Origin of the sequence: Luteimonas abyssi (assembly GCF_001482195.1) — a bacterium.
GTDB classification, from domain to species: Bacteria; Pseudomonadota; Gammaproteobacteria; order Xanthomonadales; family Xanthomonadaceae; genus Luteimonas; species Luteimonas abyssi.
Genome location: NZ_KQ759763.1, coordinates 73,623 through 131,293 on the forward strand (window position 1 = coordinate 73,623; position 57,671 = coordinate 131,293).

Genomic DNA, 57,671 nt, shown 5'->3' on the forward strand with positions numbered 1-57,671 from the left:
CGCGACCGGTACCGTCGGCAACGTCGTGGCCGCGAGCAATCCGCCCGGCGGCAACGACCCCGACCCGGTGTGCACGACCTGCACGACCGGGCACGAGGTGGTGGCCACCGCGATCACCGTGGCGAAGACATCCGACCCGGCTCCGGGCGGTGAGGTGTCGCCTGGCGACACACTGACCTACACGCTGACGGTGACGGTCGCCAATGCCGCCACCACCGAGGCGCTGACCCTGGTCGACACCCTGGGCGTGGGCCTGACCTTCGGCGCGGTGACCGACGCGGGCGCGTTCGCCTGCGCCGGTGCGCTGACGTGCACGCTGCCGGCGGGCACGCTGCCGGGCACCTATGCGCTGGCCTACACCGCGACCGTCGATGCCGACGCGACCGGTACCGTCGGCAACGTCGTGGTCGCGAGCCATCCGTCCGGCGGCAACGACCCCGACCCGGTGTGCGCCACCTGCGCAACCGAGCACCCGGTGGCCGCACCGGTGATCGCGGTGATCAAGTCGGCCGAACCGGGCGACGGCGCCGAGGTGCGCGCGGGCGACACCCTCGTCTACACCCTGACCGCGACGGTGTCCCACTCGGCCACGCTCGACACGCTGACCCTGGTCGACACCCTGGGCGCGGGCCTGACGTTCGGCGCGGTCACCGACGCGGGCGCCTTCGCCTGCACCGGCACGCTGACCTGCACGCTGCCTGCCGGCACGCTGCCGGGGACCTACACGCTGACCTACACCGCGACCGTCGATGCCGGCGCCACCGGCGTGGTGGGCAACGCGGTGACCGCCAGCGGGGGCACCGGCGACGGCGGCCCGCCGCCCGAGTGCGCCGTGTGCGCCACCGAGCACCCGCTGGTCGAACCGCGGGTGACGATCGCCAAGCACGCCACCCCGGGCGACGGCCAGGAGGTGCGGGTCGGCGACACCATCGAGTACACGCTCACCGTCGCCGTCGAGAACTCCGCCACGCGCGCCGACGTGCGGTTGATCGACACCCCCGGGCACGGCCTGGCGGTGGGCGCGCTCCCCGCCGGCTGCATCGGCGACGGCGCCACCGTGACCTGCGTGCTGCCCGCCGGCGCCGTGCCGGGCGCGCACACCTTCGTCTATCCGGCGACGGTGACGGCCGATGCGACCGGCGTGGTGGACAACGTCGTGCTGGGCAACTACGTAGGCGACGGCGGCGGTCCGGCACCGGAGTGCACGGTCTGCCAGACCCGTCACGAGGTGGCCGACGCGGCGCTGCTGCGCATCGTCAAGACGGTGGGCGCGCGTACCGCGACGGTCGGCGACCTGGTGCGCTACACGCTCACGGTCGAGAACGTCGGCGCGGTGAACGTCGTCGACGGCATCGTCGTCGACACGCCGCCCGCGGGCTTCAGCTACGTCGAGGGCTCGATGGCGGTCGCCGACCGCGACGGCGCCTTCACCCTGGACGGTCTGCACCCGCTGCGCATCGGCGGCCTCGACATCGCCGCCGGCGAGCAGGCGACCATCGTCTACCTGCTGCGCGTGGGCGCCGGTGTGCGCGCGGGCGTGCACGTCAACGAGGCGGTCGCGGTGAACGCCGCGGGCGAGCGGGTCTCCAACGTCGCCACCGCGCAGGTGGCGCTGGACGCCGATCCGCTGCTCGACGACAGCCTGGTGTTCGGCACGGTCTTCGACGACCGCGACGGCGACGGTTGGCAGGACCGTGCGGATCTGTCGGGCGTGCGCGTACAGGGCGGGTTCGCGCCCGGCGCCTATGTCGCCGGTTCCACCACGATCGACCGCGGCGACGGCCCGCAGCCGCTCGCCGATGCCAGCGCTCCGCTGCTGCACGGCATCGAGGTCGGCGCGATCCCCGCGCGGCAGTCGGTGGCCGATCCGATCGACGCACACCGGGTGACGATCCGCCAGCGCCTGCACACGCTCGATTTCACCGGCGACTTCGTGCTCGCCAGTGCGCAGGGCGTCACCGTACGCATGACGCCCGACGGCTCGACCCGCGTGGAGCGCGACGGCGAGGCGGCCAAGGGCCTCAACGCCGCCGAGCCGGTGGTGACGCGCAGCGTGGCGGCGGTGGAGGGCGGCTACGAGGTGGCCTACGCCATCGCCAACCACGGCATCGACGAGCGCGGCATCCCCGGCGTGCGCATCGCCTCGGTGGAGGGCCTGCTGATCGAGACCGACCAGTACGGTCGCTACCACCTGGCCGACGTGCACGGCGGCGAACGGCACCACGGCCGCAACTTCATCCTCAAGGTCGATCCGGCCACGCTGCCGCCGGGCGCCGAGCTCACCACGGCGAATCCGCTGGTGCGGCGGATCACCCCCGGCCTGCCGGTGCGCTTCGACTTCGGCGTGCGCCTGCCGGTGGAGGCGATCCCGGGCGGCGAACAGCGGATCGAGCTGGAGCTGGGCGAGGTGTTGTTCGCCCCCGACAGCGCCGAGGTCCGCGAGGCGTGGTTGCCGGCGATCGAGCGCATGGCCGAACAGGTGGCGCGTCACGACGGCGGCGAGGTGGCGATCGCCGCCGACGGCGGCAGCGAGGCGCTCGCCTTCGCCCGTGCGGCGGCGGTGCGCGATGCGCTGCAGGCGCGGCTCGGGCCGGAGGCGCAGGCGGGCTTGCGCGTGGGGTTGCGCACCCGCGTGGAGGATCCGCACGCCCTGGTCGCGGGCGTGGACGCCGGTGGCGCGCTGCTGGGCACGGTGCTGTTCGACACCGATCGCGCCGAGATCCGGCCGGAGTTCGCGGGCCTGCTCGATGCGGTGGCGCAGCGGCTCGAGGGGCTGGGCGGCGGCGTGGTGGCAGTGGTCGGGCATACCGACGCCCGCGGCTCGCACGCCTACAACGCCGCGCTCGGCCTGCGCCGTGCCACCGCGGTGCAGCAGGCCCTGGCGGCGCGACTGAGCGCGGAGACGAGAGGCCGGGTGCGCGTGGAGTCCAGTGGCGATCCGACGGTCGCGGTCGGTACGGAACGCGAGTGAGGGGGCGGGCCATGAACAAGAAGCGCATCATGAAGAAGACATTGCTCGACACCGCCTTGCTCGGCGTCCTGGCCGGCATGTGTACCACGGCCTCGGCGCAAGAGCCGCAGCCCGCGCACGTCGCCGATGCGGCGATCGACTGCGACGCCGGCGCCTGCAGCAGTGCCGGCGGCGACCTGCTGTTCCGCGTGCGCACGCGCAGCTACGACCAGCCGGCCAGCGTCGGCACCGGCGAGCATTCCTCCGCGCAGGCGTTGCAGCCCGACCGCCGGGTGTCGATCGCGCTGGCTGCGCCCGGGCGGGCCGAGGTGCGTGGCGCGTTCTCGGTGCAGCTGCCCGGCGGCGGTGTGGTCTGGGCGACCGAGGATCCCAGCCTCGGCGTGCCGGAGCTGACCGTGTCCGCGCCGGCACTGGTCGCCTTCGACGGCGGGCGCATCGTCGAGCCGGTGGCGTTCTTCGTGCGCAGCAACTACGTCGCCTTCGTCGAGCGCTACGAACTCACCCTCTACCGCGGCACCGACGGCGACCTGATCGACCCGCTGGCGCGGCTGGCGCTGCCCGTGGAGGCGGTCTCGCAGAGCGCGTGGGACGGCGCGCTGCCCGCCGGCCTGCGCCTGCGCGCCGGCGACGAGCTGGTCTACGTGCTGCGCGCGTACGATGCCGCCGGCCGCTTCGACGAGACCGCGCCGCGCACGCTGCAACTGGTGCGGCCGGACGAGGCCGAGCGCGGCGTGCAGCGGGTGCGCGAGGGTGCCGAGCGTTCGCTGGGCACCGCGCTCGGTGCCGAGCAGGCGCAGCGCCAGGCGCTGATCGACGATGTGTTCGCCGGCAACGGCCTGCGCCAGCAGAACATCCCGATCTACGGCTCGCGCGTGCGCGTGCAGGGCCGCAACCTGCCCGACGGCCACGGCCTGCGCATCAACGGTTCGCGTTATCCGGTGGATCTGGAGCGCAAGTTCGTCGCCGAGTACCTGATGCCGATCGGCCGCCATCGCTTCGAGATCGCGCTGGACGGGCCCGAGGGCAGCCGCCCGCTGCAACGCGCGCTCGACGTGGACGTCAGCGGTCGCTACTTCTTCGGCGTCGGCCTGGCCGACGTGACCGTCTACGAGAACCGGGCCAGCGGGCCGGGCCGCTCGCTCGCGCTGGCCGGGCGCGAGGACGACATCCTCAGCGACGGGCGCCTGGCGTTCTATCTGAAGGCGAAGACGCAGGGCAAGTACCTGATCACCGCCCAGGCCGATACCCAGAACCGACCGCTGGGCGATCTGTTCGACGGCTTCACGTCCGCCGATCCGCAGGACGTCTTCCGCCGTCTCGATCCGGATCTGTACTACCCGACCTACGGCGACGACTCCAGCACCTGGCGCGACGTCGACACCATGGGCCGCTTCTACCTGCGTGCCGAGTGGGACAAGAACGAGGCCCTGTGGGGCAACTTCGGCACCGGGCTGACCGGCACCGAGTACGGCCAGTACGTGCGCTCGCTGTACGGTGCGGCGCTCAACTGGCGCTCGCGCGGCATCAACGCCTGGGGCGACCCGGCCACGCAACTGCGCGTGTTCGCGTCCGAGGCGCAGACCGCGCCAGGCCACAGCGAGTTCATCGGCACCGGCGGCAGTCTGTACTACCTGCGCCACACCGACGTGCTGCCCGGCTCCGACCAGGTGGTGCTGGAGGTGCGCGACCGCACCACCGGCCGCGTCGAGCAGCGCATCGCCCTGCTGCGCGGTGCCGACTACGAGATCGACGAGCTGCAGGGCCGCATCCTGCTGACCCGCGCGCTGGCGCAGATCACCCGCCAGAACATGCCCACGCTGACCCGCGACGCGCCGCTGGACGGCCTGGAGCAGCGCCTGATCGTGGACTACGAATGGGTGCCCAATGACTTCGACGCCGACGAGATCGCCGCCGGCGTGCGCGGCAAGCACTGGTTCGGCGACCACCTCGGCGTGGGCCTGACCCGGGTCGAGGAGAACCGCGCCGGCGAGGACTACGTGCTGACCTCGGCCGACATCACCCTGCAGGCCGGCAAGGGCACGTACCTGAAGCTCGAGCACAGCCGCACCGAGGCCACCAGCGCGCCGGTGTTCTTCTCCGACAACGGCGGCCTGAGCTTCACCCGCCTCAATCCCGGTGGCCCGCGCGAGGGCGAGGCCACCGCGGTCGAGGCGCGCGCCAACTTCCAGGAACTGGGCTGGACCGCGCAGCCGTGGAGCGCGGGCGCGTGGTGGCGACAGGTGGACGCCGGCTATTCCATCTCGCGCTTCGACACCGGCGCCGACATCGAGGAGTACGGCGCCGAGGTGCTGGGCCAGTTCACCGACGATGTCGGCACCTACGCCCGCTACAGCCGCGCCGAGCGCGGCGCCGATGCGCTGACCCAGTTGCAGGCGAACGCCGAATGGCGCATCGGCGACCTCGATGCGCTCGCCTTCGAGCTGCGCCGGGTGGAGGAACAGCGCGGATCGCTCGACGCCGCCGGTCTGCTGGGCGCGCTGCGCTACACCCGCCGCTTCGGCACCGCGCTCGACCTGTACGGCGTCGCCCAGGCGACCCTGGACGACGACGGCGGCCGCTACGCCGACAACGACGCGGTCACCCTCGGCGGCCGCTACCATTTCGCCAACCTGTCCACGGCCGGCGCCGAGCTGACCACCGGCGATCGCGGCGACGCCGCGCGCGTGGACGCCGAGTACCGGTTGTCGCCGCAGCACAGCCTCTACGCCGCGCACACCTATTCCACCGACCGCAGCGACTACGACCCGCTGTTCAACCCCAACGCGCAGAACGGCTGGACGCTGGGCCAGCGCTGGCGGCTGTCGGACCAGGTCAACCTGTTCAACGAGAGCCAGTTCCTCAAGAGCCGTCGCGAGAGCGGTCTGGCCCACACCTACGGCATGGACTTCTACCCCGCCTACGGCTGGAATCTGGGCGTGACCCTGAGCGACGGCGAGCTGACGCGGCGCGACGGCGGCCAGGTGGACCGGCGTGCGGTCAGCGTCAGCGGCGGGCGCACCTCCGGCGACACCAGCTGGCAGAGCAAGCTGGAGTGGCGCGAGGACAGCGGCGCCGAGCGCGTCACTCAATGGGTCAGCACCCACCGCCTGACCCACAAGCTCAACGAGAGCTGGCGCCTGGCCGCGCGCTTCAACTACGCCGATACCCAGGACGACCTGAACCCGGCCGCCGGCGCCAAGTTCATCGAGGGCAACCTCGGCTTCGCCTACCGCCCCTGGAACAGCAGCCGCTGGGGCCTGTTCGGTCGCTACACGCATCTCTACGACCTCGCCACGCTGGGCCAGGTGGGCGGCGCCGAATACGACCAGCGGACCCAGGTCCTGTCGTTCGAGGGCGTCTACCGGCTGGACCAGCAGTGGGAGTTCGCGGGCAAGCTGGCGCGGCGCGAAGGCGATGTGCGCTTCGGCCGCGGTACCGGGGCCTGGTTCGATTCGTCGACCACGTTCGCCGCCGGCCAGGTCCGCTACGCGCTGGCGCAGCGCTGGTACGCCATGGCCGAACACCGCTGGCTGGACGTGCGCGACGGCGGTACCCGGCGCGGCTGGATGGCCGGCGTGGACCGCGACATCGGCCGCCACGTGCGCATCGGCGCCGGCTACAACTTCACCGACTTCAGCGACGACCTCACCGACTTCGACTACGACCACAAGGGCTGGTTCGTCAATTTCGTGGGCAGCTACTGACGCCCGGCGCCACGCGCGCCCCGCACCGGATACGCAAGGGTTCGAACATGAAAGATCGCCACACCGCCGCTGCCCGCCAACCTGGCCTCCTGCCGGTCACCGCCCTGGTCGCCGCCCTGGCCGCCTTCGTCGCGCCCGGCGCCTCGGCCCAGGTCGGCGTGAGCGCGATCCAGCGCAGCTTCATCAACCTCAGCTTCGAGGAGCCGAACCTGCAGACCACCGGCTGCCGGGTCTACATCGACCAGCAGTTCGTGCCGGGGTGGACGACCGACCACCAACCCTACGCGCAGGAGAACGTCGGCGGCTGCGTGGTCCCGCCGGGCTTCAGCACGGCCAGCGCCCCCATCCTCGAGCTGTGGCGCACGCCGCGCACCAACGCAGGGCTGACCGTCAACGCGCGCAGCGGTTCGCAACTGGCCGAACTGAACGCGCATTTCCTCTCGCGCATCTCGCAGAACGTCTGTCTGGTGCCCGGTGACGTCGTGGAATGGCGCTTCAGCCATCGCGGCCGGGCCAGCGCCGCCGATCAGGACCGGATGCGCTTCCTGCTGGGCACCGCGCCGATCGTGCAGGTGGGCACCACCAACACGGGCAGCGGCGGCGTCATCACCGTCTTCCAGGGCAGCGCCACGTCCGCGGCCGGGCCCGACGGCTGGCGCGACTACCAAGGCGTGTTCGGCTACAACGGCGCCGGCGGCGTGACCAACATCGGCTTCGAGGCGCTGTCGGGTGCGGCCACCACGGGCAACTTCCTCGACGATATCCAGGTCTTCCTCAAGCCGTTCATCGAGCTCACCGGCACCGCATTCGAGACGGTGGAGGGCACCCCGGCCGGCGCGCCGGCGCTGCGCATCGTCGGCACCCTGGCCAACGACCTCAACATCGACGTCGCCGTCACCGGCGGCACCGCGGTGCTGGGGACCGATTTCACCACGCCGGGCGGCGGTACCAGTTTCAGCGTGTTCGTGGCCGCGGGCACCTACGACGGCGACACCGTGGAACCGTTGGGGCTGGTGGCGCTGGGCAACGCGCTCATCGACGGCGATCGCACGGTGGAGCTGAGCCTGCAGCCCAGCCCGGACGATTACCTGCTCAACTCCACCCAGACTTGCGGCGCGGCGGCGGTCGCCCAGGCGACCTGGACCCTGATCGACGACGATCTCGATCTGGCGATCGAGAAGACCGCTTCGACCGCCACGGCGGCGGTCGGCGACAGCGTGGGCTACACCCTGCGCGTCGAGCACCTGGACGGCGTCGATGGCAGCGGGGCGGTGGTGCGCGACCCCGCGGTGGACGGTCTGGACTGCAGTGCGGCGACGCTGTCGTGCAGCGCCAGCGGCGGCGCGGTGTGCCCGGCCTCGCCGACCATCGGCGCGCTGCAGGGCGCGGGACTGGTGGTGCCGACGCTACCGGCCGGCGGCGCGCTCGAGATCGGCTACAGCTGCGTGGTGGGCGCGACGCCCTGATCCGGTCTCCGGCCCCGACGATGGCGGACCCCAGCGCGAGCGCATGGGGTCCGGGACGTCTCCGCCAGCCGGACGTGTAAGGCAGGCGGTCCGGGCGGGCGCCGCCGCGCCGCCTCGCTCAGGGCGCCGCGCAGGTGGAGCCCTCGTGGAGTGCCGCGAGCCGCGCATACTCGGCCTGCCGGTCGCGCGCGTCGACACCGCGCGGCGCCATCTTCCAGCGGAACTCCGCCTCCTGGACCCGGGTGGACCAGGCCCGGCACAGCACGTCGCCGGGCACCGGCTCGCAGACGTCCACGACCTGCTCGCAGGCCTGGCCCGCGCCCAGTTCGGGCAGCCCGCCGATGCCCACCGTGTTCAACGGCCGGCAGCGCGTGGCCGGGGTGTCGTCTTCGGTGGTGTAGTGCTCGCCGTCCCAGCGGCGACATTGGAACAACGGCGGCGGCGGCGCGGGTTCGCTTGCGCTGTCCGCGGCCGCGTCGTGTCCGTCACCGGCACCGTCGTCCACACGCGTGACCGGATGCACCTGCAGCGGCCGGGCCTGGGCGACGGGCGGCGGCACGAAGGCCGGAAACGGCGGTGGCACGTCGACGGCGATGGTGTCCTGCCGTTGTCCGCTGGCGCAGGGCTGCGCGTTCTGCAGGGTGACCGTGCCGTCCGCGTCGGTGCACCGGTAGATGGTGTCGCCCGCGTGGACGGACGACACCGTCCAGATCAGCGCCACCAGGCCGATGCGGCCGGCGACGCGTGTTCTCGTGCTCATCAAGTCGCGCCCATCAGGTCGTGCCCGTCAAATCTCGCAGTCCTCGGCCAGCCGCGCATTGAGCGTGCGCTCCTCGCCGCGCAACCGGCTGCGTTCGCTTTCCTGCGCATTGAAGAACCGGCGGCGAAGGGTATCGCGACGATCGCTCAGGCGCGAACAGACCTCGGCTTGCGGCAATGGCGAACAGCTGTCCTGGATCCAGGTGCCGCCGCCATACCCATACCCGTAGCCGGGTGGGGGGCCGTGGCCAGGACCGGGGCTGGGCCTGGACGGTATCGAAACCGGTGGCGGCGTGCCGGGGCCGCCCACCGGCACCGTACTCAGGCCGCGGCTGGGCACGGTGCTCAACCCGGCACCGGGCACGGTGCTCAGACCGCTCGACGGCGCGCGCGTGTCGCCGCGTGTGCCGATGCCCGGCGGGCGTGCAGGCCCGCGGCGTGGCCCGCCGCCGGTCCAGAACGGCACGAAGCGTGGATTGCCGTCGCCACGATCGCTGGTGTAACGCTCGCCGTCGGGCGTGATGCATTCGTACATGGGTTGCGGCGCGTGGACCCGGACCACCTGCGGTGGCGGCGTGGCGTCCACCACGGGGGCCGGTACGGAAACCGCGGGATCGGCGGCGCGCGGCGGTGGATCCTGCGGGCGCTGCAGCGTCCGGACCTCCTGCCGTGCGCCGTCGGCGCACGGGGTGTCCTGCAGGGTCACCGCGCCGCCTGCCGCGGTGCAGCGGTACACCGTCACATCCGCGTGGGCGGTGGCGGGAACCGCGAGTCCCGTGGCGGCGAGAGCGAGTCCCATCGCGAGTGCCGTCGAGGCACGTCCTGCCGAGAGCGATCGAAAGGCGTCCATGGCCGCATCATGCGCGAGCCGGCGGGGCCGGGGAAAGCGGGCCCGCCGGTGGCGTTCAGCGGGCTCCCAAGGCTCAGCCCAGCGCCGTCAGCCAGTCGCGCGGGGTCAGGTAGGCCGCCAAGCGGGACTCGGCGCTGGCCGGCTCGGGTGCGTACCCGTACTCCCAGCGCACCAACGGCGGCAGGCTCATCAGAATGGATTCGCTGCGTCCGCCCGATTGCAGGCCGAACAGCGTGCCGCGATCCCAGACCAGGTTGAACTCGACGTAGCGTCCCCGCCGGTACAGCTGGAAGTCGCGTTCGCGCTCGCCATACGGGGTGTCCCGGCGGCGCGCGACGATGGGCAGGTAGGCATCGAGAAACCCGTCGCCGACCGCGCGCAGGTAGCCGAAGTCGCGGTCGAAATCGTCGTGGAGATCGTCGAAGAACAGGCCGCCGACACCGCGTGTCTCGCCGCGATGCTTGAGGAAGAAGTAGTCGTCGCACCAGCGTTTGTGGGCGTCGTAGCGCGCCTGCCCGCCGTAGGGCTCGCACAGCGCACGCGCGGTGCGATGCCAGTGGGCGATGTCCTCGTCGACCGGGTAGAACGGTGTGAGGTCGAAACCACCGCCGAACCACCAGGCCACGGTCTCGCCGTCGCGCTGGGCGCGGAAATGGCGCACGTTCGCGTGTGTGGTCGGCAGGTGGGGATTGCGCGGATGGAACACCAGAGACACTCCGACCGCGCGCCACGAGGCGCCCGCCAGTTCCGGTCGCGCGGCGGTGGCGGATGGCGGCAGGTGGGTGCCGGAGACGTCGGAGAAGCCGATCCCGGCCTGTTCGAACACCGCGCCGTCGCGCAGCACGCGGGTGCGGCCGCCACCGCCCTCCTCGCGTTGCCAGAGGTCCTCATGGAACCGCGCCTGCCCATCCGCGGCTTCGATTGCGGTGCAGATGCGGTCCTGGAGGTCGGTGAGATAACTGCGTACGGGGGCCAGCTCGTTCATGCCGCCATTGTAGAAGCGTGCGTGTCCTCCGTATGCGGACCATTCGTCCCACCCTGGCGCCGTTACCGCGCTCCCGCTTCCGCGCGGGTCGCAGTGTCCCATCGCCGCCATCGACGGTTGATGGAACGCTAACGACGCATTAGCGGAATCCCAACATCTGCGACGCCATCTTGAGACCGTCGCATTCAAGGGGGGATCGCCTGATGACCAAGCCCATGACACCCATCTCCGACACGCCGAGTGCCGCCCCGTTTCCTCTGCTCGACGACATCGTCGTGCTGGCCGACGCCGCCATGCGCGCGGGCGAACCCGCGCAGATCGTCCAGCGCCTGGTCGACGGTCTCCGTGGCCTGCTGGCCGACCGCAGTGACGCCGTGCCCGGATGGTTGCTGGCCGGGACGCCGGGAGGCTATGTGCGCCGGGAGCTGCATCGCTCGTCGAGCGGGTACCAGATCGTCGCGATCACCTGGCCGCCCGGGCAGGGCAGCCCGGTGCACGATCACGCCGATACCTGGGGCATCGAAGCGCTGTTGCGCGGACGTCTGGAAGTGGTGGATTACCGGGTCGTCGCCCAGCACCGGGCCCTGGCCGAGTTGCGTCCGGCCGCGAGCCACACGCTGGAGCCGGGGACCGTGCTGGGCCTGTTGCCGCCGCACGACCTGCATGCCTGCCGGAATGCCAGCGCCCGGGAAACCGCAGTGACGCTGCATATCTACGGACGGGCGCTGGAGACGGTCAAGCGTTACACCGAGGTGGGCGACGGCCTGTATCGGCCGCAGCGGATCCAGCTGGCGGTGGTGGACTGACCTCGGAAACATCGTTCTCCCGCACACGGGAGGGGGCATCGGTGCCGGGCGGGCGTCGGCTAGATGCGCTCTCTCGTCCTTCTCCCGCTTGCGGGAGAAGGTGCCCGAAGGGCGGGTGAGGGTGTTTTTCAATGCCTACAGCCTATCTCCCTCACCCCAATCCCCGCTCCGCGCCCCGGCCCTCGCGGTGCCGCGAGGGCGTTCATCGGCACGCGAGCCCATGGCTCGCAAGCGTGCCTCTTCACCCCGCGAGCGGGAGAGGGGCGATGGTGCTCCAGCATGTCGCGACCGGTTTCCCTTCTCCCGCTTGCGGGAGAAGGTGCCCCGAAGGGACGGATGAGGGTGTCTTTCGAGCGGGCGTCGGCTCGATGAGCGTTCGATGCTTGGTGTTTCTGCTGCTTCGGAGAGTTCGGGTTATTTGAGCGCCTTTTCGAACAGCTCGTAGATCCGCCGGTACTGGTCGTACCACGAGGCCGCATGCTGGTAGGCATGCCGCTCCAGCGGATAGCTGGCCAGTTCCCACTTGTCCTTGCGCAGTTCGATCAGGCGCTGCGCCAGCATCACCGAATCCTTGTAGAACACGTTGTCGTCGATCATGCCGTGCGAGATCAGCAGGTGGTCCTGCAGGTTCTGCGCGTATTCCATCGGCGACGAGATCCGGTACGCCTCGGGGTCGAGTTCGGGCGTGTTGAGGATGTTGGCGGTGTAGGGATGGTTGTACTGGGTCCAGTCGGTGACCGGGCGCAGCGCGGCGCCGGCCTTGAACACGCCGGGCTCGCGGAACAGCGCCATGAAGGTCATGAAGCCGCCGTAGCTGCCGCCGTAGATGCCGACGCGGTCGCGGGCGCCCTGGCGCTGCTCGACCAGCCAGTCGATGCCGTCGAGATAATCCTCCAGCTCCGGATGGCCCATCTGCCGGTAGATCGCGGTGCGCCAGTCGCGGCCGTAACCTTCGGACGCGCGGAAGTCGAGATCCAGGACGATGTAGCCCTGCTGCACGAGCATGTTGTGGAACATCTGCTCGCGGAAGTAGTTCGGATAGCGGTCGCTGACGTTCTGCAGGTAACCCGCGCCGTGCACGAACAGCACGATCGGATACTCGCGGCCGGGCTCCAGCTGTGCCGGGCCGTAGTACTTGCCCCAGATGGTGCCGGCGCCGTGCTTGGACGGCACCTGCACCATTTCCGGCTGCAGCCAGGTGTACTCGCGGTACTCGGCGGTGCGGGTGTCGGTGAGCGTGCGCGCCTCGCCGCCGGCCACGTCGATGACCGCCAGTTGCGGCGGCACGTAGCTCGACGAATGACGGACCAGCAGACGGCTGCCATCGGGTGATTCGTTGAAGTCCTCCACCCCGTCGAGCGCGGTGATCTCACGGACCTCGCCGCCGGCGGCGGGCACCTCGCAGACCTCGTAGTCGCCCGGACGCGCACGATTGCACACGAACAGGAAGCGGGCGCCGTCGGCGGCAAGGACCGGCGCGGACGCTTCCCAGCGGCCGTCGGTCAGCGCGCGGCTGCGATTGCCGTCGCTGATGTGCAGGTGCGAGTAGCCGCTGTGTTCGGACAGGAACCAGACGCTGCGGTTGTCGGGCATCCAGCCGAATTCGTTGAAGCCCCAGTTGATCCAGGCCTCGTCGGTGAGGCGGTGGCGCAGGCGCGGCGCGGTCTGGCCGGCATCGACCGTCACCAGCCAGCGATCCTTGTTGTCGACCGAGTGCAGCATCACCGCCGCCTGGCGGCCGTCGCCGCTCCACTGCATCGCGTCCGGGCCCTGGCCCTCGATACGCACCGGACGCGGACCCTGCAGCGGATCCTTGCCGGCGGCGCGACGCAGGTTGGCGAGCGGATCGCGATCGATGCCCGGCAGCCCGTCGAGCGCGAGCTTATGGGTCCGTCCCGTCGCCACCTCGACCATCCAGAACGTCTGCGGCAGCGGATCGTTGCGGCCCACGCGGGTGCGCACGTCCTCGAATTCCTCGTAGCCGGACTCGGTGACGTACTTGGGCATGCGGCCGCCCTGGCCGCGCTCGGCGCTCTTGGCTTCGGTGACCGCCAGCAGCCAGCGGCCATCGGGCGACAGCGCGCTGGCGGCGATGTTCACGTCGCGACCGAGGAAGATCGGCGCGGGCGCGCGGGTGGGGTCGGCGCGTCGCCACGCGGTGTCCTGTTCGCGCTGGCCGTCGCGGCGGTCGCGCTCCACCCGCAGGGTGTCGATCAGGCGCAGCTGCAGATCGCGCAGGGCATCGTCGCGCGGCGGCTCGGCCGGGTCGGCCTCGCCCTTGAGCGTGATCGCCGTGGTCACCCCGTCGCCTGCGTTCCAGCGGAACCAGCGGTCGTTGCCGATGCGCCAGACCAGCGAGCCGTCGTCGCCCCAGCGCGGCGAGGCGGAGCGCTCGTCGCCGCGCCCGAGCTGGGTCAGCGCGCCATTGCGCAGGTCGCGGACGAACACGTCGCCGTTGCGCACGTAGGCCATGCGGGTGCGGCCGCGGTCGTAGACCGCCTGCAGGCCGTCGATGTCGGCACGGGAAGGGCCGTCGAGCAGGCGGCTCTCGCCGCCGGCCACCGGCACCGTCCAGGTATCGCGCACGCTGCTGTCGGCACGCTTGATCGAATAGAACGCGCGCTGGCCGTCCCAGGACCACCACGCCTGTTCCACCGGCGGCCCGATCCAGTCGGGGTCGGCCATGATGCGGTCGAGGGAAAGGGATTGCGCGGGCTGCGCGAGCACGGGCGCGGCGGCGGCCGCGCCGATCAGGAGAGCGACGGAGAGCAGGCGGATCATGGGAGTCCTGGGACGGGCAAACCGCCGCAGGTTAGCAGCCGGTTCCGCGCCGGGGCTTGGGCCACAGGTCATGGCCGGGCGGGGGCAGGTGCGGACTGCGCCACAAAAGGACGGGGGCGCCGATGGCGCCCCCGTGTGTTACGTCCCTGTTCCCGGCAAACCGGATCGTCCGTGGGCGAATCATAACCAGACCGTAAACGTTAAAAAGTGACGCTTATCGCAATTCTTGTCAGTTTCTGACTATTAATGCACAGTTGTACACGTTTCCATGTCGCATTTCTGACAGGAAACGGCCCGTGGCTGTCCAGGCCCGACGGAAGTCCGACGCTGCGCGCCGGTGCCGACGCGTCCGAGCGGATCGCGAAGCGGAGAGGCGAAGAAGCGAGGGCGGGCGTGCGCTGCGACGTTCGGTCACGCGCCCTTGGCTGCGGACGGGCGCAGACTGCCGGTCCCGTCGTACTGGAGTGCCAGGCGTGGAGGCGCTGCTGCTGTCGCGGATCCAGTTCGGTTTCGTGATCTCGTTCCATGTGCTGTTTCCGGCCTTCACGATCGGGCTGTCGAGTTGGCTGGCGTTTCTCGAGTGGCGGTGGCTGCGCACCCGCGACACCCTCTGGCGCGACCTCTATTTCTTCTGGCTGAAGATCTTCGCGGTGTCGTTCGGCATGGGCGTGGTCTCGGGCATCGTCATGAGCTTCCAGTTCGGCACCAACTGGGCGGTGCTGGCCGAACGCGCCGGTCCGATCCTCGGCCCGCTGCTGTCCTATGAAGTGCTGACGGCGTTCTTCCTGGAGGCGTCGTTCCTGGGCGTGATGCTGTTCGGCTGGCGCAAGGTGCCGGAGAAACTCCATTTCCTGTCGACGTGCATGGTCGCCGTCGGCACGTTGATCTCGACGTTCTGGATCCTGTCGGCCAACAGCTGGCTGCATACGCCGGCCGGGTACGAGCTGGTCGACGGGATGTTCCATCCGGCCAGCTGGCGCGAGGTGATCTTCAATCCGTCGTTTCCCTACCGACTGGCGCACATGGCGCTGGCGGCGTTCATCACCACCTGTTTCGTGATCGGCGGGGTCGCGGCCTGGTATCTGCGCCGCGGCGTGCACGAGGAGGCGGCCCGGCGGATGCTGCGCCTGTCGGTCGCCTTCGCCGCGATCACCGTGCCGCTGCAGATCCTCGCGGGCGACCTGCACGGGCTCAACACACGCGAGCACCAGCCGACCAAGGTCGCGGCCATGGAAGGGCACTGGCATCACGGCGAGCCCGGCGCCGGCGTGCCGCTGGTGGTGTTCGCGGTGCCCGACGCGACGGCCGAGCGCAATCGCTACGAGGTCGCGATCCCGCGGCTGGGCAGCCTCATCCTCACCCACAGCTGGGACGGCGAGATCGAGCCGCTGACCGCGGTGCCGGCCGACGAGCGCCCGCCGGTGGCACCGGTGTTCTATGCGTTCCGGATCATGGTCGGCATCGGCATGTCGATGCTGGCGCTGACGTGGGTGTCGTTGTGGGCCTGGCGCCGCGGCTGGCTCGACCGCAGCCGCTGGCTGCTCGACGCCTGGCGGTTGATGGCGCCGAGCGGCTTCGTCGCCGTGCTGGCGGGCTGGTTCGTGGTCGAGATCGGGCGCCAGCCCTGGGCGATCCAGGGTCTGTTGCGGACCCGTGATGCCGTCAGTGAGATCGGTCCGCTGGCGGTGGCGGTCTCGCTGGGGACATTCGTCGTCACGTACGCGGTGGTGTTCGGCGCGGGCGGCGGTTACATCCTGAAGATGATCCGCAAGGGGCCGCAGCGCTTCGAGCCCGATCCCGATACCGGCGAGGGCGACCGCACCCCGATGCGGCCGCTGTCGGCGGCCGATCACGGCGAGACCGATGACGCCGAGGCGCAGGAGGCGTCGCTATGAATCTCGACCTGCCGACGGTGCTGCCGGTGATCTGGTTCGGTGTGATCGGCTTCGGCGTGCTGATGTACGTGCTGCTCGACGGCTTCGTGCTGGGGCTGGGCATCCTCGCGCCGTTCGCCGAGGACGGCGACCAGCTCGACCACATGATGAACACCGCCGCGCCGATCTGGGACGGCAACGAGACCTGGCTGGTGCTCGGCGGCGCCGGCCTGCTGGCGGCGTTTCCTGCGGCCTACGCGATCGTGCTGTCGTCGCTGTACCTGCCGGTACTGGTGATGTTGATCGCGCTGGTGTTCCGCGGGGTCGCGTTCGAATTCCGGTTCAAGGCGCGCCGCGCGAAGCGCTTCTGGGGCGGTGCCTTCGCGGTGGGTTCGTTCTTCGCCGCCTTCGCCCAGGGCGTGGTGCTCGGCGCGCTGGTCGAGGGCACGCCGTTGCAGGAAGGACGCTACCTGGGCGGTGCGCTGGACTGGTTCAGCCCGTTTTCGATGCTGACCGGCGCCGCGGTGGTGTTCGGCTATGCGCTGCTCGGCAGCACCTGGCTGATCCTCAAGACCGAGGGGCCGCTGCAGCGCACCGCCCGCCTGCTGACCCGGCCGCTGGTGCTGGTGGTGGTGGCGTTCATGGGGCTGGTCAGCACCTGGCTGCCGTTCCTGGATTCGCGGGTCATGGCGCGCTGGTTCGAGGGCGCCAATTTCCTCTGGCTGTCGCCGGTGCCGTTGCTGGTGCTGGTCAATGCCGTCGCCCTGTGGCGTTCGGCGATGCGCGAGGGACGCGACGTCGCGCCCTTCCTGCTCACGTTGTGCTTCTTCGTACTCGGTTTCGCCGGCCTGGTGCTGGGCATGTGGCCCAATATCGTGCCGCCTTCGCTGAGCCTGTGGGAGGCGGCATCGCCGCCGTCCTCGCAGGGTTTCGTGCTGGCGGGGCTGGTGGTGCTGCTGCCGCTGATCCTGGGCTATACGGCGTGGTCGTACCACGTGTTCCGGGGGAAGGTGCGGGCGGACGTGGGATATCACTGACGGCGCTCGGGGCCTGTGCGCGCGGTTCGGGCGGTGAGCATGGCGGGCGCCGGGCCCCGATGTGATGCTCGATGCCGGTGATCGGCCGGGCGCGCGAGGAGTCGTCTCGGAAAAAGCGGTGTCGCGGTGGGTTGCCGGTGCGGCGCGCGGCGGCGCGTTCTGAATCAGGGGTGATTCGGGATTCGTCTTGCGCGGTTTCACGGCGTTTGCTTTTCCCGCACAATCGTCGGCATCGAGCCGTTCCCCGGGCCATGCACGCCTACGTCTACAAGAGCCAGCGCAAGGACGATACCTACGTCTATCTTGCGGTCCGCGACGATTTCTCCGCACTGCCCGACGCCTTGATGGCCCGGTTGGGGCCGTTTCGTTTCGTCCTGGATGTGGCGCTGACGCCGGAACGCCGGCTCGCCCGCGAGGATGCGGCGCGCGTGCGCGAGAACCTGGCCGCGCAGGGATTCCATCTCCAGATGCCGCCCTCGGCGGCGACCGACCCGCTCGCGGTCGACTGGGGGACGGATGCGTGAGACCGGCGCCGGCGTGGACCGGAAGAAGCTGGCGGGCCTCTGGGTGCTCGGCGCGGGCCTCGCTCTGCTGGCCGGCGTCGGAGATGCGCTGGCCGGGCCGGCGCTGTGGCTGTCGCAGGTGGTGTTGGCATTGGCGGCGCGCGCGCCCCGGGCCGGCCTGCCGGCGGATGGCCCCGCCTGGCGACGCGCGGCCGGCCCGTTGATGGCCGCATGGGCTGGCGTCCTGGTGGCGGCGGCGCTCCTGCTGGCGTGGCCGCTGTCGGCGCTGGTCGCCAGCGGATCGCTGGGGGCGGCGCTCGGGGTCAGCGTGGTGTCCGGGCTGATCGTGGTCGGCCTGTGGCGGACCTGGCCGTTCTGGCATGCCGTCGAACGCGAGGGGGGGCGGCCCGCCGATCATTGGCAAGCTCTGGCCGAGTACGACGCCGGTGCCCTGCGCGGGCTCTGGTTGGCCCTGGGCATGGCCGGCGCGATCGGGGTGACGCTCGTGCTGGCCTGGCCCGGCCTGCTCGACGGCGCCGGACGCTGGGGCGTGGCCGCAGGCGCCGCGATCTGGAGCGTTCTGCTCCACCATCGGCTGCAACGCCTGACCCCTGCCGAGCGCCTGCCGCTGCCGGTCGTGGAGATCGGCGAACCGACGGTCCTGCCGTCCGCACCGGCGTACGAAGGCGATCCCGATCTCGCGCTGTACGCCGCCGCCCGCGCCGGTCGCGTGGACCGCGCGCTGGAGTTGCTCGCGCTGGATGCCGACCCGCACGCCGCTCCACCGGAGGGCGAGCGCGACCAGCGCTCCCTGCCGGTCCTGGCCGCGGTCCTGCCGGACCTGCGCCTGCTGCGTGCGCTGATCGCGCGCGGCGTCGATCTCAACGCCGCCCGTGCCGGCATGACCCCGTTGCTGGCGGCGACCCGCGACAGCTGGCATGGCCGGCCCGAGGCGGTGATGACGTTGCTGACCAACGGCGCCGACCCGCGGGCCCGCGATCACGAGGGCAATACCCCGTTGCATCACGCTGCGCGCAGCACCGATCCCGGTGTGGTCGCGCTGCTGCGCGATGCGGCCGCGGAGCTGGAGGCCCGCAACGACGAGGGGCTGACCCCGCTCGGCGTGGCGTGTACCGCCGGCAACTGGCGCCTGGCCAAGTTCCTGCTCGAGCGCGGCGCGTCCGCGCACGCGGCCGATGCGACGCCGGCACTGCTGGCGGCCGCGCGCGGCGACGAGGACGACGCGGCCGGGGTGCAGTTGCTGCTGCGGCACAAGGCCAAGGTGGACGCACGCGACGCCCATCAGCGCACCGCCCTGCACGAGGCGGCGTTCGCGGGGCATCAGGACATCCTGGCCGCGCTGCTGGCGGCTGGCGCTGACGTGGAGCCGCGCGACGTGGCCGGTCGGACTCCGCTGCTGGACGCCGCGCGCGGTGGTCGACTGGCGGCGCTGGAAGCCTTGTTGGCGGCGAACGCCGATCCCGGTGCCCGCGACGAGGCCGCATGCGATGCGCTCGGTCTGGCGGTGCTGGCCGACGTACCGTCGCCGCCGCTGGTCCGGCGCCTGCTGGAGCTGGGGCTCGATCCCACGCGTGCCGATGCGGGCGGCCGGACTCCGGTCGAACATGCCGCAGGTGCCGGCCGCTGGTCGCTGGTGACGCTGCTGGATCCGGACTACGTCCTGCCCGCCAGCGTGCTCCCCGACGCCACTGCGGCCGGCGAGGCGAACCTGCCGGATCGCGCGCCGCTCGCCTTGCTGCGCGACAGCCTGCACGAGGGCCGGACCGAGCGTCTGGAGGCACTGGTCGAACTGCTCGACGCGGCCGAGCTCGGCAGTCTGCTCGCCGACGATGCGATCGCGCTGGAGCCCGAGCGCATCGACTGGCTGCTCGCCAACGGCGCCGACCCCGATGTGCGAGAGGGCGACGGCGACAGTGCGATCTTCCGTCTGCTGTCCCGCGGGCCGGAAGCGCTCGATGCCTTGCAGGTCATGCTGCGTCACAACGTCTCCCCGGCCGGCAGTGGCGGGCTGGCGCGTTTCCTGGGCGCCTGCGCGCGCGCCGACCAGGCCGGACGCTCGCTGGAGACCCAGGCACTGGAATTGCTCGGCCGTGGCGCGGATCCGTTCGCCGCGTCGCCCGAAGGCGATCCCGCGCTCGCGCTCGCCGTGCGCCTGGGTTGGCAATCGCTGCTCGAGCGCCTGCTGGAGGTCGGGGTCGATCTCGATACCCGCGACGCACGCGGCATGACCGCGCTGCATCTGGCCGCCGCGCTCGGGCGCGAAGCGGCGTTGAAGACACTGGTGCGCGCCGGCGCCAATCCGGACCTGCGCGCCGCCGACGGCCAGACCGCGCTCGGCGTGGCCTTGGCCGGCGGTCGTCGCGATCTCGCCGACTGGCTCGATTGGCGCGGCTGGCCCCTGCCGCACCGGGCCTTGCGCCCGGCCGACCTGCCGGCAGCCGCGAAGGCGGGCGATGCCGACGCCGTCCGGCGCCTGCTGGATCTCGGCTTCGGCGTGGACATCGCGGATGCCCAGGGCTGTACGCCGCTGTTGCGTGCGGCCGGTGGCGGACACCGTGCGGTGCTCGATCTGCTGCTGGCACGTGGCGCCGATGTCACGCTCGCCGCGCAGAGCGGAGCGACCCCGTTGTCGGCGGCGGTGAGTGCGCGTCAGTCGGGAATCGTCGACCGGCTGCTCGATGCCGGGGCGAACATCGAACAGCGCCTGCCGGGCGAGGTGACCGTACTGATGCTGGCCGCCGCACTCGGCCTGCCCGATCTGTGCGCGCGCCTGATCGGTGCCGGCGCCGATATCCATGCCGTCGACGCGCAGGGCCTGACGCCCCTGCATTGCGCGGCGCTGTACGGCTTCACTTCGGGCGACCGGCCACGCGTCCTGGCCCTGTTCGACACCTTGTTGCTGGCCGGCGCCGAGGTCGATGCCGAAGCGGCCGGCGGCGTGACCCCGTTGCTGATGCTGCTCGGCGCGCGTGCCGAGCCCGGGACCGCCTGCGACGAGGCGGTGGTGCGGGAAGTGCTCGATCACCTGCTCGACGAAGGCGCCGCCCTGGACGTGCAGGACCCGCGCGGCTTCGGTCCGCTGCACCTGACCGCGCTGCACGGTCTGCTGCACCTGGCCCAGCGGCTGCTGCGGGCCGGCGCGGATCCCGACCTGCGCGACGCCCTGAACCGCGTGCCGCGCGACATCGCGATCATGCGCGGCTTCGTCGACGTCGCTGCCGAGCTGGCCCCCAGCACCGCGCCTCAGCCCGGCCTCTCGATGGCGAGATTCCTGCGCGAGCCGCGCTGAGCGCGGTGAACCCACTATTGCGGGTGCCGCCGCCGACGCGCGTCGGCGGCGCGATGTGCCTGGCTTGCGGACGATTCCGCATGTGCAGCATGATGAACTCCCTTTCCAGGATGGAACTGTGAGCCGATACATCTGTTTGATGTTCATCGTGGCGATGTCGGTCGTGCTGGGTGCCGCCGATGCGCAAACCGCTCGCCAGGCCCGTGCCGAGGTCGAAGCCAGCATGTTGGTCACCGGCCATGTCGAGATCGACCCCGCCGGGCACGTCGTTTCTCACACGCTCGATCAGCCCGGGAAGCTTCCCCCGTACGTCGTCGATCTGATCGACCGGGCCGTGCCGTCGCTGCGCTTCGAGCCGATCTTGGAACAGGGCGTACCGGTTGCCGTACGGTCCAAGATGGGCTTGCGGCTGGTCGCCACGCCGGCGGGCGATGGCGACATGCGGATACGTCTCCGGAGCGCGCACTTCGGCGAGACGGCTGCGGAGAGCGAGGCATCGGGTGTCCGCGCGCTCGACATGAAACCACCGCACTATCCGGAGAGCATCGCGCGGATGGGCGGAAAGGGTATCGCCTACCTCCTGGTGAAGATCGATCGCGACGGGCGTGTCGAGGATGTCGTCGCCGAGCAGGTCAACCTGACGGCCATCGGCACGCTGAGCGAGATGGACAGGATCCGCAATGCCCTGTCCCGCAACGCCGTCGTCGCCGCGCGTCGCTGGACATTCTCGGTGCCTACGGAAGGCGAGGACGCCGACAGGGGATATTGGGTGATCCGGGTGCCGGTCGAGTACACGCTCCACGACGACCGTGAGACCGAGTACGGCGCGTGGTCCGCTTATCATCCCGGCCCACGCCTGCAGCCGGACTGGGCGCGGCCGGTGCCCGAAGGCTTCAGCCCGGATGCGTTGGCCACAGGCGCAGTCGCGCCCGAAGCGTCGCGGTTCCGGCTGCTGACCCCGATCGAGGGCTAGAGACGCGACCGCAGGTGCGCGGATACCTTGGCCGAGGTGCGCGAGTGCCCTGGCCGCTTTTTTCATGACCCAGAACGCAAGGATGGTTCCGATGAATTTCAGGCAATGGATGTTGTGCGCGATGTTGTCGGCGGGCGCCCTGTCGCCCGTCCAGGCGCGGGATGCGGACGACGTGGTGATCTTCTCCACGGCGGTGAAGGTGGATGTCGATGCGGCAGGGGAGGCCGTCGGGTTCGAGTCTTCGGCCGAGCTGTCGCCCGCGTTGCGCGACCTGGTCGAAACGCGGGCGCGCGAGCTCCAGTTCCGGCCGGCGATGGTGGACGGGCAAGCCCGGGGCGGCGTGACCTATGCGATGTTCACTGTCTGTGCCGTGCCGGAGGGCGACCGGATGCTGGTCGCGGCGGAGTTCGGCGGCAACGGTCCCGTGCTGGCGGACGGCGCGATCTCGCCGGCACCGCCGCGGTATCCGGTCGAGGCGTTGAAGCGCGGACTCTCCGCGGACCTGATCGTCCACTACGAAGTCCAGGCGGATGGAGGCGCCGTGTTCGAGAGCCTCGAATACGCCGAGGGCACGCGAGCGCAGGGGCGGCGCCTGTTCGAAGCGATGGCGCAGGACTGGGTGGCCGGCATGCGTTATACGCCCGAGCAGGTGGGCGGCGAGGCGGTGGCGACGCGGATCAGCATGCCGGTATCGTTCGAAGTGATGCGGGGCGGACGACGCGAGGCGCAGCGAATGCTGGAGCGGAACCGTCAGGAATGGCTCGAACGGCCGGAATGCCAGGCCGCGCAGCAGGCCCAGGGCGGCGGACACATGGTATCGGCGGAATCGCCGTTCGTGATCCGCGACGCGGGCTGAGCCCGCCCGCCCGCCGGCAGGACGCCGCGGGTGGCGGCCCGCTCGTCGGATGCCGACCCGATCAGGCGGCAGACACGAAGAAGCCCCGCGATGCGGGGCTTCTTCATGTGGTGCGGTGGCGTCCGGCGGCGACTCAGCGCCGCATCGAACTGAAGAACTCGTCGTTGGACTTGGTGTTCTTCATCTTGTCGAGCAGGAACTCCATCGCCGCGATCTCGTCCATCGGATGCAGCAGCTTGCGCAGGATCCAGATCTTCTGCAGCAGGTCCGGCTCGATGAGGAAATCCTCGCGGCGAGTGCCCGACTGGTTGACGTTGATCGCCGGGTAGACGCGCTTCTCGGTGATGCGACGGTCCAGGTGAATCTCGGAATTGCCGGTGCCCTTGAACTCCTCGTAGATCACCTTGTCCATCGCGCTGCCGGTATCGACCAGTGCGGTGGCGATGATGGTCAGCGAACCGCCTTCCTCGACGTTGCGCGCCGCGCCGAAGAACCGCTTCGGGCGATGCAGGGCGTTGGCGTCCACGCCGCCGGTGAGCACCTTGCCGGAGCTGGGCACGACGTTGTTGTAGGCGCGTGCCAGGCGGGTGATCGAGTCGAGCAGGATCACCACGTCCTTCTTGTGCTCGACCAGGCGCTTGGCGCGCTCGATCACCATCTCGGCGACCTGCACATGGCGCGCGGCCGGCTCGTCGAAGGTGGAGCTGACCACTTCGCCGCGCACGGTGCGCTGCATCTCGGTCACTTCCTCCGGACGCTCGTCGACCAGCAGCACGATCAGGTGCACTTCCGGGTGGTTGGTCGTGATCGCGGTGGCGACCTGCTGCATCAGCATGGTCTTGCCGGCCTTGGGCGGCGAGACGATCAGTGCGCGCTGGCCCTTGCCCTGGGGGGCCATCAAGTCGAGGATGCGGCCGGCGATGTCCTCGCTGGAACCGTCGCCGCGCTCGAGCTTGAAGCGCTTGCGCGGGAACAGCGGGGTCAGGTTCTCGAACAGCACCTTGCCCTTGCTGGCTTCCGGCGGCTCGCCGTTGATGGTGTCGACCACGTTGAGCGCGAAGTAGCGCTCGCCGTCCTTCGGCCAGCGGATGCGGCCGGCCAGGTGGTCGCCGGTGCGCAGGTTGAAACGGCGGATCTGGCTGGGCGAGATGTAGGTGTCGTCCGGGCCGGCCAGGTAGCTGGCCTCGGCGCCGCGCAGGAAGCCGAAGCCGTCGGGCAGGATCTCCAGCACGCCGTCGGCCAGCACGCCTTCGCTGGTGCGGGTGAGCACCTTGAGCAAGGCGAAGATCACGTCCTGCTTGCGCGCGCGGGCCACGCCCTCGTGGATGTTCAGCTGCTCGGCGATCTCCAGCAGCTTGTGTGCGGGCATGCGCTTGAGGTCGGACAGCGAGTACTGCGGGAAGCCTTCCGGGATGTTGGGCGGCGGCAGGCGCTGGGCCTGGTCGTTGCCGCCGTCCTGGGGCAGGCCGTCCTCGCGGTAGCGGTCGCGCTGGCGATCGCGGCGGTTGCGGAAACGCTCGCGCCGGTTGTTGCCCTGGCCGCCCTGATTGTTCTGGCTGCCTGGGCCGTTCGGATTGTTCTGGCCGCTCTGCCGCGGCGCTTGGCCGCCCTGGTCGCGAGGCGCCTGGCCGGCGTCGGCGTTGCCGCCGTTGTCGCCACCGCCCGACGATGCGGGCGGTGCGCTGTCGGCAGCGACGGGTGCGCTCGGCGCGGCCGGTGCCGTGGGCGCCGGGGCAGACTCGACCGGCAGCGCCTGCTGCACGGGCGCGTCGCCAGCATCGGCCTTGGCGGTCTTGGTCACGCGGGCGGTCTTGGTGGCGCGCGGCTTGCGCACGCGCTTCTCGGCGGTATCGCCGGAATCGGGGGTGTTGTCGGACAAGTGCGATTTCCTCGCTACGCTGCGAGCGCCCGCGTGGCGCGGGACGGGATGGGAAGGGGGGCCTTCAGAAGGGTGCGGCGCGAAGATTCCGCGCCGGATAACCGGAAAACTAGCACCGCCCCGGTCCGGCTGGCAAGCGCCGGCGGCGCGGACCGGCGCGAAATGCGCCGGTCGGGGGATGATGGCGCGTCGGGCGTCAGAGCGCCTTGTCGATCATCTGCGACAGCTGCGCCTTGCCCACGGCACCGATCTGGGTGGCCTGGATTTCGCCGCCCTTGAACAGCAGCAGCATCGGGATCGAGCGGACGTGGTACTTCAGCGCGGTCGCCTGATTCTGGTCGATGTCGATCTTGACCACCTTGGCGCGGCCGGCGTAGCTCTCGGCCAGTTCGTCCAGGGCGGGGGCGATCATGCGGCAGGGGCCGCACCACGGCGCCCAGAAGTCGACCAGCACGGGCTCCTCGGACTGCAGGACGGTGGCCTCGAAATCGGCGTCGCCGGCGTGGATGACCTTCTCGCTCACGGTGCTCTCCTGGGGGTCTGGGCCGGATCTCGCGGGCTGCGGGCCGGCATAGCTGCTAAACTGGGGCGCTCTCCGGCCAAAACCAAGGCCGGATGTCAAGCCCCGTTCACCCGGATCACCCGGGTCCGGCGGCTTGTTACGGGGCCGCAAGGCGCCTTCCTCCGGCCCGGCAGTCTGCGGCGTGGACGACCTCCCACGCAAGCAGAGCGCGCCGCGCGCCACGCCGAATACACGTTTCCGACGACGGACGCATGAGCGATAAACCTCTTACCGATATCCCCTTTTCCGAATTCGAGTTGCACCCGCAGCTGCTGGCCGGCCTCGAAGCCGCGGGCTTCCTGCGCTGCACGCCGATCCAGGCGCTGACCCTGCCGATCGCCCTGGCCGGGCGCGACGTCGCAGGCCAGGCGCAGACCGGCACCGGCAAGACGCTGGCCTTCCTGGTGGCGGTGGTGAACCGCCTCCTCAGCCGGCCGGCCCTGGCCGACCGCAAGCCCGAGGATCCGCGCGCGCTGATCCTGGCGCCGACCCGCGAGCTGGCGATCCAGATCCACAAGGATGCAGTGAAGTTCTGCTCCGACCTGGGCCTGAAGTTCGCCCTGGTCTACGGCGGCGTCGACTACGACAAGCAGCGCCAACTGTTGCAGGAGGGCGCGGATGTGATCATCGCCACGCCCGGCCGGCTGATCGACTACGTCAAGCAGCACAAGGTCGTCAGCCTGCACGCCTGCGAGATGTGCGTGCTCGACGAGGCCGACCGCATGTTCGACCTCGGCTTCATCAAGGACATCCGGTTCCTGCTGCGGCGCATGCCGATCCGCACCGAGCGCCAGACCCTGCTGTTCTCGGCCACGCTCTCGCACCGCGTGCTGGAGCTCGCCTACGAGCACATGAACGAGCCGGAGAAGCTGGTCGTCGAGGCCGAGACCATCACCGCGGCACGCGTCCGCCAGAAGCTCTACTACCCGGCCGACGAGGAGAAGATCCCGCTGCTGCTGGGCCTGCTGTCGCGCAGCGAGGGCGCGCGCACGATGGTGTTCGTCAACACCAAGGCGTTCGTCGAGCGCGTGGCGCGTGCGCTGGAGCGTGGCGGCTACCGGGTCGGCGTGCTGTCGGGCGACGTGCCGCAGAAGAAGCGCGAGAGCCTGCTGAAGAAGTTCCAGGCCGGCCAGCTCGAGCTGCTGGTGGCCACCGACGTCGCCGCGCGCGGCCTGCACATCGACGGCGTGTCCCACGTCTTCAACTACGACCTGCCGTTCGACGCCGAGGACTACGTCCACCGCATCGGCCGCACCGCGCGCCTGGGTGCCGAGGGCGACGCGATCAGCTTCGCCTGCGAGCGCTACGCGATGTCCCTGCCCGACATCGAGGCCTACATCGAGCAGAAGATTCCCTCCGAGCCGGTCACCCCGGATCTGCTGCAGGCACTGCCGCGCAAACCGCGCGAGGGCGTCGAAGTGGAGGCCGAAGACGGCGAGAGCATCGGTGAGATCTTCCGCGAGGCGCGCGAGCAGCGTGCCGCCGACGATGCGCGCCGCGGTGTGGTGCGCAAGGGTGGCCCGCGGCGGACGGGCGAGGGCGGCGCCCGTCCGGGTGGCGAGCGTCCGCGCCGCGGCCCGCGTCGCGATGCCGACGCCGCGAAGCCGGTCGCCGACGCGGCGGGAGCGCCCGTCGACACGTCTCCGGAAACCACCGGCAACCGTACGGCTGCCGCGAAGCCGGTCGCGCCGGTGACGGGTGCGCCGGACGCTGCGGCAGACGGCGAGGCGGCGCCCGCGCGCAAGCGTCGCCGCCGTCGTAGCGGCCGTCGCAAGGATGGCGAAGGCGCGTCGCAGACCGATCAGGCGAACGTCGCCGGCGCCGACCAGGGTGCGCGCCGCGCATCCGGTGAGGCACCGGGCGACGGCGCGGCGGTACGCAAGCCGCGCGCGCCCCGCAAGCCGCGTGCGACGGGCGCTGCCGACACCGCCGCCCCGGCCGCATCGGCGACCGCCCCCGCACGGACGAAGACGCCCAGGCGTGAGGCGGCGCCTGTCGCCGGCGAGCCCTCCCTGCTGCGCCGGATCGGCCGTGGTCTGCGGCGTCTGGTGGGCGGCTCGTCCGACACGCGCTGATCCCGGGCGCGTCGTTCGACCCGCCATGCGTCACACGACGGCCCGGTCTTCCGGGCCGTCGTCGTTTCCGGGCGGTCGCCGGCGCCGATGGCCCGACGGGCGGCCTTGGCGATGCGGCATAATCGCCGGCCATGAGCGTTCTTCGATTCGACAACGTCAGCAAGCAGTACCCGGGCGGCCGCACCGCGCTGTCGGAGATCAGTTTCGAGGTCGGTGAGGGCGAGATGCTCTTCATCACCGGCCACTCCGGCGCGGGCAAGAGCACCCTGCTGCGGCTGGTCCACCTGGCCGAGCGTCCGTCGCGCGGTGCGGTGCTGTTTTCCGAGCGCAACCTGCTGCGGGTCCGCGGGCGCAAGGTCGCCATGCACCGGCGCGATGTCGGCGTGGTGTTCCAGGACCATCGTCTGCTCACCGACCGCACCATCTTCGAGAACGTCGCGTTGCCGCTGATCCTGCGCGGCATGCGCCGGCCCGAGATCGCCAAGCGCGTGCGCAGCGCGCTCGAGCGCCTGGGCCTGGGTGCGCGCGAGCGCGCGCTGCCTACGCAATTGTCGGCTGGCGAGCAGCAGCGCGTGGGCATCGCCCGCGCCATCGTCGCCGAGCCGCGCCTGCTGGTGGCCGACGAGCCGACCGGCAACCTCGACCCCACCCTGTCGGCGGAGATCATGGCGCTGTTCGAAACGCTGCCCGAGCGCGGCACCAGCGTGATGATCGCCAGCCACGACCTGGCCCTGGTCAAGCGCATGCGCAAGCGTGTGCTGGTGCTGGACGGGGGACGCCTGGCCGACGACATCTCGCCCGAGGAACTCGCCGATGAGTGACACCGCGGCGGCCCCGAAGCCGCAGTCGGGACTGAACACCTGGCTCGACCACCATCTCTACAGCTTCGTCTCCAGCCTCGGCCGCGTGTTCCGCCGGCCGTGGGCCACGGCGTTGACCATCGGCGTCATGGCCGTGGCGCTGGCCTTGCCGCTGGGCCTGTGGCTGGTGCTCGACAACGTCTCGCGCCTGTCGGGCAGCGTGCAGCAGTCACGCGAGATCAGCGTGTTCCTGCAGTTGGACACCGCGCCCGAGCGGATGCAGGCGCTGGCCGACACCGTGGGGGGGCGCGAGGATGTGGCGGCGGTCGAGTTGCGCACCCCGGAGCAGGGCCTGGAGGAACTGCGCACGCGCGGCGGCCTGGGCGATGCGATCGACAGCCTCGAGGACAACCCGCTGCCCGGCGTCCTGGTCGTGGTGCCCGCTGCCGACGACGCGCAACTGGCGCAGGCGCTGCAGGCGCTGCCGGAGGCCGAGCTGGTCCAGCACGACACCGCCTGGCGCGAGCGCCTGGACGAGTGGCTGCGTTTCGCCGGCCGGGTGGCGTGGGTGCTGGCGGCGCTGCTGGGCCTGGGCGCGCTGCTGGTGGTCGGCAATACCGTGCGCCTGGACATCCAGTCGCGCCGCGAGGAGATCGGCGTGCTGCAGTTGCTCGGCGCCACCGATGGTTTCATCAAGCGGCCGTTCCTCTATCTCGGTGCCTGGTACGGGCTGGCCGCCGGCGTATTGGCGCTGGCCCTGCTGGGAGCGGCCGGGCTGGCCCTGCAGGTGCCGCTGGCCGAACTGGCCGCCACCTACGGCAGCGGCTTCGCGCTGCGTGGCTTCGACCCGCTGCGCGTGCTCGTGGTGCTGGCCACGGCGGGCGCCCTGGGCTGGCTGGGGGCGGCGGTGGTGACCGGGCATTATCTGCGGCAGACCCGGCCGACCGAGGCCTGAGGGGTGACGGCCGCGCCCACCGCGCCGGACCTGCGTCACGTCGTCGGCGATGTGCCGAGGATCATGGTGGTCGACGGTTCGCGGCTGGTGCGCCGGCTCATCGGCGACGTGCTGCGGCAGGAGCTGCCTGCGGTCGAGGTGGTCGATTGCGCCGGCCTCGCCGCGGCGCGTGCCGCGCTCGAAGACGCACCGGTGGACCTGGTGACCACCTCGCTGGTCCTGCCCGACGGCGACGGCCAGCAGCTCGCACGGACCGTGCGTGAGGCCGCGGGCCAGAAGTACGTGCCGGTGATCGTGGTGTCCGGCCAGGCGCAGGCGCACCTGGAGATGCGCCGCTTCACCGAGGATGTCACCGATTATTTCGACAAGGCCGACGGTCATCGCGCGCTGGCCGCCTTCGTCCGTGGCTACGTGATGCCGCAGCCGATCCCCGGCGCGCGGGTGCTGTATGTGGAGGACAGCCGTACCGTCGCGATGGCGACCAAGCGGATGCTGGCCTCGCACGGTATGGACGTGACCCACATGCTCGGCGCGGAAGAGGCGATCGACTGGCTGCATGCGCGCCGCGGCGACGAGACCGCGCCCGGTACCGACCTGCTGCTGACCGATGTCTACCTCAAGGGCGAACTCAGCGGGCGTGACCTGCTGCAGGTGGTGCGCAACGAACTGGGTTACGGCAAGCGCCGGCTGCCGGTGCTGGTGATGACCGGCGACGACAACCGCGTGAACCAGATGGCGTTGTTGCGCGATGGCGCCAACGACCTGGTGCTCAAACCGATCGAGGAGCGACTGCTGGTGACCAAGGCGCTGTTCCAGCTGCGGCTGGCGAGGCTGGGCACGTGAGCGCCGCCGGCGAGGCGTCCGGGAGCGCGGCGGGCGAGGACCGCATCCGTCTGGAGCCCTCCTGGAAGGCGCGGGTCGGCGATTACCTGGCGCGCCCGGAGATGCGCGAGCTGTCGGGGTTCCTGCGCGAGCGACGCGCCTCCGGCGCACGGATCTATCCGCCCGGCCCGCGCATCTTCGCCGCGTTCGATGCCACGCCGTTCGACGACGTGCGCGTGGTCGTCCTCGGCCAGGATCCGTATCACGGTCCCGGACAGGCGCACGGCCTGTGCTTCTCGGTGCTGCCGGGGGTGCCGGTGCCGCCGTCGCTGGGCAACATGTACAAGGAGATCCAGCGCGATCTCGGCATCGCTCCGCCGGACCACGGTTGCCTGCTGCCGTGGGCGCAGCGCGGCGTGTTGTTGCTCAATGCGGTGCTGACGGTGGAGCAGGGCAAGGCCGGCGCGCACCAGGGCAAGGGCTGGGAGGGGTTCACCGATCATGTCGTGGAGACCCTCAACCACGAGCGCGAGGGACTGGTGTTCCTGCTGTGGGGCAGCTACGCCCAGGCCAAGGGCCGGGTGATCGATCCGCGCCGGCACAAGGTGCTGCGGACCACGCATCCCTCACCGTTGTCGGCGCACCGCGGTTTCACGGGCAGCGGACACTTCTCTGCCGCGAACGACTACCTGCGTCGCCGCGGCATGGGGGAGATCGACTGGTCGCTGCCTGCGCGAGCGGACGTGGAGCGCATGCTCGCCGCCGACGGCAGCTGAACGCGCGGACATGCCCGGCGGCGCGGACCGGCGTCGCCTCGACCCCATGCACGTGGCGTTGAGGGAGCCGGGCGTAACATCGATCCGGTTCTCCACCGCTGCCAGTCCCTTGCGGCACACCCTCGGAACAGCGGCGAGCGCTTGCTCAGCAGCATCTGGATTGTCCCACTGATGGGATTCAGGAACTTTTTCTGTACTCAGCAGTCCAATAGTTCGACTGCTAAGATGAGGCCCTATGAGCCAGACCACTTCTGCCACCGCGCTGGTGGCCAACAATCTTCCCGTCCCCAGTGCCCTGGGTTCGCTGGACGCGTACGTCAACGCCGTGCACCAGATTCCGGTGCTGTCGGTCGAGGACGAACAGGCACTGGCCCGCCGCTACCGCGAGCACGAGGATCTCGACGCCGCGCGTGAACTGGTGCATTCGCACCTGCGTTTCGTCGTCCACGTTGCACGCGGCTACAACGGCTACGGCCTGCCGCTCGGCGACCTCGTCCAGGAAGGCAACATCGGCCTGATGAAGGCGGTGAAGCGCTTCGACCCGTCGGTCGGGGTGCGCCTGGTCTCGTTCGCGGTGCACTGGATCCGTGCCGAGATGCACGAGTACATCCTCAAGAACTGGCGCATCGTCAAGGTCGCCACGACCAAGGCGCAGCGCAAGCTGTTCTTCAACCTGCGCAAGAGCAAGACCCGCCTGGGCTGGCTCAACGCGGCCGAGGTCAGCGCCGTCGCCAAGGACCTGAACGTGTCCGAGCGTGAGGTGCTGGAGATGGAGTCGCGCCTGTCCGGTCGCGATATCGGCTTCGACGCGCCGACCGACGAGGACGACGATCATGCGCCGCCCGCGCCCTCGGGCTATCTGATGGCGCAGGACGACGACCCGGCGATGGCCTACGAGCGTGCCGACAGCGAGGACAGTCAGCTCGCGCTGCTGCGCGAGGGCCTGGCCGAGCTCGACGCCCGCTCGCGCGACATCGTCAAGCGTCGCTGGCTGGATGCCGACAGCAAGGTCACCCTGCAGGAACTGGCCGACGAGTACGGCGTGTCCGCCGAGCGGATCCGCCAGGTCGAGGCCAACGCGCTGAAGAAGATGAAGTCGCTGTTCGCGGCCTGATCGTCCAACGTCCCTGGCACCAGCGAAACGGCCCGCGAAAGCGGGCCGTTTCGCGTCCGGGCGCGTCGATCGCCGTCAGGCCCTGCCGCCGTGGTCGCTTTCGCCGGTCCGTGCCTACCATTTGAACAGCACAAGACTCAGCGCGAGTGCGGACATGCCGGCCACGAGGCCGTAGACGGTTTCGTGGCCCTTGGCGTAGCGCTTGGCCGCGGGCAGCAGTTCGTCGAGGGCGAGGAACACCATGACGCCGGCGATCAGGCCGAACACGCCGCCGAAGACCGCATCCGACATCACCGGCGCCAGCAGCAGGTAGCCGATGATCGCGCCCACCGGTTCGGCCAGGCCGGACAGCAGCGATGCGCCGAACGCCAGGCCCTTGTTGTTGGTCGCGTAGTAGACCGGCACCGCGATGGCGATGCCTTCGGGAATGTTGTGGATGGCGATCGCGAAGGCCAGCGGCATGCCCACGGCGGGATCGCCGACGGTGGCGAAGAAAGTCGCCAGGCCTTCGGGAAAGTTGTGCGCGGTGATCGCGATCGCGGTCAGCAGGCCGACGCGCTTGATGTACTCGCGGTTGTGTTCGCGGAAGAACGGATCGTCGGCCTCCAGGCGTTCGTGCGGATTGGGGACGAAATGATCGATCGCCACGATCAGCAACAGGCCGGCGAGGAACGCGACGATCGCCCAGGTGAAGCCGAGGCTGTCGCCGTAGGCGAGGGTGAAGGACTCGATCGATTTGTTGAGGATCTCCGACAGCGACACGAACACCATCGCGCCGCCGGCGAAGGCGAGGCCGAAGGCCAGCATCCGCGCGTTGGGTGCCTTGGTGGTGAACACCAGTAACCCGCCGATGCCGGTGGCGAGGCCGGCCGCGGTGGTGACCGCCAGTGCGATCAGGATGTTGGAGAGGGCGATGTCGGCCATGGCGCGGCGGATTCCTGCTCGCCGCGGCCGTGGGCGTGCGTCAGGGCGGCGCACGTCCCGGCGTCCGGGCGTCGGCCCATGGTATAGCCTCGGCTATGAAGGCGACAGCGCGCGGTCGCCTGCCGCTGGGCCGGGGAGGACGGCAGAGTCAGCGGCGGCTGTGCGGGTCGTGATCCGGGGGCGCGGCGGGCGCAGGCGCGTCTTCCGCCGGCCCGAAGATGATCCTCGCCCCGCGCTGATAGGTCCAGTAGGCCCAGGTCCAGTTGAGCAGCACCACCAGCCGGTTGCGGAAGCCGATCAGGAAGAACACGTGCGCCCACAGCCAGAACCACCAGGCGAGCACGCCCGACAACCGGACCCTGCCCAGATCGGCGACGGCAGCCTGGCGGCCGATGGTCGCGAGATTGCCGAAGTCGCGGTAGCGGAACGCCGCGCCTGCGGCGCCCTCGAGACGGGCGCGGATCGTCCGGGCGACATGGTGGCCCATCTGCTTCGCGGCCGGGGCCACGCCGGGCACCGGGCGGCCGTCCTGGACGACGGTGGCGAGGTCGCCGGCGACGAAGATCTCGGGGTGGCCGGGCACGGACAGGTCGGGTCCGACCTGCACCCGGCCGGCGCGGTCGAGCGGCACGTCCAGGGCACGGCCGAGCGGCGAGGCGGCGACGCCGGCCGCCCAGACCAAGGTGCGCGCCGGCACGAAACGTTCGCCGAGGCGGAAGCCTTCGGCATCGATGTCGGACACCGGCGTGCCGGTCAGCACTTCCACCCCGAGCCGCTCCAGCTGCCTGCGCGCCCGCTCCGACAAGGCATCGGGAAAGGCGGACAGGACGCGCGGTCCGGCCTCGACCAGGCGCACCCTCGCACTGGCCGGATCGATGTTGCGGAATTCCTCGCGCAGCGTGTGGCGTGCGATCTCGGCGAGTGTGCCGGCCAGTTCCACGCCGGTCGGCCCGCCGCCGACGATGGCGAAGCTCAACCAGGCCGCGCGCCGGTCGGGATCGGTCTCGGCTTCGGCGCGCTCGAAGGCCAGCAGGAGACGACGGCGCAGCAGCAATGCGTCCTCCAGCGTCTTCAGGCCCGGCGCATGCGCGGCCCAGTGATCGTTGCCGAAGTAGGCGTGGGTGGCGCCGGTGGCGAGCAGCAGGGTGTCGTAGGCCAGGATAGTGGTGTCGGCAGCGTCGCCATCGGGCGCGCCGTCGTGGAGCCGGATGCGGCGCGCGGCCTTGTCGATGCCGGTCACCGTGGCCATGCGCACTTCGACGTTGCGCTGCCGACGCAGGATGTGCCGCAACGGTGCGGCGATGTCGGGTGCCGACAGGCCGGCGGTCGCGACCTGGTAGAGCAGCGGCTGGAACAGGTGGTGGTTGCCGCGATCGACCAGGGTGATGCGCACCGGTGCGCGGGCCAGGCCGCGCGCGGCCCAGAGGCCGGCGAAGCCACCGCCCACGATGACGATGTGCGGCCGGGCGTCGTGCGCTGCGGAGGCGGTTCGGGATGTCGAGGTCATGCATCCACTCTACGGGCGGACCCGTGCAGGCGCGATGGCGAACGACCGATCCACGCCACAAGCGCCAGCGCCAGCGCCAGCGTCAGCTGAATGCTGGCCGGTACGCGGTGCCCGAGCGGCGCCCGGCGCGCGACTTTGTGATTGTGTCCGCCTCGTCGTGCCTTCGATACTCGCCGACATGCCTCGGGAACTCCACGGATTCGCGCGCACCGTCGCCATGCTGCTGATCGCAGTGCTGGTGGCGGTGCCCGTGGCCGATGCATTCGCCTGCTCGCTGGAGCTCGAGTCCTCGCACGCCGCGGTGCACGCATCCGAGCGCGGCGGGGATCCAGTGCCCGCAACGCAGGGCGACGAAGGCGACGCCGAGCGCCCGCATGGTGTCTGTGCGCACAACCACTGCCACCACACCACCGCCAACGTGCCGGTACGCGTCGCGTTGTCCCAGGACATGCTCGCGCGCAGCCCAGGCATGTCGTTCGAAGACGACGGCCGTCCGCAACACGCCTCGGACGGCCTGATGAGGCCTCCCCGGATCTGACGCGCAAACCCCCGCCAGTGCGCGGGGCGTTCACGTCGTCACTCCGATCCGGAAGCCTTCACAGGAGTCGTCCATGTTCATGCCGCTCGGCCGGCCGCTTCGCGCGGTGGGTCTGGCTGCGGCTGTCCTGGTTTGCGTCGCGCCCGCCGTGGCCGCGCAACCCGGACAGGTCGCGCCTTCATACGATGTATTGATCGACCGGTTGCACCGGATGCCCGCGGCGCTGGAGGCCGCGGCGCGGTCCGATGCCGCCCGGGAACGGGCCACGCAGGCCCGTGCATTGCCCAATCCCACGCTCGCCTGGGATCTGGAGAGTTTCCGCGGAACCGGGGCCTATCGAGGCTTCGGCAATGCCGAATCGACCGTCTCCCTGAGCCAGCCGCTGGAGCTGTTCGGCCAGCGCGGCGCGCGGATCCGGGCGGCGACGGCCGAAGCCGATGCCGAAGGACTGCGCGGCGAACAGCTGCGCTGGCAGGCCGCCGCGCGTTTCGCGCTCGCCTACGCCGAAGCCGAGGCGGCGGCACGCCGCCATCTGTTGGCCGAGGAGGCGCTGGCGCTGACCGAGCAGGATGCGCGTGCGGTGACGGTGATGGTCGAACGCGGCCGCGAAGCCGCCCTGCGGCAGGTGCAGGCCGAGAGCGAGGCCGAGTTCGCCCGCGCCGCGCTGGACGAGGCGCAGGCGATCCGGGAGGCGGCGTTCGCGCGCCTCGCGGCCATCGCCATGCTCGACGGGCCGGTGGCGACGATCGGCGACAGCCTGCTCGACCGCGTGCCCGATCCGCACATCGACCACACCGGCACGCCGCTGCCGGTGCGCATCGCGCAGGCCGAGCTGGATGCGACCGGGCGGCTGGTGACGGTCGAGCAGCGTCGGAGCCGGCCGGATGTCAGTGCGTCGATCGGCCGGCAGCGGTTCCGCGAATCCGGAGACGAGGCGTTGAGCGTCGGCCTGGCGCTGACGGTGCCGCTGTTCGACCGCAACCGTGCGGGCATCCGCGCCGCCCACGCCGACCGTCGGGCCGCGGAAGCGCGACTGGATGCGCAGCGGCAGGAAGCGAAGGCCGATCATCTGGCCGCGGAAGCGACGCTGTCCGCGTCCCGGTCGCGGACCCGCGCTGCCGACGACGGTGTGTCCGCGGCGCAGGAGGCCTACCGCCTGGCGCGCATCGGCTTCGACGCCGGCCGCATCGCCCAGCTCGAACTGCGCAGCACGCGCGCGGCCCTGATCGCCGCACGCAGCGCCGCCGTGGATGCGCGCGTCGCGCGGGTGATGGCCGAAATCGAAATGGCGCTGGTCGAAGGCCGCGCCCCGTTCGGAGAATTCCCATGAGTATCGAGACCACACTGCGGCGCCGGCTGGCGCTGGCCGCCGCGCTGCTGGCCGCACTCGCGGCCGGCTTCGGGCTGGCGCGACTGGGGGGCGACGTACAGGACGGGCGTGCGGATACGGACGAGCGTTCGGCGTCCGCGAACCATGCGTCCGCGCCGAGTGAACCGCACGACGGGCGTGAGAACGACGCGGAGCCCACCGAGGCGGGAGACGGTCACGACGACAACGTCGTGACGCTGACGCCGCGCCAGATCGAGGCCTCGGGCATCGAGGTGATCGCGGTCGGCCGGGGCGGCGGCGGCGAGACCCGTCTGAGCGGTCGCATCGAGCCGGCCATCGGCGCGCGTGCGGCGGTGTCGGCGGCGATGGGCGGTCGCATCGAGCGGGTGCTCGTCGCACCCGGTAGCGTGGTGCGCGAGGGGCAACCGCTGGCGATCCTCGTCAGCGGCGAAGCGGCCACCTGGCGCGCCAGCGCCGATGCCGCGCAGGCCGAGGCCGAGGCGGCCCGGCTCGCCTTCCAGCGCGACCAGGCACTGGTGGCCGAGGGCGTCGTCGCCCGGCAGGAACTCGAAGCCTCGCGCGCGCGTTCGCTGGCGACCGATGCGTCGGCACGCGCGGCCGCCGCGCAGGTGCGGGCGGCGGGGTCGCCCGACGCCGGCGGGCGCGCAACGATCACCAGTCCGGTGGCCGGCATCGTCGGCAGCGTCGCAGTGACGCCGGGCAGCGTGGTCTCCGCGGGCGCGATGGTCGCGACGGTCACCGATCCGGCGCAGTCGGAAGTGCTGTTCACCGCACCGCCCGCGCTGGCCGCACGTGTCGCGCCGGGGATGCGGATCGAGGTCACCGGGCCGGACGGCAGTTTCGCCGCACAGGTGGTCGGCACCGCGCCGGATATCAGCGAGGCCAGCGGGGCGACGCTGATTCGCGCGCAGGCCACGGCGGGGTGGCGACTGCCGCCGCCGGGATCACCGGTGGCCGGCGTGGTGGTGACGTCCCGGGACGTCGACACGCTGTCGGTTCCGGCCGATGCCGTGCAGACGGTGGACGGGCGTCAGGTCGTGTTCGTCGCCGGCGATGCGGGCTTCCGCGCCACGCCGGTGCTGGTCGGGCGTCGTGCCGGCCACCGCGTGGAGATCCTCGACGGACTCGACGCCGCGGCGCGCATCGCCGGACGCAACGCGTTCCTGCTCAAGGCCGAACTCGCCAAGGGCGAGGCCGGCCACGACCACTAGGAGACCGTCATGTTCAAGCATGTCATCGAATCGGCGGTCCGCTTCCGCTGGGGGGTGGTGGTCGCCGCGGCCCTGCTCGCGTGCTACGGCCTCTTCCAGCTCGTCCGGTTGCCGGTCGACGCCGTCCCCGACATCACCAACCGCCAGGTCCAGATCAACACCGTCGCACCGGCGCTGTCGCCGGACCAGATCGAGCGCCAGGTCACCTATCCGCTGGAAACCGCGCTGGCCGGCATTCCCGGCCTCACCGGCACGCGTTCGCTGTCGCGCAACGGGTTCTCCCAGGTCACCGCGGTCTTCACCGACCGCACCGATCTCTACTTCGCGCGGCAGCAGGTGGCCGAGCGCATGCGCGACGTCCAGGACGCTCTACCCGATGGCGTGAGCCCGAGACTGTCCGCGGTCACCACCGGCCTCGGCGAGGTGCTGATGTGGACGCTCGATTATGTGCCGTTCGATCCCGACGACACCGCCCCCGTCGATACCCCCGGATGGCAGCCGGACGGGGCCTACCTCACGCCCGAGGGCGAGCGGTTGACGACCGCGCAGGCGCGGGCCACCTACCTGCGCACGGTGCAGGACTGGATCGTGGCGCCGCGGATGCGCACTTCACCGGGGCTGGCCGAGGTCGACACCATCGGCGGTTACGTGAAGGAGTACGCGGTGCGTCCGGAGATCGAGCGGCTCGCGGCCTACGGGCTGGGCCTGTCCGATCTCGTGACGGCACTGGAGCGCGCCAACGTGCAGGCGGGCGCGGGTGTCGTCGAGCGTGCCGGCGAAGGTCTGGTGGTGCGCACCGATGCGCTGGCGCGGACCGTCGAGGACCTCGCCCAGGCACCGGTGGCGAACCGCGACGGCCTGGTGGTGCGGGTGTCGGATGTCGCCAGCGTCGACATCGGCCGTGCGCCGCGCCTGGGCGCCGCCACCCGCGACGGTCACGAAGCGGTGCTCGGCACGGCGTTGATGATCGCCGGCGGCAACAGCCGCACCGTGGCGCAGGCCGCGGCCGGGCGGCTGGCCGAGATCGGCCGGTCGCTGCCGCCCGGCATCGTGGCCGAGCCCGTGCTCGACCGCAGCGTACTGGTCAATGCGACGATCGCGACGGTCGCGCGCAACCTCACCGAAGGGGCGTTGCTGGTCGTCGCGGTGCTGTTCCTGCTGCTGGGCAACCTCCGCGCCGCCGCGATCACCGCGCTGGTGATCCCGTTGTCGTTCCTGTTCGCGGTCATCGGCATGAACCGCTTCGGGATCAGCGGCAATCTGATGAGTCTGGGCGCGCTGGACTTCGGGATCCTGGTGGACGGCGCGGTGATCGTGGTCGAGGCGACCCTGCTGATGCTCGGCCGGAAACGCCAGGCGCTCGGACGCGCCCTGACCGCGACCGAGCGCCTAGGCGTCGCCGTGGCCGCGGCGCGGAAGATGGTGCGCCCGGCCGCGTTCGGGCAGCTGATCATCCTGCTGGTGTTCGCGCCGATCCTCACGCTCGAAGGGGTCGAGGGCAAGACCTTCCAGCCGATGGCGGCGACGTTCATGCTGGCCCTCGTCGGCGCGTTCGTCCTCTCGTTCACCTTCGTGCCGGCGATGGCGGCGCTGCTGGTGCGCGAGCCGAAGGCCGGCCATGCCGCGGAGGCCGAGGCGCACGGACACGACGGCGACGGCGCGCACGAGACGCGCCTGATCCGGTTGCTGCGGACGCGAGCGGAGCCGGTCATCCGCAAGGCGGTGGCCCGGCCGGGGACGGTGCTGGCCGGCGCACTGGCGATGCTGCTGCTCGGCACGGCGACCTTCGTGTCGCTCGGGCGCGAGTTCATGCCGACCCTGGACGAAGGCAATCTGGCGATGCAGGCCTTGCGCGTGCCGTCGGCATCGCTGGAGCAATCGCTGTCGATGCAGCGCGCACTGGAGGACGCGCTGGTCCGGGAACCCGAAGTGGCGACGGTCTTCTCGCGCACCGGGACTGCGGAAGCGGCGATCGACCCGATGCCGCCCAACATCACCGACAGCGTCATCGTGCTCGAGCCGCGTTCGCGATGGCCCGACCCCGGGTTGGACAAGGATGCGCTGGTGTCGCGGCTGGACGCGCTGCTCGGCGAGCAGATCGGTCATGCGTTCGAGTTCAGCCAACCGATCGAACTGCGCTTCAACGAGTTGATCTCGGGCGTGCGTACCGATCTCGCGGTGATGGTGTACGGCGAGGATTTCGACGTGCTGCAGGCCGTCGCCGAACAGGTCGCGACACGCCTGCGCGGCGTCGACGGTGCGGCGGACGTGCGTGTCGAGCAGGTCGCCGGGCTGCCGACGCTGACCGTGCGCGTCGACCACACCACCGCCGCGCGTTACGGCCTGACCGCGGCCGACGTCAGCGATGCCGTGGCGACCGGGATCGGCGGCACCGCGGCAGGCCGGGTATTCGAGGGGGATCGGCGCTTCGATGTCGTCGTGCGTCTCGACGCCGACGCGCGCAACGATCCGGCACGCCTCGAGGCACTGCCCATCGCCACGCCGTCGGGCGCGACGGTGCCGCTGGCCTCGGTGGCCAGGATCGACATCGCCGAGGGGCCGAACCAGATCAGCCGCCACGACGGCAGCCGGCGGGTGGTGGTGCAGGCCAACGTGCGCGGGCGCGATCTCGGCGGCTTCGTCGACGCGGCCCAGGTGCAGGTGGCCGACGTGCCGCTGCCCGCAGGCGTGTCGTTGGCGTGGGGCGGCCAGTTCGAGAACCTGCAGCGGGCCGAGCGCCGGCTGGCGCTGGTGATCCCGGTGGTGTTCGTGCTGATCGGCGGCCTGCTCTATCTGGCGTTGGGATCGCTGCGCGAAGCCGGGCTGGTGTTCGTCTGCGTGCCGCTGGCGCTGGTGGGCGGTGCGCTGGCGCTGTGGTTGCGCGGGATGCCGTTCTCGGTGTCGGCGGCGGTCGGCTTCATCGCGGTGTCGGGCGTGGCGACGCTCAACGGTCTGGTGCTGCTGCAGGCGATCCACGAACGGCTGGATGCCGGCGATGCGGCATTCGACGCCGCGGTGGCCGGCGCGGCGAGCCGCCTGCGCGCGGTGGCGACGACGGCACTGGTGGCGATCGTCGGCTTCGTGCCGATGGCGATCGCGCGCGGCGCCGGCGCGGACGTCCAGAAGCCGCTCGCGACGGTGGTGATCGGCGGCCTGGTCACCGCGACGGTACTGACGCTGCTGGTGCTGCCGACGTTCGCTGCGCGTTTGTCTGCCGGGCGCCGACGCACGCATGAGGCGATCCCGGCGCCGGGATGAGCGGCCCGGCGCCGGGTGTGTCCGGGGCGGCGGCGGGGCGCTTTTCGCCCGGCGGAGTGCCACGACGCACACGGAGGCGGGCGGGCCCGCCTCCGTGTCTTCACTGCAGTGATGCGGACCTCGCCTTCAACGTCCGTAGGCGCGTGGCAGGCCACCCTGTGCGGCCGGCACGGCAGGACGCAGGTAGCGGTCGCGCAGTTCGGTCTGCCGTGAACGCATCGGGATCGCGCGACCGTCGAACCAGGTCTGCTCGGCCACGTGCGCCACGTCGAGCGGGTCGCCGCTCCACAGCACCAGGTCCGCGCGCTGGCCCGGTGCGATGGTGCCGATGCCCTGCACGCCGAGCGTCTCCGCCGGCACCCGGGTCAGGCCGGCGAGCGCCGCGTCCCACGGCAGGCCGTGGGCGACCGCGTTGCCGGCCAGCTGGCGCAGCTTGCGCGCGTTGTGGGCGGCGTCGCTCGATTGCGCGAACGACACCGCGACACCGGCGGCCTGCAGCCGCGCGGCATTCTCCAGCGTGGCGTGCAGCTGGTCGAAGCTGTCGGGCAGGTTGTTCAGCGGATCGACGAACACCGGCACGTTGGCCGCCGCGAGTTCGCTCGCCGCCCGCCAGCCTTCGGCGCCGCCCGCCACGGCCACGCGTACGCCGTGACGACGCGCCCAGCGCAGCAGCTGGCGGATGTCGGCGGCGCGGTCGACCGCGACCATCAGACGCCCGTTGCCGTCCAGATAGCGGGTCAGCGCCGCCCGGCCGGCCGGGGTGAGCAGGGCGGCGTGCGAGTCGGCGGGAATGCGGCCGCGCGCTTCGTCGATCAACTGGTCGAGCAGCATCCACTGGCCCGCACGCGACTCGCCGGCGAGGTTGGCGCCACGTGCGCCCAACTGCACGAACAGCACGCGCGGACCGGCGGGGTCGACACTGCCGTCCAGCCGCATCGGCGCGCCTTGGCCGGCGACGATCGAGCCGCCGGCGGTGGCGCCCGCGCTGAGCAGGTGGAAGCCCACGCCTTCGGCGGTCGCCACCGGACGCAGCAAGGTGTCCGGGTTGTAGGCCAGGGTCACGTCGAACTCGGGGCGCACCACCATGTCCTTGGCGCCGCTGCCCAGCGCCAGGCTGCCGTCGGCGGTGGTGCGCTCGCCGGAGACCTCTTCCACGCCGAGGCCGTTGATGCCGCCGAACAGGCTCGGTGTCAGCGGGCGACCGTCGGCCTCGATCACCGGTGCGCCGCCGGCCGACAGGCCGGGGCCGATCTCCGCCACCCGGCCGCCCCGCACGAGGACGTCGGTGGCCTGCAGCGTGCCGCGTGCGGTCGCGGTGTGCACGGTGGCATTGCGGATCAGCAGATCCTGGGCGGCGACGGGCAGCGCCAGCGCCGTGGCGAAGACGGCGGCGGCGAGTGCAGCGGCCAGCGGCCGTGATGCGATGCGGCGGCTCACGGGGCACCTCCCGTCGCGGCCTGCGCGGACACGGCGGAGGCGTGCGTCGGTCCGTTCTGGCGGGCGACGCCGCGATCGGATGCGCGCGGGGGCGGTGCGGTCGCGTCCTGGCCGAGCATGAAATCCGACACCGGCTGGCGCGCGGGATCGGCACGGTCGTAGAGGCGCGCACCGTCGATGTACACCTGTTCGGCCAAGGCATAGCTGCCGAACGGATCGCGGTTCCACACCACCACGTCGGCCATCTTGCCGACCTCCAGCGTGCCGGTCTGTTCGAGGATGCCCATCGAGCGTGCGGGATTGCGGGTGATCCAGGTGATCGCGCGCTCGGGCGCGATGTCGAGGCCGGCGCGTCGCGCGCTGGCCATCACCTTGGCGGCCTCCTGGTTGAGGCGCTGGATGCCCTCGCCGGAATCCGAATGCACGATCGCGCAGCTGTTCTCCGGGCGGTCGACCAGGGCGACGTTCTCCTGGATGCCGTCGTAGGCCTCCATCTTGAAGCCCCACCAGTCGGCCCAGAGCGCGCCGCAGACCCCGGCCTCGGCCAGTTCGTCGGCGAGCTTGTAGGCCTCCACACCGTGGTGGAACGCGGCGATCTCGAAGTCGAACTCCTGCGCCAGTGCGAGCATCGTCGCCATTTCGTCGGCGCGGTAGCAGTGGATGTGGACCAGGATGTCGCCGTTGAGCGCGCCGGCCAGCGTGTCCAGGCGCAGATCGCGCTTGCCGCCGTTGTCGCCGCCGCTGCTGTCGGCGTTGCTGCCGCCGCGACTGCCGCCGCGGCCGCTTCGCCGCGAACCGTCGTCCTCGGAGCGGGTGTTGCGGGTGCGGTACTCGGCGGCATCGATGAACGCGGCGCGGAAGCCGGCCACGTTGCCCATGCGCGTGGCCGGGCCGCCCTTGTCGCCGTAGACGCGTTTCGGATTCTCGCCGCAGGCCATTTTCAGCCCGTGCGGCGCGCCGGGAAACTTCATCGCCTGCACGCCGGTGGCGGCGACGTTCTTGAGCGTCACCCCGCGGCCGCCGAACAGGTTGGCCGAACCGGGCAGGATCTGCAGCGCGGTCACGCCGCCGGCCAGTGCGGCGGCGAAGCCGGGATCCTGCGGCCACACCGAATGCTCGGCCCAGACCGCGGCGGTGTTCGGGCTGGTCATCTCGTTGCCGTCGCTGTGCGCGCGCACACCCGGGCTCGGATAGACGCCGAGGTGCGAATGCACGTCGATCAGGCCCGGCGTGACCCACTTGCCGGCGCCGTCGACCACGCTGGCGCCTTCGGGCGCGTCGAGTCCGGCACCCACGGCCTGGATGCGGCCCTCGGCCAGCAACACATCGGTGTTCTCCAGGCGCTCGCCGGTACCCGTGAGCACGGTGGCACCGCGGATCAGCACCGGTGCGCTGGCGATCGGCGCGTAGGTGCTGGGATAGGGATCGTGGGCGAAGCGGGCGGCGCCGCGTGGCGCATCCTGGGCCAGCGCGGGCGCGATGGCGAGCGCCGCGACGAGCGCGGCGGCGAGCGGTTTGAGCATGTGGGTTCCCCGGAACGGACGGCAGTCAACCCACTGAACTTAGCCGGCGTACGACGCTGCTGCCAAGATGACCATGGTCATGGTCGGGTCGACGAAGCGCCCGCTTCGGGACTTCCGTCGCGATGCCGGCACGGGAGAAGGTGGAACGCTTGCCGGCGCGAGTCCCGATGCGACGCCGCTCGCGCGGTTCGCGAAGACAGCGCTTCCGGACCAGTCCCCCCGTTCCCCGCATCCGCTCGTCAGGCGTCGGCCGTAGAATGACGGCACGTTGAAGGAGCTCGTATGAAGGACAAGGCGCAGATCGTCGACAACTGGCTGCCGCGCTATACCGGCGTACCGCTGGACGGCTTCGGCGAGCACATCCTGCTGACCAATTTCGGCGGCTACCTCGCCCATTTCGCGCGCATGACCGGTGCCCAGATCGTCGGTGCCGACCGGCCGATGCCCAGCGCCACCGCCGACGGCATCACCATGATCAACTTCGGCATGGGCAGCCCGAACGCGGCCACGATGATGGACCTGCTGTCGGCCATCGCGCCGAAGTCGGTGTTGTTCCTGGGCAAGTGCGGTGGCCTCAAGCGCAAGAACCAGCTCGGCGATCTGGTCCTGCCGATCGCCGCGATCCGCGGCGACGGCACCAGCGACGATTACCTGCCGCCGGAAGTGCCCGCATTGCCGGCGTTCGCCCTGCAGCGCGCGGTGTCGACCACGATCCGCGACCTCGGTCTCGATTACTGGACCGGCACCGTGTTCACCACCAACCGCCGCGTCTGGGAGCACGACGAGGCCTTCAAGGACCGCTTGCGTGCGATGCGCTGCATGGCCATCGACATGGAGACGGCGACGGTGTTCGCGGCCGGTTTCGCGAACAGGATCCCGTGCGGCGCGCTGCTGCTGGTGTCCGACCAGCCGATGGTGCCGGAAGGGGTCAAGACCGAAGCCAGCGACGCGCGGGTGAGCGCGGATTTCGTCGAGTCGCACATCCGCATCGGCATCGAGGCGCTGCGCCTGATCCGCCGTCACGGCAAGTCGGTGCGTCACCTGAGGTTCGACGAATGAGCCTGCATGTGGGGGCGGCGAGCCGGTTGCCACGCGCATGGCGCGCGCTGCTGCTGGCGGCGCTGTGCGTGCCCTGGGCGGCCCAGGCCTGCGAGATGCCGGCGCCTGACGGGGCGTCTCCGGTCGGCATGCAGCGTTTCGAATTGGTGGACCCGTCGCGCATCGGCGTGCGTGGCGATACCGCCGGCGTGCCGCGCACGCTGCCGGCGCTGGTCTGGTACCCGGCGGCCGCGGCCGGGCCGCCGCGGCGCTACCTCACCGCCGACGAGGCACGGGCGCAGTTGCCGGCGCTGGCGCGCAACCTGCGCTACGACCCGGAGCGGCTGGCCGGCATCGACGACTGCACCACCTACGCCACCGAAGGTGCGCCGCCGGCCGAAGTGTCCGCGAGCTTCCCGCTGGTCGTGCTCAGTCACGGCTTCTTCGTGTACCCCGCGCAGAACACGGTGCTGGCGGAACATCTCGCCAGCCACGGCTACGTGGTGGTGGCGATCGGCCACCCCGGCGACGCGGTCGACCTGGCCTTGGCCGACGGTCGTGTCGTGCCGACCAACATGGAGGACGAGAAGCCGGATTTCCTCGCCTGGCGCAGCGCCTTCCACGGCGCCGCCGAGCATGCCGAGCGCGCGCCGTTGATCGACGGCTATGCCGCCGCGTTGGCCGGCAGCCGGCTGGGCGACAGCGTCGCCAGCTGGCGCGACGACATGTTGTTCGCGGCGGACACGCTCTCGGCCGCCAGCGAAACGCTGCCCGAACGCGTGCGCGCGGTGCTGCGCACGGCCGACCCGGGGCGGCTGGCGCTGGCCGGGATGTCGTTCGGTGGCTCCACCGCAGCCACCGCCTGCCGCCTGCGCCCGGCATGCCGGGCGGTGATCAGCCTCGACGGCCAGAACTTCGATCCCGAGCTGTTCGACGCCGAGCTCGGCCGCCCGTTGCTGCTGCTGCTCAGCGACTGGGTCCGCTTCCCGATGTACGACGGCCTGCCGTCGCCGGCGACGTTCAACCCGAACGACTATGCCTACGAGCGCTGGGACCGGCTCGGCGCGAGCCCCATGCCGAAAGTGCGGTTGCGCGTGCCCGGCACCCGCCACATGGCCTTCAGCGATCTGCCCCTGCTGATGCGCGGAGGCGACCGGGTCGCCGATTTCGGCGACGCCGACCCGGACGCGACCGCGCGGGCGATCGCCGCGGTCACCCGCGCGTTTCTGGACATGCACGTGGGCGACGGCGGCGAGCAGGCGCTCATGCGCGCCGTGGACGAAAGCGGCTTCGTGCCGCACGACCCCGCATCGACGCGCGAGTGGGTCCGTGGTGGCGGCGCGCGTCCGGGGATGTCGACGCCGTAACCGCAGCTTCCGACGCGACTCGAAGCCGGTGCCCTGACACGGGCGGTCGACACGGCGGGCGTCGTCCGCCACGAGGCGGCCCCGGCCCGTGTGCGGGCACACCAGAGGACGTCGTCGGGATCCCGACGCCGCCGGCAGGTCGACCGGCCCGGCGCCGATACGTTCTCTTCTCGCCTCAGCTGTTAGGGTGTGTGCCCGATACCGGACGACGCGCCAGGTCGCCGCATCTTCCGCAACGCCGCACCGAGCCCGGATGCCGGCTGGAGAATTCCCTTGAATCCCCGCGAGATCGCAGAGGCCGCCCTGGCGGATCTGGATAACGAACTGTCGCGCCTGCGCGCGGCGAATGCGCCTGCGCTGTCGGTCCTGTCGAGCTTCGCCGGTACGGCCGATGCCGTCCGTGCGATGCTTCCGCCCGAGCAGACCCCGTGGCTCGCCGACCGGCTGAAGGCACTGGCGATACGTCATGCCCTGCCGATCACCGATCTGTTTCAATAGCGTCGCACACGGCATCAGGGGGTGCCCGACGGGCGGGTCGCATGTGGCGACGCGCGATGCCAGCGCTGTGCGATGCGCGGCACCGTGGGGGCAAGAAGAGGAGGGGCGGGGCGTGCGCGACGAGAATTCCTTCAGCAGGTCCGATGTCCTGGCCGACTTCGCCGTGGACGGTGTGCTGGAGCTGTCCCCGGACCAGGCGTTCGCCGGCCTGCTCGAGAGCCTGAAGGACGTGCTCGACGTGCCGCACGCCCATCTTCTGCTCGCGCCCCCGGTGCTGGCGTGGTTCGGTCAGCCGGCCGGCAATCCCGCCGACACGACCGGTGACGCCGGTCCGCCGGCACCGACCCTGCTGTGCCGGCAGGTCATCGTCCGGGGACGTGCGATCGAATTCTCCGACCTGTGGTCGGCGACCGACCGCGCCGCGAGATCGTTCATGGCCGCCGCACCGGATCTGCGGTTCTACTTCGGCGTTCCGCTGCAGTCGGATTCCGGCAGCACGTTGGGTGCGCTGTGCGTCATGGGACCGGAGTCACGAGCCCTGGATGAGCGCGCGCGCGCGTTGCTGCACGGTGCGGCCCGTCAGGCGTCGATCCAGCTGGAGTTGAGGCGCGCACTGGAAAGCGCACGGCGCGCGGACCGCTATCGTGCGCGACTCAACCTGCTGGCCACGCAGGATTTCAGCGAACCGTTGTCGCGGATCGTCACGGTGCTCGGTGCCCTGCGGCAGTCGCTGAGCGCGCAGGAGGATCTGGAGTTGCTTGAGCTCGCGCAGGCGGCCACGGATACGCTGTCCGACGATCTTCGTCGCGTCTTCGATGCGACCGAGTTGAGTGCCGACCGGGACTCTCCGGCCAGGCATGCGATCGAACTTGCCGACGTACTGACCGATCTCGGTTACGAATGGGCGCACCGCGCATCGCTCCACGGCGCGGCGCTGATCATCGAATCCACCACGCTCAGGATCGATACCAACCGGGACCTGCTGGCGCGGGCGCTGGGCAATCTGGTCAACGGTGCGCTGGAGCGCAAGGCCACGACGGTGAGGGTCCAGGTCCGCCGTACGCCGGAGGCGGTGCTGGTCGGCGTCCAGGCCCGTGGCGGCGGCGCGCGCAGCGGCATGTCGGAAGCCGATCGCGTCGATGTCGCGCACGACCTGGATGCGCTCGATCCGTCCACGTTCCTGGGCCTGAGCGTCACCATCGCCAAACGCTGTTGCGATGTGCTCGGCTATCGCCTGGATGTCGCCACCGCACTGGATGTCGGCAGCGACTACACCGTGCACATCCCCGCTTCGGTCCTGAGCCGATGAGGGGGGAGGCCGTCGCGGCGTTCGGCACGGCAGGTGCGCGGTCGCGCGCGCGGCCAGCGCCTCTGCGGCGCAGCATCGGTGCTGCGCCGCAGAGGCGATCGATCAGAACGTGTAGGTGAACGTCATCGTGCCGCTGCGCGGGCGGCCCCAGGCGCCGTAGCCGCCGTTGAACTGGCTGTGGTAGCGCTCGTCGAGCAGGTTGTCGAGATTGAGCTGCACGGTGAACTGCGGTGCCATGCGGTAGCGGGCGAACAGGCTGACCAAAGCGTACGGATCCTGCTCGAAGCGGCCGTAGGCGGCATCGTCGTAGTAGGTGCGGTTCTGCCAGTTGACGCCACCGCCGACGGTCAGGGCGCTCCATGCGCCCTGGGGGGTGTAGCCGGTGAACAGGCGGATCGTGGTGCGGGGCAGCTGCGTGTTGATCGAGGCGCCGTCGGCATCGCGCGCGGTGTAGTGCGCCGCGCCGAAGGTGGCGTTCCAGCCGGGCGAGAGATCACCGTTGAGCTCGAACTCGAAGCCTTCGCTGACCGTGCCGCGCGCGGCGACGAAGATGTTCTCGTTGGTGCCGGGCAGCAGCTCGCCGGTATCCTGCGCCACGTTGTCCTGCTCGATGCGGAACACGGTCAGCGAGGCGTCGAGGCGGTCGTCGAGCCAGGCCGATTTCACGCCGATTTCGTAGCTCTTGCCCAGCACGGGATCGAGATACGCGCCATCGGCGCCGCGGTAGTTCTGCGGCTGGAAGATGTCGGTGTAGCTGGCGTACGCCGACCAGGTGTCGTCGAAGTCGTAGACGAGCCCCGCGTAGGGCGTGGTCTCGCTGTGCTCGCGCGAGGTGTAGCGGAAACCGCCGCTGCCGTCGGCATCGCGGTGGTCGTTCTCCCAGCGGGTGTGGCGCGCGCCGAGGATCAACGTCAGCGGGTCGGTCAACGACAGGCGCGTGGCCGCGTAGGCGGCGCGCTGGGTGGTGGTGCCGCTGCTCTGCTCGTCCAGCGGGAGCCAGTCGGGCTCGGGCCACTGGCCGGTCCAGTCGAAGTAGGTCGGCATCGGCCCGGGGAAATCGAAGGCGCCGTTGTTGACGTACTCGCGGCGGTTGTAGCTGCCGCCGGCGACCAGCTGGTGCTCGCGTCCGAATGCCCGGAATGGGCCTTCGACGTAGGCGTCGGCGCCATCGACCTCGCGCTCGGTGTCGTAGTTGCCGGAATACGGGACCACGCCGCCGCCGGTGTCGGGATCGAAGCCGTAGATCGTGTAGAACGGATAGAACAGCTTGTTGTCGGCCTTGGTGGTGTCGCGGGTGGCGTTGAGGCGCAGATTCCAGTCGTTGCCGAAGGCGTGGTCGAGGCTGACGAAGGCGCGCTCGACCGTGGTGTCCCAGTAGGTCCAGTCCGCGGCCGGGTTGAACGACACCGGGTAATCGGTGCGGCTGCCGTCGCTGAACCACAACGGGAAACCGCCCCAGGTCACGCCGTCGGATTCCTTCTTCTGGTGGTCGTAACCGATGCCGAGCAGGGTGTTCTCGCCGAGATCGGCGTCGATGACCGCATAGCCCAGCGTGCGGCGCTGCTCGTAGCGCTCCATGTGCGATTCGGTGTCCTGATAGCTGCCGACCACGCGGGCGCGCACGCTGCCGCTGGCATTGAGCGGCGCGGTGGCGTCGACGGTGGTGCGCACGTCGCTCCAGCGGCCCAGGCTCAGCGCGACGGTGCCGGTGGGCTCGCGGCTGTCGGCGCGCTTGCGCACCAGGTTCACCGAGGCCGACGGATTGCCGGCGCCGGTCAGCAGGCCGGTCGCGCCGCGGACCACTTCCACGCGCTCGTACAGCGCCAGGTCCAGGGCGGCGTCGCCGTAGCTCCAGGCCTGTTCCAGCGTGGTGGGGATGCCGTCGAACTGGAAGTTGTCGATGTAGAAGCCGCGTGCGTAGAACTCGTGGCGTTCGCTGTCGCTGCGGGTGCCGGCGACGCCGGTGACGTTGTTGAGCACGTCGGAGATGGTCTGCAGGTGCTGGTCGTCGAGACGTTCGCGGGTGATCACGCTGACCGATTGCGGGATCTGCCGCGGGGTCAGGTCCATGCGGGTGCCGGCGCGGAGGCGCTCGATGCCGTAACCGGCAGTCCGCTCGCCCCGGACATCGAGCCGGTCGAGGGTGGTGACGGCGCGCGCGGCGTCGGGCACGTCGGGTTGCTGGGCCCAGGCCGGTGCGACGGCGGCGGCGCAGAGCACGGCCAGCAGGGTGGGACGCATGCGGCGTCGGGCGGATGCGGGCGGCGTGGGGGTGGCGCGGGTCATCGCAAACTCCAGTCGAAAAAGCGGACGCAGCCACGCCTCGCGCGTCGATCCGTAAGGACGACGGGAGGGCGGTGGGGCTGGCGTCGACGGGGCTTGCGCGGCGCGGGACGCGCATGGGCGTCCGGGCGGGGCGAAGCGTTCGGGCTGGCGAATGCTGCGGAAGGGGCCGAGCGCGCATATTTTTCAATGTGCCCCGACGAATGTCGAGCCCTGCGCATCGCGGCGCGGGTGGCGTAGCGGGTCCTGCGGAGGCTGCCGGTATGCTGTGGGCCGGATCCGCAGGAGAGATCGGGCATGACGAGGGCAGAGGATGTCGTCGCGTTCTGGCGCGAGGCCGGCTATGCGAAGTGGTTCAACGGCGGCGACGCATTCGATCACGAGTGCGCACAACGCCTGCTCGACGATCATCTCGCCGCCGCGCGGCGCGAGCGCGAGGCCTGGCTGGAAACGCCGGACGGAGTGCTGGCGGTGCTGATCCTGCTCGACCAGATTCCGCGCAACGTGTTCCGCGGCAGCGGGCACGCCTTCGCCACCGACGGCCTGGCCCTGCACTACGCCCGGCGCGCGGTGGCGGACGGTCTGGACGTGCAGGTCGATGCGGCGCTGCGGGCATTCGTCTATCTGCCGTTCGAGCATTCGGAGGCGCTGGACGATCAGCACGAGTCGGTACGCCTGTTCCGCACGCTGGGCGACGCGAACTACGATCGATACGCGCAGGCGCATCTCGAGGTGATCGAGCGCTTCGGGCGTTTTCCGCACCGCAATCGCGCCCTGGGGCGGGTCAGCACCGACGAGGAGCAGGCCTGGCTGGATGCCGGCGGCGGGTTCTGAGTGCGCTTGCCCTGCCAGAGGCGCGGGGTCTGTTCCGAGGTGGGTAGTCGGCTGCGACGGAGGTTGTGAGAGACCCCTTGCTTCGCTTCGCAGCGCGGCGATCTGAGGGGCCCGTCGGAACCGGCAGCCTCCTCGCGCGAATGTCCCCCGGCCACCGCCATGCGGCGGTGGCCTCCTCCTTGATTTCGCCGAGAAGGCCGCCGGTTCCGACGGGGTTCGGCTTGCGGAGCGTGGGGAGCAGCCGCCGATACGTCCCGTCTTTCGTGCTTTCCCAGGCCTCTTGGGGCCGTGAGGCAAGGCCAGGCAGCGGATGACTGATCCGCCCGATATCCCGACGTGCTCCGATGCGTCGGAACGAGTGGGGCTCGCGGCATCAAGGCTGCGGGGAAAAGCAGGAGCCGCCGCGTCGGCGAATGACCGATGCGGCGGCTCCGTTGTCCGAGCTCACGTAGTTGCCACCCGCATCCAGTGGCGCTCGTAGCACGTCGTCCGCGATTCGTGGGCGCGCAGGACCTCAGTAACGCGGGATCGACGCGTCCACGGTCTCCGACCATGCGTCGATGCCGCCTTCGACGTTGTAGACCTGGGTGAAGCCCAGCGCGTGGAAATGCTCGGCCGCCTGCTGGCTGCGACCGCCGCTGTGGCACAGGAAGGCCAGGGCGGTGTCCTTGGGCAGCGCCTCGAGACGCGCGCGATTGCCTTCGTCGAGGGTTTCGAACGCCACGCCGACCGAGGCGACGGCGCGCTCGTCGGCAGGGCGCACATCGACCAGGGTCAGGCTGCCGGCACGGACCCGGGCGTCGGCTTCGGCGGGAACCAGCGGCAACACCGGCTTGGGCGCATTCGGGTTGTCGATCACCAGGCCCTTGCCGCGCACATCGTCCACCCAGTCGATGGTGATGCCGTCGGCGCGGCGCGCGCTGGCGGCGTCGAACTGGATGCGGATGCCCTCGCTTTCGACCGCGATGGCCTGGTCGCTGGCCTGGGCGATCTGGAAGCGCGGCTGGAAGCGACCGTCGATGGCCAGCGACAGTGCGGTGTCGCTTCCGGCGCCGTCGAGCGCCTCGCGCAGCATCTTCGCCGCCGCCGGGGTCACGGTGACGCCGGCCGGGGGAGTGCGGTCGACCGGCGGCAGCCCGAGCGCGGTGTTGAGATCGCCGCTGCTGGCCATCTCCTCGATGATGTCGCTGCCGCCGACCAGCTCGCCGTCGATGTAGAGCTGCGGAATCGTCGGCCAGTTGCCGAAGGCCTTGATGCCCTCGCGGATCTCGGGATCGGCCAGCACGTTGACGTGGGCGTACTCGACGCCGAGGTCGCCGAGGATGCCGGCCGCCTTGGCCGAGAAGCCGCACTGCGGCATCGAGGGCTGGCCCTTCATGAACAGCACGACACGGTTGCCGGTGAGCAGCGTTTCGATGCGTTCGCGGACGTCGGGGGGCAGGGACATGGCGGCGACTCGGCAATTCGGGGAATCGGGCATTTTACCCGCGTGGCATCATGCGGGCATGAGCGCCCCGGAAACACAGCGGCCCCACCGGCGCGATACCGCGACGGGCGTCTCGGCGCCCGGTCCGGTGCGCGACGCGCGGGCGCCGATCGATGCGGCGCCGGTCGCGGGCGATGGCGACGACCCGGATCGGGCATTCGCCGCATCCGCGCAGTCGGCGGCGGCCATCGCGGCGCCGACCGCCGGCCTGACCCGCGTGCCGCGCTGGCCGTACGCGTGGGCGGTGTGGATCCCGCTGTCGCAGTTTGCGGTGCTGGGTCTCTGGCTGGCCTGGGACTGGCGTGTCGGGCTGGCCGCGTTGCTGGCGTCGCATGCGTCGATCCTGGTGCCGGTGTTCCTGCCGCGTGCGCGCGTTTACGCGCCGGTACTGGCACGGCTGCCCACCGCGGCGCGCGAGGTGTGGCTGACGATCGACGACGGCCCGTCCGACGACACCTGCGCGATGCTCGATCTGCTCGACCGGCACGCGGCGAAGGCGACGTTCTTCCTGGTCGGCGCGCGCGCGCAGGCGCGGCCCGATCTGGTGCGCGAGATCGTGCGTCGCGGCCACGGGATCGGCAACCACAGCCACACCCATCCCCAGGCCTGGTTCTGGGCGCTGGGGCCGCGGCGGATGCGCGCGGAAATCGAGATGGCACAGACGGTGCTGACCGGATTGGCCGGCCGGGCGCCGCGCTGGTTTCGTTCCGTGGTGGGCATGACCAACCCGTTCGTGGCCGCACCCCTGCGCACGCACGGACTGACCCGGGTGGCCTGGAGCGCGCGCGGTTTCGATGCGGTGCGCGCCGATCCGCAAGGCCTGGTGGCCGCGGTCGAGCGTGATCTCGCGCCGGGAGCGATCGTGTTGCTGCACGAGGGGGCCCGGCACGGACGCAATGTGGCGATGATCGCCGCCCTGCTCGCGCGGCTGGACGCGCTGGGTTATCGCAGCGTGCTGCCGGACGCGGATGCGCCCGACGTGTCGGCCGACGAGCGGGCGGGCCCGCCGGGCGAGGGGACCGCAGCGCCGGCGGCGGAAGCGCGCGCCGCACGATAGGTCTGGACCCCGCGCCGCGGCTCGGGCGCGCGGGAAGGCGCTCGCTCAGGACGTACGGCGGCGGGCGGCCTTCTTGCCGGCGGCGGTCTTCTTCGTGGCGGTGGCGGACGTGCGCGTGCCGGCTGCGGTGCTGCGGGCGTCGGCGGTGCCCGATGCGGACGCATGCCTGGCGGTCCGCTTGCCGGCCCCCTGCTTTTTGCTCGCGCGTTTCGTGGCCGGCGTGGTCTTCGTGCGGGCGGTGTTCTTCGTGGCCCGCTTTTTCGTCGCGGTGTCGGCCATCGTCCGGCCGGTCCCGCGACTGCGGGCGCGCGATGCCGGCGCCGGATCCGGGCGTGCGGCGGTGCCGGCCGCGTCCGGCGCCCGCGGCAGGCCGCCGGGGACCAGACCGGCCAGCGTATCCGGCCAGGCCAGGATGTCCTGCCAGGCCTGGCCGAACAGGGCCTGCGGCTCGACACCGGCGTCGGCCCCCGCGCTATCGCCGAGGGCTTCGACGGTGGCCTGCTGCCAGTCCGCCAGTGCCTGCTGGAAACCGGTGGCGAAGGTCATCTGGTTGCCCAGCGCCGTCTGCGCAGCGGCCTGCAGGTCGCCCACGCCGTGTGCGGCCAGACGTTGCAGCGCCTGGCCCGGCAGCAGCGCCAGCGTCTGCCAGTCGCCCCGGCGCACGGCATCGAGGTCGGGGCCGCCGGCGGCGGCGCCTTGCTGCAGTTCGCGCGCCATCAGCGTGGTCCACTGGTTGCGGTTCTCCTCCAGCAATTCGCCGATGCGCAGCCAGAGATCGAGGTTGGCCTTGTAGAGGGACAGGGGCAGGGTGGGCGTCTTCATCGCGGATCCTCGGGTGGGGTCGGAAGCGGTGGCGGCCGGCGGGTGCCGGCGTCGGCGGCCCAGACATCGCGTGTGGCGCAGGGCCCGGTGTCGAACGTGTCGAGAACGCAGGTCGAAGGTGACATGCGGCTGTGACCGTAGTCTGCACCCGCCGCGTCAAGGGCGCGCAAGTGCCGCCGACGATTCGATGGTTCCCACTGAAACGTTTGCGGGCGCGAAGGCGCCTTTGGGTGTGGCCGCGCCGGGGCGCGCGATCGCCCTGCGCGCCGGCCCGCCGCGTCGGGGTGGGCGCCGTAACCGGTTCGTAACCGCGCCGCGACTGACGACGTGACCGCGATCGCCGACGCTGGACAGCCCGAAGCCGTGGTGTGCGTCGATGTCGCTGGATGTGGAGGATCTGACCAAACGCTACGGCGATCGCGCAGTGGTGCGCGACGTGTCCTTCCGCGTCGAGGCCGGCGAGCTGGTGGTGTTGCTGGGGCCCAGCGGCAGCGGCAAGAGCACGGTGCTGCGCATCGTCGCCGGCCTGACCGCGCACGACGCGGGACGGGTGCGGATCGGCGGCAAGGACGTGACCGAACTTTCGCCGCAGGCGCGCGATCTCGGTTTCGTATTCCAGAACTATGCACTGTTCGAACATCTGTCGGTCGCCGACAACGTCGAGTTCGCGCTGCGCGTGCGCGGCGTGGACCGCGCGGCGCGTCAGGCGCGCCGCGAGGAACTGCTGGAACTGGTCGGCCTGGGCGGCAGCGCGCGCAAGTTCCCCTCGCAACTGTCCGGCGGCCAGCGCCAGCGCACCGCGCTGGCGAGAGCACTCGCCCACAGCCCGCGCCTGCTGCTGCTCGACGAACCCTTCGGCGCGCTCGATGCACGCATCCGCCAGGAGTTGCGGCAGGGCCTGCGGACCCTGCTCAAGCGCATCGGCACCACCGCGATCTTCGTCACTCACGATCAGGAGGAAGCGTTCGCGGTCGCCGACCGGATCATGGTGCTGCACCGGGGGCGGTTGCTCGAATCGGGCACGCCGCAGCAGCTCTATCGCGAGCCGCGCACCGAATTCGTCGCCAGCTTCGTGGGCCGCGCCAACCTGCTGCCCGGTGAACTGACCGACGCCGGCGCCCGCATCCGGCTGGTGCCGGGGCCGGTGGAACCGGATGCGATTCCGCAACGGGTGAAGGTCTTGCTGCGTCCGGAGAAACTGCGCCTGTTGCGCGCAAACAGCCCGGTCGCCACCGACCCGGACCTGTTCTCGCATCCGGCCAGCGTCGAGCGGATCGAGTATCTCGGCGCCAGCGAGCGTGTGTATCTGTCGCTGCAGGTGGGCGAGGCCGACCACGGCCGTCGTTTCCTGCTCGAAGCGCTGCGGACCACCGAAAGCGCGCAACTGCTGCCGCTGGCCGTCGGCGACGCGGTGACCCTGTTCGCCGACCAGATGCACGGCGTGCCGCAACCCGACCTGCGGGTGCTGGTGGTGGCGCCCGACGATGCCGACGGCCAGGCCCTGGTCGAGTCGGCGCTGGCGTGGGGCGAGCGCACCCATGCGCTGGTGACGGTGCTGGGCGGCGCGGTGCGCGCCCCCGCGCTGCACGGCCGGCTGGAGCGCTACCGGCAGGCCTTCGCCGGCGATCTGCGGGTGATCGACCCCAGTCAGCACGAATCCGACCCCTGGCGTGCGGCGCAGGCGCACCTGGCCGGCGAGGCCTACGATCTGGTGATGCTACCGGCCAGCCTGCGGCAGCCGGACCGGCTGATCGCGTTCCTGACCGCCTCCGGCGCGCAGCAGGTGCTGCTGGCCGACCGCGCCGGCGATCCGCTCGCGGCGACGGCGACCGGGCGCTGGACGGTCCTGCTGCGCACGTTCTCGAGCGGTCAGCCCGACCTGCAGCTGCTGGCGGAAATCGCCGGCACCAGCGGCGCCGATCTCGAAGTCCGCGACCTGCACGGCAGCGTGGGCGCACCGGTCGCCGCCGCGGTGGACGCGTCGGGCTGGCGCGATGCATTGGCCCGGCGCAGCGTGGCCTGGACCGAAGCGCGTGCCGAGCCCGACGAGCGGGACGCGCTGCCGCTCGATCCGCAGGCGCCCGTGGTCGCGCTCGACCTCGGCCCGCGCGCCGCGCTCGGCGCACGTCAGCAGCAGCGGCTGCGCGCGCTGGACGGACGCTGGGCGCTGCTGATGGTGCAACCCGACGAAGCCGACCTGGCGCTGGTCCCCAGTGCCGGGTTCGCCCGTCCGGCGCAGGCGCAGCCCGCATCCGATCCGACCGAATGAATTCCTTCCCGCACGCCGTCGACCGCCCGGTCGCCAGGAGCCCGCTGATGTCCGTCCCCCGTGTCCGTGCCGCATCCCGTCTCGCCCTGTTGCTGGTCCCGTTGCTCGCCCTGGCCGCCTGCGGCGGTTCGCAGGAGGGGGGCGGCCCGGGCGGCACGACCCTGCTCAACGTCTCCTACGATCCCACCCGCGAGTTCTACGGCGAATACAACGCCGCATTCTCGGACGCGCACGACACGCCGGTGCGGGTGCGGATGTCGCACGGTGGCTCCGGCAAGCAGGCGCGCTCGGTCATCGACGGCATCGAGGCCGACGTGGTCACCCTCGCCCTGGCCGGCGACATCGACGAGATCGCCCGCCACGGCCTGATCGATCCGGGCTGGCAGAGCGAACTGCCGCACAACAGCGCGCCGTACACCTCGACCATCGTGTTCTTGGTCCGCCGCGGCAACCCGAAGAACATCCAGGACTGGCCGGATCTCGCCCAGGACGGCGTGGCCGTGGTCACCCCGAACCCGAAGACCTCCGGCGGCGCGCGCTGGAACTATCTGGCGGCATGGGGCGCGGTGGTGCGCGCCGGCGGCAGCGAGGCCGACGCCGAGGCCTACCTGACCCGGTTGTTCCGCTCGGTGCCGGTGCTCGATACCGGTGCGCGCGGCGCCACCAACAGTTTCGTGCAGCGGCGTATCGGCGACGTGCTGCTGGCCTGGGAGAACGAGGCCTTGCTGATGCTGCAGGAGTTCGGCGCCGACCAGTTCGAGATCGTGCATCCGCCGGTGAGCATCCTCGCCGAACCCAGCGTGGCGGTGGTGGACCGGGTCGCGCGTGCGCGCGGCACCGAGGCGCTGGCGACCGAGTACCTGCGGTGGCTGTACTCGCCCGAGGGCCAGCGCCTGGCGGCCAAGCATCACTTCCGTCCCCGCGACGAAGCCATCCTGGCCGAGCACGCCGACGAGTTCCCGGCGCTCGACCTGTTCACCATCGACGAGCAGTTCGGCGGCTGGGAGCGCGCGCAGAACGAGCATTTCGCCGACGGCGGCGTGTTCGACCGCATCTTCGCCTCCCGCGGTCGCTGAGCGCGCCGATCCCATGAGCGCGACC

At 71.1% G+C, this 57,671-nt stretch carries 40 protein-coding genes and 2 pseudogenes (1 of these 42 only partly in view); 29 read left to right on the plus strand and 13 right to left on the minus strand.

Features of this window, described 5'->3' with window-relative positions; all coding sequences use genetic code 11:
- The 3 genes from RG19_RS17860 to RG19_RS00275 all read left to right on the plus strand — a co-directional run.
- Nucleotides 1-2,971: OmpA family protein (locus tag RG19_RS17860; RefSeq protein WP_202905297.1), on the plus strand; the 2,971-nt coding region annotated here is incomplete at its 5' end.
- 11 nt (nt 2,972-2,982) lie between these two features.
- The gene (locus RG19_RS00270; RefSeq protein WP_058833511.1) at nt 2,983-6,675 is read left to right on the plus strand and encodes a TonB-dependent receptor; all 3,693 of its coding nucleotides are present in this window, start codon (nt 2,983-2,985) and stop codon (nt 6,673-6,675) included.
- 47 nt (nt 6,676-6,722) lie between these two features.
- Nucleotides 6,723-8,141 (plus strand): DUF11 domain-containing protein, encoded by a 1,419-nt coding sequence (locus tag RG19_RS00275; protein ID WP_058833512.1) that lies wholly within the window; start codon nt 6,723-6,725, stop codon nt 8,139-8,141.
- 118 nt (nt 8,142-8,259) lie between these two features.
- On the opposite strand, the gene RG19_RS00280 is transcribed toward RG19_RS00275, so the two are convergent.
- From RG19_RS00280 to hemF, 3 genes are all read right to left on the minus strand, one after another.
- Nucleotides 8,260-8,901, minus strand: coding sequence for a DUF4124 domain-containing protein (locus RG19_RS00280; protein WP_058833513.1), 642 nt, complete (start codon nt 8,899-8,901; stop codon nt 8,260-8,262).
- Nucleotides 8,902-8,928: 27 nt separating this feature from the next.
- Entirely contained in the window at nt 8,929-9,699 is a 771-nt protein-coding gene (locus RG19_RS00285) for a DUF4124 domain-containing protein (RefSeq protein WP_058833514.1), read from the minus strand.
- Nucleotides 9,700-9,823: 124 nt separating this feature from the next.
- Nucleotides 9,824-10,735 (minus strand): oxygen-dependent coproporphyrinogen oxidase, encoded by a 912-nt coding sequence (hemF, locus tag RG19_RS00290; protein ID WP_058833515.1) that lies wholly within the window; start codon nt 10,733-10,735, stop codon nt 9,824-9,826.
- Between the two features lie 203 nt (nt 10,736-10,938).
- Here hemF and RG19_RS00295 point away from each other — a divergent pair, with 203 nt between their 5' ends.
- Nucleotides 10,939-11,541 (plus strand): cysteine dioxygenase family protein, encoded by a 603-nt coding sequence (locus RG19_RS00295; RefSeq protein ID WP_058833516.1) that lies wholly within the window; start codon nt 10,939-10,941, stop codon nt 11,539-11,541.
- 414 nt (nt 11,542-11,955) lie between these two features.
- On the opposite strand, the gene RG19_RS00300 is transcribed toward RG19_RS00295, so the two are convergent.
- Nucleotides 11,956-14,322: a S9 family peptidase gene (locus tag RG19_RS00300; protein WP_058833517.1), complete on the minus strand. Its 2,367-nt coding sequence runs from the start codon at nt 14,320-14,322 to the stop codon at nt 11,956-11,958.
- Between the two features lie 473 nt (nt 14,323-14,795).
- On the opposite strand from RG19_RS00300, the gene RG19_RS00305 reads away from it, so the two are divergent.
- The 6 genes from RG19_RS00305 to RG19_RS00330 all read left to right on the plus strand — a co-directional run bounded on the left by RG19_RS00305 (nt 14,796) and on the right by RG19_RS00330 (nt 22,875).
- On the plus strand, nt 14,796-16,217 hold the full coding sequence (locus RG19_RS00305) for a cytochrome ubiquinol oxidase subunit I (RefSeq protein ID WP_058833518.1): 1,422 nt from the start codon (nt 14,796-14,798) through the stop codon (nt 16,215-16,217).
- Nucleotides 16,214-17,233 carry a cytochrome d ubiquinol oxidase subunit II gene (cydB, locus tag RG19_RS00310; RefSeq protein WP_058833519.1) on the plus strand — a complete coding sequence of 340 codons (1,020 nt, stop codon included), beginning with the start codon at nt 16,214-16,216 and terminating at the stop codon, nt 17,231-17,233. The genes RG19_RS00305 and cydB overlap by 4 nt, the downstream gene beginning before the upstream one ends.
- Nucleotides 17,234-17,484: 251 nt before the next feature.
- A complete protein-coding gene (locus RG19_RS00315; RefSeq protein WP_058833520.1) occupies nt 17,485-17,757 on the plus strand; it encodes a YcgL domain-containing protein in 273 nt (90 codons plus the stop codon).
- Complete coding sequence (locus tag RG19_RS00320) at nt 17,750-21,046, plus strand: ankyrin repeat domain-containing protein (RefSeq protein WP_058833521.1); 3,297 nt, start codon at nt 17,750-17,752, stop codon at nt 21,044-21,046. Before RG19_RS00315 ends, RG19_RS00320 begins: the two co-directional genes overlap by 8 nt.
- A 64-nt stretch (nt 21,047-21,110) precedes the next feature.
- Nucleotides 21,111-22,019, plus strand: coding sequence for an energy transducer TonB (locus RG19_RS00325; protein WP_157515101.1), 909 nt, complete (start codon nt 21,111-21,113; stop codon nt 22,017-22,019).
- 91 nt (nt 22,020-22,110) lie between these two features.
- Nucleotides 22,111-22,875 (plus strand): energy transducer TonB, encoded by a 765-nt coding sequence (locus tag RG19_RS00330; protein ID WP_058833523.1) that lies wholly within the window; start codon nt 22,111-22,113, stop codon nt 22,873-22,875.
- 133 nt (nt 22,876-23,008) lie between these two features.
- On the opposite strand, the gene rho is transcribed toward RG19_RS00330, so the two are convergent.
- Both rho and trxA read right to left on the minus strand, forming a co-directional pair.
- Nucleotides 23,009-24,754, minus strand: a complete 1,746-nt coding sequence (rho, locus tag RG19_RS00335) for a transcription termination factor Rho (RefSeq protein ID WP_058833524.1) — start codon at nt 24,752-24,754, stop codon at nt 23,009-23,011.
- A gap of 196 nt (nt 24,755-24,950) precedes the next feature.
- A complete protein-coding gene (gene trxA, locus RG19_RS00340) occupies nt 24,951-25,277 on the minus strand; it encodes a thioredoxin (RefSeq protein ID WP_058833525.1) in 327 nt (108 codons plus the stop codon).
- A gap of 251 nt (nt 25,278-25,528) precedes the next feature.
- Here trxA and rhlB point away from each other — a divergent pair, with 251 nt between their 5' ends.
- The 6 genes from rhlB to rpoH all read left to right on the plus strand — a co-directional run bounded on the left by rhlB (nt 25,529) and on the right by rpoH (nt 31,858).
- Nucleotides 25,529-27,391, plus strand: coding sequence for an ATP-dependent RNA helicase RhlB (gene rhlB, locus RG19_RS00345; protein WP_058833526.1), 1,863 nt, complete (start codon nt 25,529-25,531; stop codon nt 27,389-27,391).
- 131 nt (nt 27,392-27,522) lie between these two features.
- Nucleotides 27,523-28,212 (plus strand): cell division ATP-binding protein FtsE, encoded by a 690-nt coding sequence (gene ftsE / locus RG19_RS00350; protein ID WP_058833527.1) that lies wholly within the window; start codon nt 27,523-27,525, stop codon nt 28,210-28,212.
- Nucleotides 28,205-29,146: a permease-like cell division protein FtsX gene (gene ftsX / locus RG19_RS00355; protein ID WP_058833528.1), complete on the plus strand. Its 942-nt coding sequence runs from the start codon at nt 28,205-28,207 to the stop codon at nt 29,144-29,146. Before ftsE ends, ftsX begins: the two co-directional genes overlap by 8 nt.
- A 63-nt stretch (nt 29,147-29,209) precedes the next feature.
- On the plus strand, nt 29,210-29,989 hold the full coding sequence (locus RG19_RS00360) for a response regulator (protein WP_058836317.1): 780 nt from the start codon (nt 29,210-29,212) through the stop codon (nt 29,987-29,989).
- Nucleotides 29,986-30,744: a uracil-DNA glycosylase gene (gene ung, locus RG19_RS00365; RefSeq protein ID WP_058833529.1), complete on the plus strand. Its 759-nt coding sequence runs from the start codon at nt 29,986-29,988 to the stop codon at nt 30,742-30,744. Before RG19_RS00360 ends, ung begins: the two co-directional genes overlap by 4 nt.
- 235 nt (nt 30,745-30,979) lie before the next feature.
- A complete protein-coding gene (gene rpoH, locus RG19_RS00370; protein ID WP_058833530.1) occupies nt 30,980-31,858 on the plus strand; it encodes an RNA polymerase sigma factor RpoH in 879 nt (292 codons plus the stop codon).
- Nucleotides 31,859-31,972: 114 nt separating this feature from the next.
- Here the strand turns inward: rpoH and zupT are convergent, their stop codons facing one another.
- Together zupT and RG19_RS00380 are read right to left on the minus strand one after the other, a co-directional pair.
- A complete protein-coding gene (zupT, locus tag RG19_RS00375; protein ID WP_058833531.1) occupies nt 31,973-32,782 on the minus strand; it encodes a zinc transporter ZupT in 810 nt (269 codons plus the stop codon).
- Between the two features lie 148 nt (nt 32,783-32,930).
- Entirely contained in the window at nt 32,931-34,289 is a 1,359-nt protein-coding gene (locus RG19_RS00380; protein ID WP_058833532.1) for an NAD(P)/FAD-dependent oxidoreductase, read from the minus strand.
- A 178-nt stretch (nt 34,290-34,467) separates the two neighbouring features.
- Between RG19_RS00380 and RG19_RS00385 the strand changes: the two genes are divergently transcribed.
- The 4 genes from RG19_RS00385 (at nt 34,468) to RG19_RS00400 (ending at nt 40,647) form a co-directional block, all read left to right on the plus strand.
- Nucleotides 34,468-34,827 carry a hypothetical protein gene (locus tag RG19_RS00385; RefSeq protein ID WP_058833533.1) on the plus strand — a complete coding sequence of 120 codons (360 nt, stop codon included), beginning with the start codon at nt 34,468-34,470 and terminating at the stop codon, nt 34,825-34,827.
- Nucleotides 34,828-34,900: 73 nt separating this feature from the next.
- Entirely contained in the window at nt 34,901-36,157 is a 1,257-nt protein-coding gene (locus tag RG19_RS00390; protein WP_058833534.1) for a TolC family protein, read from the plus strand.
- Complete coding sequence (locus tag RG19_RS00395) at nt 36,154-37,389, plus strand: efflux RND transporter periplasmic adaptor subunit (RefSeq protein WP_058833535.1); 1,236 nt, start codon at nt 36,154-36,156, stop codon at nt 37,387-37,389. Before RG19_RS00390 ends, RG19_RS00395 begins: the two co-directional genes overlap by 4 nt.
- A 9-nt stretch (nt 37,390-37,398) precedes the next feature.
- Nucleotides 37,399-40,647, plus strand: coding sequence for an efflux RND transporter permease subunit (locus RG19_RS00400; RefSeq protein ID WP_058833536.1), 3,249 nt, complete (start codon nt 37,399-37,401; stop codon nt 40,645-40,647).
- Between the two features lie 126 nt (nt 40,648-40,773).
- Here the strand turns inward: RG19_RS00400 and RG19_RS00405 are convergent, their stop codons facing one another.
- Nucleotides 40,774-42,084: an amidohydrolase family protein gene (locus RG19_RS00405; RefSeq protein WP_058833537.1), complete on the minus strand. Its 1,311-nt coding sequence runs from the start codon at nt 42,082-42,084 to the stop codon at nt 40,774-40,776.
- 104 nt (nt 42,085-42,188) lie between these two features.
- Nucleotides 42,189-43,607 (minus strand): annotated as a pseudogene (locus RG19_RS00410) (amidohydrolase); the annotation flags it as partial.
- 282 nt (nt 43,608-43,889) lie between these two features.
- Between RG19_RS00410 and RG19_RS00415 the strand changes: the two are divergent.
- The 4 genes from RG19_RS00415 to RG19_RS00430 all read left to right on the plus strand — a co-directional run bounded on the left by RG19_RS00415 (nt 43,890) and on the right by RG19_RS00430 (nt 47,819).
- The gene (locus RG19_RS00415) at nt 43,890-44,666 is read left to right on the plus strand and encodes an AMP nucleosidase (RefSeq protein WP_058833538.1); all 777 of its coding nucleotides are present in this window, start codon (nt 43,890-43,892) and stop codon (nt 44,664-44,666) included.
- Complete coding sequence (locus RG19_RS00420) at nt 44,663-46,012, plus strand: alpha/beta hydrolase family protein (protein WP_058833539.1); 1,350 nt, start codon at nt 44,663-44,665, stop codon at nt 46,010-46,012. Before RG19_RS00415 ends, RG19_RS00420 begins: the two co-directional genes overlap by 4 nt.
- Nucleotides 46,013-46,285: 273 nt before the next feature.
- On the plus strand, nt 46,286-46,510 hold the full coding sequence (locus RG19_RS00425) for a hypothetical protein (protein ID WP_058833540.1): 225 nt from the start codon (nt 46,286-46,288) through the stop codon (nt 46,508-46,510).
- 112 nt (nt 46,511-46,622) lie between these two features.
- Nucleotides 46,623-47,819, plus strand: a complete 1,197-nt coding sequence (locus RG19_RS00430) for a sensor histidine kinase (protein ID WP_058833541.1) — start codon at nt 46,623-46,625, stop codon at nt 47,817-47,819.
- 102 nt (nt 47,820-47,921) lie between these two features.
- Here the strand turns inward: RG19_RS00430 and fhuE are convergent, their stop codons facing one another.
- The gene (fhuE, locus tag RG19_RS00435) at nt 47,922-50,105 is read right to left on the minus strand and encodes a ferric-rhodotorulic acid/ferric-coprogen receptor FhuE (RefSeq protein ID WP_058833542.1); all 2,184 of its coding nucleotides are present in this window, start codon (nt 50,103-50,105) and stop codon (nt 47,922-47,924) included.
- A 294-nt stretch (nt 50,106-50,399) separates the two neighbouring features.
- Between fhuE and RG19_RS00440 the strand changes: the two genes are divergently transcribed.
- Nucleotides 50,400-50,936, plus strand: a complete 537-nt coding sequence (locus tag RG19_RS00440) for a DUF924 family protein (RefSeq protein WP_058833543.1) — start codon at nt 50,400-50,402, stop codon at nt 50,934-50,936.
- Nucleotides 50,937-51,450: 514 nt separating this feature from the next.
- Here the strand turns inward: RG19_RS00440 and grxD are convergent.
- On the minus strand, nt 51,451-52,383 hold the full coding sequence (gene grxD, locus RG19_RS00445; protein WP_058833544.1) for a Grx4 family monothiol glutaredoxin: 933 nt from the start codon (nt 52,381-52,383) through the stop codon (nt 51,451-51,453).
- Between the two features lie 226 nt (nt 52,384-52,609).
- On the opposite strand from grxD, the pseudogene RG19_RS18085 reads away from it, so the two are divergent.
- A pseudogene (locus tag RG19_RS18085) lies at nt 52,610-53,386 on the plus strand (polysaccharide deacetylase family protein); the annotation flags it as partial.
- Nucleotides 53,387-53,524: 138 nt separating this feature from the next.
- On the opposite strand, the gene RG19_RS00455 reads toward RG19_RS18085, so the two are convergent.
- Nucleotides 53,525-54,301, minus strand: coding sequence for a hypothetical protein (locus tag RG19_RS00455; protein WP_058833545.1), 777 nt, complete (start codon nt 54,299-54,301; stop codon nt 53,525-53,527).
- 376 nt (nt 54,302-54,677) lie between these two features.
- Between RG19_RS00455 and RG19_RS17865 the strand changes: the two genes are divergently transcribed.
- The 3 genes in view from RG19_RS17865 to cysT are tightly spaced (at most 13 nt apart) and all read left to right on the plus strand, a layout consistent with a single transcriptional unit that may run on beyond the window.
- Nucleotides 54,678-56,570: an ABC transporter ATP-binding protein gene (locus tag RG19_RS17865; RefSeq protein ID WP_058833546.1), complete on the plus strand. Its 1,893-nt coding sequence runs from the start codon at nt 54,678-54,680 to the stop codon at nt 56,568-56,570.
- Nucleotides 56,567-57,646 carry a sulfate ABC transporter substrate-binding protein gene (locus RG19_RS00465; protein ID WP_238376560.1) on the plus strand — a complete coding sequence of 360 codons (1,080 nt, stop codon included), beginning with the start codon at nt 56,567-56,569 and terminating at the stop codon, nt 57,644-57,646. Before RG19_RS17865 ends, RG19_RS00465 begins: the two co-directional genes overlap by 4 nt.
- A gap of 13 nt (nt 57,647-57,659) precedes the next feature.
- Nucleotides 57,660-57,671, plus strand: partial view of a sulfate ABC transporter permease subunit CysT gene (gene cysT, locus RG19_RS00470; RefSeq protein ID WP_082672383.1) — the 5' end (the start) only. It continues 876 nt past the right edge of the window; 12 of the gene's 888 nt are visible here — the first part of the coding sequence; the start codon lies at nt 57,660-57,662; its stop codon lies off the right edge, out of view.

Coding starts and splice junctions, on each gene's coding strand:
- RG19_RS00270 (WP_058833511.1), top strand. CDS start 2,983: ATGAACAAGAAGCGCATCATGAAGAAGACATTGCTCGACACCGCCTTG.
- RG19_RS00275 (WP_058833512.1), top strand. CDS start 6,723: ATGAAAGATCGCCACACCGCCGCTGCCCGCCAACCTGGCCTCCTGCCG.
- RG19_RS00280 (WP_058833513.1), bottom strand. CDS start 8,901: ATGAGCACGAGAACACGCGTCGCCGGCCGCATCGGCCTGGTGGCGCTG.
- RG19_RS00285 (WP_058833514.1), bottom strand. CDS start 9,699: ATGGGACTCGCTCTCGCCGCCACGGGACTCGCGGTTCCCGCCACCGCC.
- hemF (WP_058833515.1), bottom strand. CDS start 10,735: ATGAACGAGCTGGCCCCCGTACGCAGTTATCTCACCGACCTCCAGGAC.
- RG19_RS00295 (WP_058833516.1), top strand. CDS start 10,939: ATGACCAAGCCCATGACACCCATCTCCGACACGCCGAGTGCCGCCCCG.
- RG19_RS00300 (WP_058833517.1), bottom strand. CDS start 14,322: ATGATCCGCCTGCTCTCCGTCGCTCTCCTGATCGGCGCGGCCGCCGCC.
- cydB (WP_058833519.1), top strand. CDS start 16,214: ATGAATCTCGACCTGCCGACGGTGCTGCCGGTGATCTGGTTCGGTGTG.
- RG19_RS00315 (WP_058833520.1), top strand. CDS start 17,485: ATGCACGCCTACGTCTACAAGAGCCAGCGCAAGGACGATACCTACGTC.
- RG19_RS00320 (WP_058833521.1), top strand. CDS start 17,750: ATGCGTGAGACCGGCGCCGGCGTGGACCGGAAGAAGCTGGCGGGCCTC.
- RG19_RS00330 (WP_058833523.1), top strand. CDS start 22,111: ATGAATTTCAGGCAATGGATGTTGTGCGCGATGTTGTCGGCGGGCGCC.
- rhlB (WP_058833526.1), top strand. CDS start 25,529: ATGAGCGATAAACCTCTTACCGATATCCCCTTTTCCGAATTCGAGTTG.
- ftsE (WP_058833527.1), top strand. CDS start 27,523: ATGAGCGTTCTTCGATTCGACAACGTCAGCAAGCAGTACCCGGGCGGC.
- ftsX (WP_058833528.1), top strand. CDS start 28,205: ATGAGTGACACCGCGGCGGCCCCGAAGCCGCAGTCGGGACTGAACACC.
- RG19_RS00360 (WP_058836317.1), top strand. CDS start 29,210: ATGGTGGTCGACGGTTCGCGGCTGGTGCGCCGGCTCATCGGCGACGTG.
- rpoH (WP_058833530.1), top strand. CDS start 30,980: ATGAGCCAGACCACTTCTGCCACCGCGCTGGTGGCCAACAATCTTCCC.
- zupT (WP_058833531.1), bottom strand. CDS start 32,782: ATGGCCGACATCGCCCTCTCCAACATCCTGATCGCACTGGCGGTCACC.
- RG19_RS00380 (WP_058833532.1), bottom strand. CDS start 34,289: ATGACCTCGACATCCCGAACCGCCTCCGCAGCGCACGACGCCCGGCCG.
- RG19_RS00385 (WP_058833533.1), top strand. CDS start 34,468: ATGCCTCGGGAACTCCACGGATTCGCGCGCACCGTCGCCATGCTGCTG.
- RG19_RS00390 (WP_058833534.1), top strand. CDS start 34,901: ATGTTCATGCCGCTCGGCCGGCCGCTTCGCGCGGTGGGTCTGGCTGCG.
- RG19_RS00395 (WP_058833535.1), top strand. CDS start 36,154: ATGAGTATCGAGACCACACTGCGGCGCCGGCTGGCGCTGGCCGCCGCG.
- RG19_RS00400 (WP_058833536.1), top strand. CDS start 37,399: ATGTTCAAGCATGTCATCGAATCGGCGGTCCGCTTCCGCTGGGGGGTG.
- RG19_RS00415 (WP_058833538.1), top strand. CDS start 43,890: ATGAAGGACAAGGCGCAGATCGTCGACAACTGGCTGCCGCGCTATACC.
- RG19_RS00420 (WP_058833539.1), top strand. CDS start 44,663: ATGAGCCTGCATGTGGGGGCGGCGAGCCGGTTGCCACGCGCATGGCGC.
- fhuE (WP_058833542.1), bottom strand. CDS start 50,105: ATGACCCGCGCCACCCCCACGCCGCCCGCATCCGCCCGACGCCGCATG.
- RG19_RS00440 (WP_058833543.1), top strand. CDS start 50,400: ATGACGAGGGCAGAGGATGTCGTCGCGTTCTGGCGCGAGGCCGGCTAT.
- grxD (WP_058833544.1), bottom strand. CDS start 52,383: ATGTCCCTGCCCCCCGACGTCCGCGAACGCATCGAAACGCTGCTCACC.
- RG19_RS00455 (WP_058833545.1), bottom strand. CDS start 54,301: ATGAAGACGCCCACCCTGCCCCTGTCCCTCTACAAGGCCAACCTCGAT.
- RG19_RS17865 (WP_058833546.1), top strand. CDS start 54,678: ATGTCGCTGGATGTGGAGGATCTGACCAAACGCTACGGCGATCGCGCA.
- RG19_RS00465 (WP_238376560.1), top strand. CDS start 56,567: ATGAATTCCTTCCCGCACGCCGTCGACCGCCCGGTCGCCAGGAGCCCG.